The sequence below is a fragment of the Burkholderia alba genome (assembly GCF_034721475.1).
GTDB classification, from domain to species: Bacteria; Pseudomonadota; Gammaproteobacteria; order Burkholderiales; family Burkholderiaceae; genus Burkholderia; species Burkholderia alba.
On the sequence record NZ_JAWJWL010000020.1, the window covers coordinates 110460 to 156069 of the forward strand.

General features: G+C 67.5%; 30 protein-coding genes (1 of these 30 running past the window's edge). 20 read left to right on the forward strand and 10 right to left on the reverse strand.

Going from position 1 to position 45610, the window contains the following annotated elements:
• From RZR99_RS22445 to RZR99_RS22485, 9 genes are all read left to right on the forward strand, one after another.
• Positions 1-9121: the 3' portion of a DUF6603 domain-containing protein gene (locus RZR99_RS22445; RefSeq protein WP_323121966.1), read on the forward strand. 320 nt of this gene lie to the left of the window's left edge; the window shows 9121 of its 9441 coding nt (coding positions 321-9441); the start codon falls outside the window, past its left edge; its stop codon occupies positions 9119-9121.
• Positions 9118-10659: a hypothetical protein gene (locus RZR99_RS22450; protein ID WP_323121967.1), complete on the forward strand. Its 1542-nt coding sequence runs from the start codon at positions 9118-9120 to the stop codon at positions 10657-10659. The genes RZR99_RS22445 and RZR99_RS22450 overlap by 4 nt, the downstream gene beginning before the upstream one ends.
• 31 nt (positions 10660-10690) lie before the next feature.
• Complete coding sequence (locus tag RZR99_RS22455; RefSeq protein WP_323121968.1) at positions 10691-11581, forward strand: hypothetical protein; 891 nt, start codon at positions 10691-10693, stop codon at positions 11579-11581.
• On the forward strand, positions 11578-15327 hold the full coding sequence (locus tag RZR99_RS22460) for a hypothetical protein (protein WP_323121969.1): 3750 nt from the start codon (positions 11578-11580) through the stop codon (positions 15325-15327). Before RZR99_RS22455 ends, RZR99_RS22460 begins: the two co-directional genes overlap by 4 nt.
• A 1-nt stretch (position 15328) precedes the next feature.
• A complete protein-coding gene (locus RZR99_RS22465) occupies positions 15329-16723 on the forward strand; it encodes a hypothetical protein (protein WP_323121970.1) in 1395 nt (464 codons plus the stop codon).
• 23 nt (positions 16724-16746) lie between these two features.
• Positions 16747-17064 (forward strand): acyl carrier protein, encoded by a 318-nt coding sequence (locus tag RZR99_RS22470; RefSeq protein ID WP_323121971.1) that lies wholly within the window; start codon positions 16747-16749, stop codon positions 17062-17064.
• A gap of 55 nt (positions 17065-17119) precedes the next feature.
• Positions 17120-18340, forward strand: a complete 1221-nt coding sequence (locus RZR99_RS22475; RefSeq protein WP_323121972.1) for a beta-ketoacyl-[acyl-carrier-protein] synthase family protein — start codon at positions 17120-17122, stop codon at positions 18338-18340.
• Between the two features lie 159 nt (positions 18341-18499).
• Positions 18500-18931, forward strand: coding sequence for a hypothetical protein (locus RZR99_RS22480; RefSeq protein WP_323121973.1), 432 nt, complete (start codon positions 18500-18502; stop codon positions 18929-18931).
• Positions 18928-19263, forward strand: a complete 336-nt coding sequence (locus RZR99_RS22485) for a hypothetical protein (protein ID WP_323121974.1) — start codon at positions 18928-18930, stop codon at positions 19261-19263. Before RZR99_RS22480 ends, RZR99_RS22485 begins: the two co-directional genes overlap by 4 nt.
• Here the strand turns inward: RZR99_RS22485 and RZR99_RS22490 are convergent.
• A complete protein-coding gene (locus RZR99_RS22490) occupies positions 19250-19390 on the reverse strand; it encodes a hypothetical protein (protein ID WP_323121975.1) in 141 nt (46 codons plus the stop codon). The genes RZR99_RS22485 and RZR99_RS22490 overlap by 14 nt on opposite strands.
• Before the next feature lie 1169 nt (positions 19391-20559).
• Between RZR99_RS22490 and RZR99_RS22495 the strand changes: the two genes are divergently transcribed.
• Positions 20560-21894: a carbohydrate-binding protein gene (locus RZR99_RS22495; RefSeq protein ID WP_323121976.1), complete on the forward strand. Its 1335-nt coding sequence runs from the start codon at positions 20560-20562 to the stop codon at positions 21892-21894.
• A 206-nt stretch (positions 21895-22100) separates the two neighbouring features.
• Here the strand turns inward: RZR99_RS22495 and RZR99_RS22500 are convergent, their stop codons facing one another.
• From RZR99_RS22500 to tssJ, 5 genes are all read right to left on the reverse strand, one after another.
• The gene (locus RZR99_RS22500) at positions 22101-22505 is read right to left on the reverse strand and encodes a DUF1801 domain-containing protein (protein ID WP_323121977.1); all 405 of its coding nucleotides are present in this window, start codon (positions 22503-22505) and stop codon (positions 22101-22103) included.
• A 127-nt stretch (positions 22506-22632) separates the two neighbouring features.
• The gene (locus RZR99_RS22505; RefSeq protein WP_323121978.1) at positions 22633-22956 is read right to left on the reverse strand and encodes an ArsR/SmtB family transcription factor; all 324 of its coding nucleotides are present in this window, start codon (positions 22954-22956) and stop codon (positions 22633-22635) included.
• A gap of 298 nt (positions 22957-23254) precedes the next feature.
• Positions 23255-24040 carry a type IVB secretion system protein IcmH/DotU gene (icmH, locus tag RZR99_RS22510; protein WP_323121979.1) on the reverse strand — a complete coding sequence of 262 codons (786 nt, stop codon included), beginning with the start codon at positions 24038-24040 and terminating at the stop codon, positions 23255-23257.
• Positions 24037-25383 (reverse strand): type VI secretion system baseplate subunit TssK, encoded by a 1347-nt coding sequence (gene tssK / locus RZR99_RS22515; RefSeq protein ID WP_323121980.1) that lies wholly within the window; start codon positions 25381-25383, stop codon positions 24037-24039. Before tssK ends, icmH begins: the two co-directional genes overlap by 4 nt.
• A 109-nt stretch (positions 25384-25492) precedes the next feature.
• Positions 25493-26107, reverse strand: coding sequence for a type VI secretion system lipoprotein TssJ (gene tssJ / locus RZR99_RS22520; protein ID WP_323121981.1), 615 nt, complete (start codon positions 26105-26107; stop codon positions 25493-25495).
• Positions 26108-26483: 376 nt separating this feature from the next.
• Here tssJ and RZR99_RS22525 point away from each other — a divergent pair, with 376 nt between their 5' ends.
• From RZR99_RS22525 to tssA, 9 genes are all read left to right on the forward strand, one after another.
• Positions 26484-27143 carry a tetratricopeptide repeat protein gene (locus RZR99_RS22525; protein WP_323121982.1) on the forward strand — a complete coding sequence of 220 codons (660 nt, stop codon included), beginning with the start codon at positions 26484-26486 and terminating at the stop codon, positions 27141-27143.
• A 37-nt stretch (positions 27144-27180) separates the two neighbouring features.
• Positions 27181-27696, forward strand: coding sequence for a type VI secretion system contractile sheath small subunit (gene tssB / locus RZR99_RS22530; RefSeq protein ID WP_323121983.1), 516 nt, complete (start codon positions 27181-27183; stop codon positions 27694-27696).
• 14 nt (positions 27697-27710) lie between these two features.
• Positions 27711-29204, forward strand: coding sequence for a type VI secretion system contractile sheath large subunit (gene tssC / locus RZR99_RS22535; protein WP_323121984.1), 1494 nt, complete (start codon positions 27711-27713; stop codon positions 29202-29204).
• A 72-nt stretch (positions 29205-29276) separates the two neighbouring features.
• Complete coding sequence (locus RZR99_RS22540; RefSeq protein ID WP_323121985.1) at positions 29277-29780, forward strand: Hcp family type VI secretion system effector; 504 nt, start codon at positions 29277-29279, stop codon at positions 29778-29780.
• A gap of 65 nt (positions 29781-29845) precedes the next feature.
• The gene (gene tssE, locus RZR99_RS22545) at positions 29846-30328 is read left to right on the forward strand and encodes a type VI secretion system baseplate subunit TssE (RefSeq protein ID WP_323121986.1); all 483 of its coding nucleotides are present in this window, start codon (positions 29846-29848) and stop codon (positions 30326-30328) included.
• An 81-nt stretch (positions 30329-30409) separates the two neighbouring features.
• On the forward strand, positions 30410-32248 hold the full coding sequence (gene tssF / locus RZR99_RS22550) for a type VI secretion system baseplate subunit TssF (protein ID WP_323121987.1): 1839 nt from the start codon (positions 30410-30412) through the stop codon (positions 32246-32248).
• Positions 32212-33312 (forward strand): type VI secretion system baseplate subunit TssG, encoded by a 1101-nt coding sequence (gene tssG / locus RZR99_RS22555; protein ID WP_323121988.1) that lies wholly within the window; start codon positions 32212-32214, stop codon positions 33310-33312. Before tssF ends, tssG begins: the two co-directional genes overlap by 37 nt.
• 32 nt (positions 33313-33344) lie before the next feature.
• Entirely contained in the window at positions 33345-36011 is a 2667-nt protein-coding gene (tssH, locus tag RZR99_RS22560) for a type VI secretion system ATPase TssH (RefSeq protein ID WP_323121989.1), read from the forward strand.
• A gap of 86 nt (positions 36012-36097) precedes the next feature.
• Positions 36098-37228 (forward strand): type VI secretion system protein TssA, encoded by a 1131-nt coding sequence (gene tssA / locus RZR99_RS22565; RefSeq protein WP_323121990.1) that lies wholly within the window; start codon positions 36098-36100, stop codon positions 37226-37228.
• Between the two features lie 72 nt (positions 37229-37300).
• Here the strand turns inward: tssA and RZR99_RS22570 are convergent, their stop codons facing one another.
• From RZR99_RS22570 to RZR99_RS22585, 4 genes are all read right to left on the reverse strand, one after another.
• Positions 37301-38269 carry an OmpA family protein gene (locus RZR99_RS22570; RefSeq protein WP_323121991.1) on the reverse strand — a complete coding sequence of 323 codons (969 nt, stop codon included), beginning with the start codon at positions 38267-38269 and terminating at the stop codon, positions 37301-37303.
• A 4-nt stretch (positions 38270-38273) separates the two neighbouring features.
• Positions 38274-39263 carry a type VI secretion system-associated protein TagF gene (gene tagF, locus RZR99_RS22575; protein WP_323121992.1) on the reverse strand — a complete coding sequence of 330 codons (990 nt, stop codon included), beginning with the start codon at positions 39261-39263 and terminating at the stop codon, positions 38274-38276.
• A complete protein-coding gene (tssM, locus tag RZR99_RS22580; RefSeq protein WP_323121993.1) occupies positions 39260-43099 on the reverse strand; it encodes a type VI secretion system membrane subunit TssM in 3840 nt (1279 codons plus the stop codon). The genes tagF and tssM overlap by 4 nt, the downstream gene beginning before the upstream one ends.
• Positions 43100-43412: 313 nt before the next feature.
• Complete coding sequence (locus tag RZR99_RS22585; RefSeq protein WP_323121994.1) at positions 43413-44264, reverse strand: M15 family metallopeptidase; 852 nt, start codon at positions 44262-44264, stop codon at positions 43413-43415.
• 123 nt (positions 44265-44387) lie between these two features.
• Between RZR99_RS22585 and RZR99_RS22590 the strand changes: the two genes are divergently transcribed.
• Complete coding sequence (locus tag RZR99_RS22590; RefSeq protein ID WP_323121995.1) at positions 44388-45350, forward strand: phage tail protein; 963 nt, start codon at positions 44388-44390, stop codon at positions 45348-45350.
• The last annotated feature ends 260 nt before the right edge of the window (positions 45351-45610 follow it).

Genomic DNA, 45610 nt, shown 5'->3' on the forward strand with positions numbered 1-45610 from the left:
GTCCACCGGCAAGCCGACGGGCGTGTATCTGGTGACCGAGCCCGACGCGTCCGGCGCGCAGGTATTCGGCCTCGGCGTGATGTACGTCACGACGTTCGCGGCATCGGCCATGCCGAGCGGCCCCGCGAGCATCGACGTGTCGCTGTGGGGCAGGTTGCCGCTGCTGAAGCTCGGCAAGGGCGAGTTCACGCTCACGCTCGGGCAGCCGGGCTACCCGCTGCAAACGGGCATCGCGGTGGGGGCCACGGGCGACGGCAAGATCGTCGATCAGGACGGACTGTCGTTCAGCGGCGGCAAGATCACCGCGAGCATCGACATGGCGGCGCCGTCGGTCGACATCGCGGTGCTGGTGCAGCAGCTGAAGCTGCCTACCGCCGTCGAGCCGCGCGACTATACGCTGGCCGATCTGCAGGCGATCACCTCGATCGAGCTGATCAGCACCATCGCCACGCTCGGCGTGATCGCCCTGACCGACGTGATCGGCGACGCGCCGCAGGCGCGCTATCTGCTGCCGGTGCTCGGCCTGTCGCCCAGGGCGACGACCGGCGCCGAACAGTCGCCCCTGCTGCCGCTGCTGCGCTGGGATACCGTGGTGCAGCAGGCGGTGTCCGGCGGCGATCCGGCCCAGCCTTTCATGACGTGGTTCGCGTCGCTGTTCTCCGATCCGGCGCTGGGCCGCACATGGCTCGGCTACGTGGCGGGCCTGATCGGCAAGGAGCCCGCCGACGTGACGGGCAGCGGCGCGCGCGACGAGCCTTATACGCTGCCGCTCGTTCGTCTCGACGGCATCGGCGCGCTGAACCTCACGGCGGCGACGGTCGTCGACGCGCAGGGCTTGCGCACGTTCTATCCCGGCCTGTCCGTGCAATCCGAATCCGTGGCGCTGGGCGACGCGGCGCGGCTCGGCTTCGGCGGCACGCTGGAACTGGGCGCGTTCGCGCTGTCGGCGAACCGGCCCGCCGTCACGCCTCAGCTCCGTTTCGATGCGGGCTTGCGCCTCGACGGACCGAAAGCCGGAACGCCGCTGTTTTCCGGCAGCGTCGGCGGCAAGAACTATGTTTTCGGCGCGCTCGTGGCGGGCGTTGGCCTGGGCGTGGACGCTGCCGGCCCGGTGATCCTGCCGCGCTTCCAGCTGCTCGGCGTGAGCACGCCGAACGGCAGTTTCGATCAGCTCGATCTGTTGCAACCCGGCAAGCTGGTGGATCAGCTGATCACCGAGGTGTACTCGCTGATCGCCGGGGCGTTCACCGAACTGTTCGGCAGCACGGCGGCGAGCTTCGGCGGCTATGCCGCGGCGCTCGCCGGCGTGACGCCGCCGGCCGACGGGACGGTGACGTGGCCGGATACGCTCGCACCGCCGTTCAGCGCCAAGGGTATCGCCGCGTCCTACGCCGATCCGGCGGGCGCGCTCGGCGCCTATTACGCGAAGCTGCTGTTCGGCTCGAACGAGGTCGACGGCAAGCCCGCGTTCCAGTACATCGTGCAGACGTTCGCGAGCCTGCTCGCGCAGTCGGGGGACGCGACGGTAACGGGCAGCGGCACGCCGGACGATCCCTGGCTCGCGCCGCTGTCCAGCACGCCCGTGTCGCTGCTTGCCTATGCGACGCCCGCCGCCGACGGGACGCTCGCGGGCGATCTCGTGCTCGGACTCGCGCTCACCCCCAAGCTGGAGATTGCGGGCGGCCCGGCGGTGACGCTGGCGGTGACGCTAGAACTGCTGCGGCTGGAGGTCGCGGCGGGTGGCGCGCGCCTGGCCGGCGCGCAGGTGCTGCCCGCGCTCGCCGGCGCGTTCTCGCTGCCCGACGGCTATACGACGCCCGCGGTGGCGGGTGCCCAGCTGCGCGTCGCCGGCAGCGGTTTTTCGGCGCGCTGGACGCGCGCGCAGGGCTGGATCTGGGATATGCGGGTCGGCCAGCCGGCGGTGATCGTCGACGGCACGTCGATGCCGGTCGGCAGCGACATGGTGTTCACGGCGGCGAGCGCGTTGCAGGATCTGGTGACCCGGGCGGCCGCGACTTTCGCGCCGCTGCTGACCCGCCTGCTCGGCGTGGCCGCTTGCCGCAGCGGCACCCGCGGCGGGCTGGCGCTGACCGGCATCCTCGGCCTGCTGCCCGATCTGGCGGCGCAGATGCCGCCGGGCGTGACCTGGCCCGCCACGATGCCGACGCTTGCGCCCGTCAATTTCAACGATCCGCTCGGCGACATCGAGGCGCAACTGGCAGGCGTGTTCGGCAGCACCGACAAGGCACGGGCCGCGCTCGGCCTCGTCGCCTGGGCCGCGTCTTCCGCGCCGCGCGCGCCGGACATCGCGGGCGCCGGCACCTACGCCGCGCCGTTCCGCGTGCCGATCGGCCTGCCGCTGCCGTTCGATCTCGGCGTATGGATCGATCCCGCCGCATCCACCGTCGGGCTGGGCGCCGTGCGCGGCATCGCATCCACGGTCGGCCAGACGGTCTGCACGGTGACGCTCGCGGGCAATCTCGTCGAGTATGCGCTGGGGCACAGCCCGGCTCCGGCCAGATCGATGCTGCCCGGCGCGGTGCTGTCGGCGGTCTTCACCGGCGCGGCCGGGCCGTTGATCGACGATCCGTCGGGCATCGGCACGCTCGGCAGTCTGAGCGTCGGCTGTACGCTCGGATGGCAGCAGGGGCGCTTCGTCCTGCAGCCGCTCATCACGCTGACCGACGTGAAATTCACGGGCTATCTGCCCGCGAGCACGCTGTCGCTGCCCGCCACCGGCGATGCGCCGAGCCTGCTGGACGCGTTCGGCGGCCAGCTCAACCTCGCGGTCGGCGCGGTGCTGCGGCAGTTCGGCGCCAACCCGGTCTTCGAGACCGTGCTGGACTTGCTCACGCGTCTCGGCCTGATGCAAGTGGAGGCCGATACCGGCCGCATCACGGGCATCAACGCCGGCGGTTTCAACGCGCTGGTGTCCGATCCGCTCGATTTTCTCTGTCAGGGCCTGCTGCGGCTGCTGTCGGACGACGCGGCGCCCAGCCTGCGCGGCGGCCCGACGCCGCGCCAGCAGCTGTTCGAACTGTGGTGGCGCCTCCTCGGCATCACGCCGCCGGCCGCGCCCGCGAGCCTGCTCGCGCTGGGACATGCGCTCGGCCTGCTCACCGATGCCGGCACCGGCTATGCGCCCGTTCCGTCGGCATGGCTGCCGTTGCTCGCGCGACCCGCGCAAACGCTGCCGCAGCTTTTCGCCGCGCTGTGGAACGACAAGGTCACGCTCGCGGCGCTGCTGAGCGAATGGCACAGCAATCTCGATCGAGTGGCGTACGGACCCTTCACGCTGTCGGTGAAGAACGGCAATCAATTGAGTCTCGAAATCGCGGAGACGGCGCCCGTGATGGTGGGCGGCATACTCGCGCTGTCCGGCGTCGCGAGCTTCGACTTCCTCACCGGCGCGCTGGAAACCGCGTTCGGCGCCCGCCTGACGCCGGTCGGACTCGGCCTCTCGACCCAGCTCGACTACCCGCTCGGCGGCGGCGCCACGGCGCCGCGCTTCAGTGCCTTCGCGACGTTCGGCGGCGACGGTCTGCCGGCGCCGCTGCCGGTGCAGTTCTGGCCGTTCGATACCGACCGCTTCGTGACGAGCCTGTCGAAGGTGGCGCCGGCTTACGCGCTGGGGACCTTCGTCACCGGCGTGGTGGAGCCGCTGCTGCTCAATCCGTATCCGTTCGCGCAGGCCGCGTTCAGCGCGTTCGGGCTGGCCTGGCGGGACGCGGACGGGCGCTGGTACCTGAAGTCGCCGCTCGGCTTGTTCGAGCAGCCGCTGCGCTGGCTGCTCAACGACGCGGTGGTGGGACTGAACGGCCAGCTCAACATCGCGCAGGTCGCCAAGGTGCTGGCCCTGATCCCCGCCGCGGGTTCGGCTGCCGGCGTCAGGGTGGAGCCGGTGGCGCAGGGTATTCGCGTGACCGGGCTGCCGTACAACGTCGCGATCGATTTCATTGCCGACACGCAGGCCGAGCGCTTCATCGTGAAGCCGCTGTTGAGCGCGCCGCTGGATCTGAGCGTGGACAGCGCGCGCATCGATGCGCTGCAGTTCGCGCTGTCGCTCGATCCGTCGTTCCAGCCCGGATTCACCGCGGGCGTGACAGTGTCCGGCCAGGTCGGGGCCCGGCGGCTGTCGGTGATCGGCGGCTACGACCGTGGGTTCCTGCTGTCGTTCGGCGCGGGCGGCGACGCGCCCGCGTTCGTCGTGCTGCCGTTCCCCGGCTGGCAGACGCTCGTCGCCGCCGCGATCCAGCAAGCGGTGCCGTTGCTGGTCGAGCAATTGACCGGCGCGCTGCTGGACGCCCTCGCCACGGGCGGTGCCGCCGACTTCGCGCGGCGCTTGCGCGCGGCGGGCGTCTCGCTCGACGTCAAGGCGCTGCTGACTCGGCTGGTGAACGTGACCGAGCCGGCCCAGGTGCCCGTCCAGGCGCTGGCATGGCTCGGCGATCGGCTTTCCGCCGCGCAGGCGGACAAGACCATCGGCGCGGTCACGACGCTGCTGCAGGGCCTCGTGGCCGGCGTGAGCCAGCAGGGCGACCTGCTGGCCTACCAGCCGTCGTCGCGCTTGCCCGTCACGCTGCTCGCGGGCCTCGATACGCGCGGCACGCCGGGCCGGCTGGGTCTGTGGGTCGAGCTCGATCCGCCCGACATTCCGCTCGTGAAGCTGCGGATCGGGCGCAGCGGCCTGAGCCTGCCGTTCAATGCCGACGGTACGCCGGCGGGCGGCGCGCCGTTGTTCCAGTTGCAGGCGTCGCTGTGCGCGCCGATCGAAGGCGCGCAGGGGCCGGCGCTCGGCATCGCCTTCGACACCGCGTCGATGCGCTTTTCGCTGAGCGTCGATCCGATGGGCGGCGGCGCGCAGCCCAGCCCGCTGTCGCGCGCGCTGCTGCCGAAGCCGTTCGGCCTGACGGACGCGCACGCGATCGCGGCGGCCGCGGGGCAGTGGGCGCTGGCGATTCTCGTCAATGTGGTGCCGCGCTACGTGTCGATGGTGGTGCTCAACACGCCGGTCGTGGCCAAGTGGCTCGGCACGCCGCTGTTCCCCGGCGGCCAGGGACCGAGCGCCGGCCAGGTGCTGGTCGGCAGCCAGGTGCTGCTGCTGGAGAAGAACCAGTACGTGCTCAACAGCTTCGACGCGCTGCGCGCGCTGTCGGTGAGCGAATTCCTCGCGGGCCTCCTTACCACGCTGCTGGCCACCCGGATCAAGGTGCTCACGCTGAACCAGACGGGCGGGCTGTGGATCGGGCCGCAGCCCGGCACGGCCGGCAACTACGGTCTGGTCCTTCAGCTGCCCGACCTGGTTCTCAAGTCGAGCGTGCCGATGTTCAAGCTGCAGCTGGGCGCAAACGACGGCGACTGGATTGCCGAGACCGGTCTGGACGCCGACCAGCTGCCGCCGGGCATCGGCGTGTTCGTGCCGATCGACGCCGCGACGCCGCGCTTCGACCGGCTCCGCCTGCAGCTCGTCAACGTGGGCGTCGATTTCGCCGGAAGCGACGCCAACCCGCTCGTGAACCTGGCGCGATTCAAGATGAAGTCGGTCGGACCGCGCGGCCTCGTGACCTTCGACTTCGCGCAATCCGGCGTGGTGACCCATTACGGCGGCGCCGTTTTGCTCGAGCAGATCGCGCCGTCGCTCGTGCCCAATGCCGGCGGTCGCGGCGCGAATCCGGTCGCGCAGAATCTCCTCGGCAGCGGCAGCCAGGAATCGCCCGACGCGTCCAATCCGCCGGTCAGTCCCGCGTTCTCCGCCACGGCCGCCTACGGCCGCCAGGTGTCGCCCGCGAAGGGCGGACTGTGGGTGCAGCTCTACGACGCGCAGGGCCAGCCGTCCCGGCAGGTGGTGGTGCCGGTGCAGCGCAGCTTCGGCCCGCTGTACGTCAATAGCATCGGCGCGGGCTGGCAGCAGGCGGAGAAGATCCTCGACCTGCTGTTCGACGGATCGGTCAAGCTCGCCGGCCTCCAGCTCGACGTGATCGACCTCGACGTCGGCATCCCGGTGACCGACCCGACCGACTTCGACCGCTATCGGCTCGATCTGCGCGGGCTCAACGCGAGTTTCAACGGCGGCGGCGTGGATATCGGCGGCGGGCTGCTCAAGACCACCGTGCCGATGCTCAGCTATACCGGCCAGTTGGTGGTGAAAACCGCCGGCTTTTCCCTGGTCGCGTTGGGCGCCTATGCCGAGCTGCCGACCGGCGGCGGCACGACGCCGTCGCTGTTCGCGTTCGCCAACCTGAACATTCCGCTCGGCGGGCCGCCGCCGTTCTTCATCGAGGGGCTGGCGTTCGGCTTCGGCTACAACCGCGACATCACGATTCCGGCGGTGGGCGAGATCCAGCAGTTTCCGCTGGTCCAGGGCGCGCTCAGCGCCGGCACGTTCGGCGCGGACCCGACGCCGGAGAGCGCGCTGCAGGTGCTCGCCAAGGTGGTCGCGCCGTCGCTCGGGCGCTACTGGGTGGCGGCGGGCCTGCGTTTCAGTTCGTTCCAGTTGCTCGATACCTTCGCGCTGCTGTTCGTCAAGTTCGGCCGCAGCTTCGAGATCGACCTGGTCGGCGTGACCGCGGCGGCGTTGCCGCCCAAGGTGCCGCGCTCGGCGGCGATCGTCTACATGGAGCTGGGCCTCGTCGTGGCGTTCAAGCCCGACGACGGTGTGTTTTACGCGGAGGCCCAGCTCACGCCGAACTCGTTCCTGTTCGCGAAGGCATGCCGGCTCACGGGCGGCTTCGCATCGTATCTGTGGTTCAATCCGCCGCCCGTCGCCGACGGTCCCCGGCGCGGCGACTTCGTCGTCACGCTGGGCGGCTACAACCCGGTCTTCTCGCCGCCCAAGTGGTATCCGGTACCGCCGCGGCTGGGCTTCAACTGGCCCGTGACCGGGTCGGTGAGCGTCGCCGGCGGCGCGTACTTCGCGTTGACGCCGTCCTCGGTGATGGCGGGCGGCTATCTGAGCGTGCAGTTCCATGCCGGCCCGCTGCGCGCGTGGCTGAATGCCGGCGCCGATTTCCTGATCGCCTGGCAGCCGTTCTGGTTCGCGGTGGACATCTACGTGGATGTCGGCGCCGCGTTCGAAACCACCATCCTGGGCGTATCGATCACGCTGTCGATCAGTCTCGGCTGCACGCTGCATCTGGAAGGGCCGCCCGTGCACGGCTATTGCCGGGTGCACTGGTTCGTCATCTCGTTCACCATCCCGATCGGCAGCGGCGGCGGCGACGATACCGCCACGCTCGACTGGGCGAGCTTCGCCACCGCGTTTCTCCCGCCGGCGGAATCTCCCGCGATGGCGGGCGGCGGCGCGCACGCGGCGTCCGGCGCCGGCGAGCCGCCGGTGCCCATCAAGTCGCAGGCGCTGGCCGGGCTGCTGTCGACGCTCGACGACGAAACCTGGGTGCTGCAGAGTCTGCCTTTCTCGATCAGCGTGGAGACGGCGATTCCCGCCACGCAATCGAGCGTCGAGAACTGGGGCGGCGACGCGTTGCCCGCCGGGCCGCAGATGGGCGTGCAGCCGTGTTCGCGGCTGAGCGTGACCACGCCGTTGAAGGTGAGCGTGCTCGACGCCGGCGGCAAGGTCGTCACGCTGCCGGTGGCGGGATTTAGCGTCAGCGCGCAGCAGGGCAGCGCGCCCGCGGCGCTGTGGGGCGGTCAGGCATTCGATCCGGCGGCGCCGTCGCCCGCGGGCGAGCAGTTGCTCAACGACACGGTGAACGGCGTGATGCTGTCGGCCGTCGCCGATGTCGAGCAGAACGTGATCGGCCCGATGGACCTCGACGCAGTGTTCAGCTTCACGCTGCTGCCGCCCGACTGGCTGCCGTTCGGCAGCGGGCCGAGCTACAGCCCCGCCGCGCCGATGGATCAGTCGAACGCGCTCGCGAGAATGATGAACAGCATCATGCAGCCGGCGGTGGTGTCCGCGCGCAACGGCATCATGACCGTGCTGCAGGAGCAGGGCATGCCCGTCGTGTCGACGCCGAACCTCTCCGTGATCGCCGCGCTGGGGTGGGCGCTGTTCCAGGCGCCGCCGACGCTGGCGCGCCTGACCGAAACGCTGGCGGCGAAACCCGGCTGGAACATGCCGGCGCAGGTCGTGTCCGGTGCCGTCCGGCCCGCGGACGAACCCGCGCCGCGTGAAGCGATGCGTGTGCTGGGCGGGTTGCGCCGCTACCGGATGCCGCTCGCCGCCGCGCCTCGCGACGCGCAGGCGTTCCACGTCGCGCGCGCGATGACGGGCGGCCGGCGCTTCGATCCCAAGGCCCTGGCCGCGGCGCCCGATGCGTTGACGCACGGTTTCGGTGTGGCCCGGCAGGACGACGACGCACTGACCCTGCGCTTGAACGAGGGCACGGTGTTCGCCTGCGCGGTCGATCCGCGCGAGCGCATCGCGCTTGCACGCCAGGGCGCGCTGCCCGTGCGCGCCGTGTGCCTCGCCGCCAACGATGCGCTGCTGGGCGAATGGCTGCTGGATGACGGTGCGCCGCATCCGGCTCCGGACGGCACGGCCACCGTGCTGTTCCAGGGGACGTCCGTCGGCTCGCGGGAGACCGTGGGGTGGGATGGCGGCGCGTGGCTCGCGCGGGCGGGATTCGACACCTTCATCGGCGACGGCTATCGCGTGCATCCGCAAGCCGCGCCGCGTTACGACCTCGCGCGATCGCTGCGTGCGCGCCTGACCGAGCTGAGCGTGGCGGATCTCGCCGCGCACAACCGGGTGCGCACGGAGGCGGGCATCGCGGCGGGCTGGTTCGACACCGTGCTGCCGGCGGGGCTGAGCAGCATCGCGGTGCTGGTGGGCGGCGGCGAGGATGTCGACGCGGCGTCGCGGGCCGTGCTGTCGATCGGCGGGGACGAGGTCCGTCCGGCGGCGACCCGTTCGCTCGCGCAGGGCATGCTGCTCGTCTATGCCGTCGGCGACGGCGCGGCGCAAGCCGTGGTGCGCACGCACGATCGCGACGGCCTTCAGGTGCTGGCCGTGCTCGGCCTCCCCGATGCGCCGGAGGCGGTCGGCTTCGCGCCCGTGCAGGCCGCCAGTTACGGCGTGCGTCTTGGCGGCACGGTCGCGCCGTCGAGCCGCGTCGCCATTCACAGGGTGTCCGCCGACATCGAGGAGACCGCTTCATGAGCATGGGCAACGACATCCCCGTCTACGTCGAAGGCGAACTGCAGCCCGGGCAGATCGCGTTCATCCAGTCGTGCCGGCCGCCGCTGACGGCAGGCGATTATCAGCTTGCGTGGCAGCAGCAGGTGGTCGGGGTGACGAGCGGCGCTCCGCCGGTCTACCAAGGCAAGCAGGCATTCAAGGTGTCCGGCCCGCGGTTCACGCTGCCCGCCGACAGCGTGCAGTCCGTGTACCCGCCCGCGTCGCAGAGCGGCAATTTCGCAGACGTGATGCCGCACATCGTGCTGAATCGCGCGACCTTGCCCTGGGAACGCCCGCTGCCGGGTGCCGGGGGCGAGACGCCGTGGCTCGCGCTGCTGCTGCTCACCGACGCGGAGCTGGCGGGCGCCGGCGCGACGTCCGTGCCGGTTTCCCAGTTGCTGCATCCGGCCAACGGCGTGCAAGGTCCCGCCATCGACCCGGCCACGCTGCTGCCCGGCGAGGCCGAGAGCCTGTGCAACGTCATCGATCTGCCCGCCGCGCTGTTTGCCGCGCTCGCGCCGACGCTGCAGGAAGTCCCGCTGCTGTGCCATGCGCGCAAGGTGAACACGGGCAACAAGGAAGAGCTCGGCATCACGGCGGACGGCACGTTCTCGGTGGTGATCGGCAATCGGCTGATACCGGCCCAGTCGGCGACGGAGACGATCTATACCGCGTTGCTGGTATCGCTCGAAGGGTGGGGCGCGCAATTGCCCGCTTACGCCGCGGCCGGCGCCGCGCCGCCCGGCCACGCCGGCGCGGCGCCGCAACTGCGGCTCTGCGTGCTCGCGAGCTGGGGCTTTCGCGCGAGCCCGGGCGTCGGGAGTTTCAGCGGCCTGATGCGCAACCTGTCGCGGCCCGGCGGTATCGGCATGCTCGCGTATCCGCACGCGGCCGACGTGGGCAACCCGGACGCGCAGACCGCGTTCGACATCGGTTTCGTGCCGCTCGTCAACAATACCCGCGCCGGCGAGGAAACCACCTCGTGGTATCGCGGACCGCTGTCGCCGGCGCCGACCAATCCGGCCGCCGTCGCGCCCGCCCGGGTCAGCGACACGTTGATTCGCTATGACCCGGCGACGGGCCTGTTCGACCAGAGCTATGCGGTCGCGTGGCAGATCGGCCGGCTGCTGGGGCTGTCGGACGCGGCGTTTGCCCGTGCGATGTTCGACTGGCGTCGCGGCCTCATGCGCTCGCAGTTCGCGGATCAGGCGCAACGCGCGCTGCTGAGCCGGCTGCCCGGCGATCCGGCGCTGGCACGGCTCGCCGCCCCGCGGCATCCCGACGTCGCCCCCGCGCTGTTGCACAAGGCCACGCTTTTCGACGTGGCGCGCACCTACCTGCTGGACCCCGGCGACGGCACGCCGACGCTGCCGAAGGTGATCCCGCACGCGCGCCGGGCCGACGCGCTGCGCTCGCAGGCGCTGCGGCGCCCGCCCGTGCTGCGGGCGCTCACGGACGACGAGGCGCTGGGCGACCCGCTGCTGCAGTTGATCGACGACTTGCTGGGAGGCCGTTCATGAAGTTCCGTTCCCCGCCCTCTGGGAGAAGCGCATGAGATCCGCGATCGATCGCACCCGGCAACTCGCCGATCTGGCCGGCGCGGCCGTGCAACAGACCCGCCTCGACACGGCGCCGGGCGGCGCGGCCGCGCCGCCGGATCTGCCGCAGTCCTGCGTGGACTGGCTCAGCCAGCTGGTACTGCTCTATGGCGTGCCGTTCGATTACCTGGTGCCCGTGGCTTCGATGCTGCCGCCCGAAACCATCCGCTTCTTCTATCTCGACCAGAACTACACGAACCGGCTGATCGACGGAGCGGCGAGCATCGGGGTCGGCTCCAGCCTCGAAGCGCTGACGCTGATGAGCCAGATCGAGAACGTGGTCGATCAGACCTTGCGCAATCTCACGGCGGCGCGCGCGGCGCGAACCGGCCTGCCCGCCGCCGGGGCGCCGGCGGCACCCAGCGGGTTTCTGCTGCGTTCGGCGGTGGTGTCGGGCTGGCCGGGGATCGAGGTGACGGCGACCGACGCGTCCGGCCGGGCCGTGGCGCTGCTGCGGCTCGATCGCCTGTCCACCGACGTGCTGATCTGCCTGCTTGCCGATACGCCGGCCGAGGTGCGCATTCACCAGCCGTCGGAGAGTCTCCACTTCGGCGTGATCGACGACCATCAGGGCAACTATTCGGCGACGCTGCGCTATGTGAGCGGCGCGAGCGCCGGCCAGCAGATCGGAACGCGGACTGTGCCGGTGAGCTTGCGCAAGGGCGCGGCGGCGAACGTGGTCGACGTGAGCAAGACGCACGATGCGATGGTCGCCGCGCTGCGCGAGGCCGGCGCGCTGCCCTCCGAGGGACTGACGGGCGCCGGGTTCGCGGTCGAGATGGTACAGAGCGCGGGCGTGCAGCCCTTCACGCCGCAGGCCGGAGTCAAGGAGGCGCGGCAATGAGCGCGATCGTCAATCCGACCTGGGCCGGCCCTTGCCTGTTCGTGCCCATGTACACGGACGCACTGTTGATCGGCACCCCGAACCAGCAGCGGGCCACTTGGGCGAACACGCGTTTCGACTACACGGCGTTGCCGTTCGGCACGCCGGCCGCGAGCCCTTTCTCGACCGACGGCGGGACGCCGACGACGGGCCTGCATCTGACCTGGACTCTGCCGTCGGCCCTGCGCAGCGGACAGCAGCCCGATGCCGAGGGCGCGGTGCAGTTTCCGTCCGTGCCGAACCGGTGGCTGGTCACGCGTTCCTATGTGGCGCAGGCCGGCAATCCTCCCGAGCTGACCGCCTGGGTGCTGCAGAGCGACTACACCGGCCAGGACGGTACGCAATCCTGGCCCGCGCCCGACGATCCGCTCGGCTATACGAAACTCGGCAAGGTGCACACGCTCGCGTCCTGGCAGGCGACCCCCGGCGCGCAGCCGCCGTTTCTGCAGGCGATCGCGCCGGGCAACGTCGCGTTCGCCTCGGTCTACGCGAACGTCGGCAACGTGTTCGCGTTCCACGATCCGCTGCCCGATACCGCGCAAGGCACCTACTCCTACAGCGTGCTCGGCTGGTACGCGGCGCCGGGCGACGATCCGCTGTTCGGGCCGGACGGCGGCTTCGTCGACGCCGGGCAGTGGCAGGCATTGATGGATGCGCTGGACTGGTCGGTGATCACGACGGTGCCCGCCGCGCAGGCCGCGTGGCAGGCCTGGCTGCTGACCAATCCGATCACCGGCGGTCCGCCGCTGACGGCGGCGCAGCGCGAGTTCGCGTCGCAGACGCTCTGCCATGCGTTCCTGCACAGCATCGAATGGAAGGGCGACGCGTATGCGTATCCGCTGTACACCGATGCGGACGCGTCGTCGACGCCGCCCGCCGTGTCGGTCGGCAGCAATGCGGCCGAAGCGCTCGCCGCCTGGATTGCGAGCACCATGCCGGCGGCCGTGCAGGAGGAAGTCGAGACCATGCTGGTCGCGTTCCAGAGCGGCCTGATCTTCGACTACGCGACCGACCGGGCCCGCTACGAGATGGTGACCCAGGCGGCGCGGTTCGGGTCGATTCCGTCCGGCGACGTCTGGGTGGTGTCGCGGCCGGACGACGCCAACCTGTCGCTGGCGGCGCAGGGCGGCAACAGCACCTTGCCGCTCGACCCCGACCAGACGCGGGCGCTGGGAGAACTGAACGCCTCGCAGCAGCAACTCGACCGGACGGGCGCCGCGTTGCGGTCCTTCCAGCAGGCGCTCTACGAGGCGCTGTGGAAGCAGATCAACTGGACGCCGCGGGTCGGCATCCCGAAGAGCCAGGTGCAGGACTACGTCGCGCAGCTCACCCGCGCCGACACCGGCCTCATTCCGGTCGCGCAGAAGCAGATCGCGCAGCTTGCCGCGCAGGTGGAGGACGAAGCGGCGAAGCTGCGCGTGCTGCTCGGCGACGACTATGCGCTGAGCAGCATCAAGGCGCCGCGCAGCTACGCCCCGATGGACCCCGTCGTGCTGGTGGCCGGCGCGGGCACCGACAGCAAGCTGGCCCAGCCGGGCGCGTTCGCCGATGCGCGCGGCGCGGCGGGGCGTTTCACCGGTCAGACGCTGAGCGCGCTCACGCTGGCGGTGCCGCCGGGTTCGGCCACGTTCGTCACGCTCGACGCCGCCGATTTCGCGCCGGTCCTGCCGGCGGGATCGGGTATTCCGAAGGAAAGCCCGGCGTTCTGGGTCGAGACCGTGCTGCTCGATCCGGCCAACGCGCGCTGGATGGCCCGCCTGGCCTACGCGAAGGCGGGCGTGTCCGCGCCGACCGACGCGCAGCTGCAGGCGCTGGCGGACGTCATTCGCGCGCAGCAGGCGCTGCCGTTCAGCGAGGAGGGTCTCGCGCTCGCCGGCGGCGATCTGCTGGCGGCCGCGGTCGGCTTTCAGGGCGTGCCGCCGTCGTCCGTGTCCGTCGATCCGTGGGTGACGCCGTGGACACCGATCTATCTGGACTGGCAGGTGGCGTGGTCGCCCAGCGCGCCCGACACGAATCTGCAGCGCATGCTCGAGGACTGGACGCTCGACGACGTCGACTACGTGTGGAACGGCACCCGCATCGCGCCGCCGACCGACATCTATACCGGCCGCACCACGCTCACGCCGAATCAGGCGCTGGGACTGAACGTGTCGATCGAGCAGTTTCTCGCCGTGCCGGCCAACGTGCAGAAGCTCCTGCAATTCAACGTCGACGCGCTCAGGCAGACCGCCGCCGCGCTGAGCAACCTCGATGTGCTGGCGCAGGCGCTCGGCGGCCTGAACGAGCAGTTCGGCATGCGTCTCGCGCAGCCCACGAGCATCATCGACTCTCCGCTCGCGCCGATGACGGGCGGGGTCAGCGGCTATATTCCCGCCGCGACCGGCACGACTTTCTATCCGTTCCGCTCCGGGCACTTCGTCATCCAGAAGCTTTGGGTGGTGGATGCCTACGGCCAGGTGCTCAAGGCCGTCGACACCAATCTCAACGTGCGCCCGGTCGTTGCGCAGCCGATGAAGACAGCCGGCGTGGCGGGCACGGCGCAAGTGGTGCCGCGCATGCTCCAGCCGAGCCGGCTTGCGTCATGGCTCGTCGATGCGGCGAGCGACGACCGGCCGAGCGATTCGTCCGACGCGACCAGTCCGCTGTGCGGGTGGCTGCTGCCGAATCATCTCGACGATAGCCTGACCGTGTTCGACGCCGCCGGGAACAACCTGGGCGCGCTCATCCGCATCGAGAACGATCAGGGCGAAGCGGTGCGCTGGGATGCGGTGCCCGGCGTCGGCGCGGCGCTGGGTGCGCCGCCCGCCATCGGCAATGCGCACCTGGCGGGACTGGTGAACGGGATCCTCGCGCAGGGCAGCAACCAGGTCGGCGCGCTGCAGGCGCTGCTCGACGCGATCGACGTGACGCTGTGGAAGACCGATCCGCTGGGCCAGCCCAACAGCGGCAATCTGTCGGTGCTGGTCGGCCGGCCGCTCGCGGTGGTTCGCGTGGCGACGTCGCTCGGCGTGTCCGGGCAGCCTTGGGTGCGGCAGGACTGGAACGCCACCGGCAAGAACGAAGACGGCGGCCTGACGCGGGTGACGATGCCGGTGCGGGTCGGCGATCACGGGCTCGACAACAACGGGACGACCGGCTATTACCTCGGCGACGACTACGCGACCTTCTACGCGGCGCACGGCTATACGCCGAGTCTCGGAACGCTGCGCCGCCTGATGTCCTCCCGGAGCGTCGGCATGGCCGAGCAGCTCGCGCATGCCGTGCGCGAGCTGCCGCGGCTCGCGGCGCCTCGCGCGCCCAACCCCTACGTGGTCACCGACGCCACCTACACGCTGCCCGCCGATGCCGCCACCCGTCAGTATCTGACCGTGCTGGTGGACCCGCGCGGCCAGATACCCGTGGTGTCGGGGGTGCAGCCCGTCGAGTACATGGCGTTGCCCGCCGGCCCGGTCAGCGCGGCGCTGGACACCATGTACGTGACGTTCCGCATGGGACCGCTGCTGACCGATCCGGAGAAGCTCACGATGCCGTTGCCGGGGGCGGTGACGGGCACCTGGACCTGGATCGAGCGCAGCGGGGTATCGGTCTGGCGCGAGGACGGCAACATCGTGCAGCCGGGCGGCGAGGCGACGCTCGCGGGTACGCCGCCGACGCTGCGCGAAGGCTGGCTCAAGCTCGGCGGGGCGTTCGGCAAGAAGGAGGCGTGACATGACCGTGCTGCAGATCGAACGCAACCTGCGCGACACCGTGGCCACGCTGCTGACCTACGACGTCGCGCCGGTCAGCGTGCCGACCGGTTCGACCGCGGTGCTCGCGTTCGCGGCGATCAACCGGGGGACGTCGGCCGTAACCTTCACGCGCGCGGACTACGACAGCGTCACGATCACGCTGCCGGCCACGCTGACGACCGCGCTGTCGGCCGTCGGCGCCCTGTCGCTGTCTCCCGACTGGGGCATCAATCCGTTGTCGGGTTCGCCCGGCTCGTTCCTGGTCAGGCCGCTGCTCGCGAGCGTGACGCTGGCGCCCGGCGAGGGCTTCGGCGTGCAGCTCAACAACATCCAGGTGGACGCGCCGAAGGGCAGCACCGCCGACGTGGAGATCGACGAAAGCGTGGGCGACGCCTACGGCAGCACCCGCCTGCCGGTGGCGATCACCGGGCCGGCGCTGTCGATCAGCGCGCTGCCCAGCCCGGCCACGGTCACGCTCAACCAGCCGTCGACCATCGCGTTCACCGCGATCGGCGGCGCGTATGTGGAACTGATGCCGGGCGGCCAGCGCCAGATTTGTACCGGCACCGTCTATCAGGGCTGGTTCCAGGTCGTGCCGCAGCCGCCGTCGACCACCTACACGCTGACGGTCTATAACGACGCGAACGAGCACGCGGGCACGGACGTGTCCGTGCAGGTGGGCAAGGTGGCCGTCGTGGACTTCGGACCCGCCGGGCTCGACATCGGGTTCGACGACACGGTGACGCTCACCTGGAGTTCGCAGTACGCGACCCGGGCGACCCTCACGCCGCAGACCCTCCCCCAGGTGCCGGTCCAGGGCTCCCGCAAGGTGCAGCCCGGCCATCTGGCGCCCGACAATGCGAGCGAGGTGACCTTCACGCTCACGCTGGAAGGATATGGCGGCCCGGTGCAGCGGCCGCTGACCGTTCGCCTGCAGCCGATGTCCATTCTCTACTTCGCGTTGCCGCCGGGCAGCGCCTTCGCGCAATTCCAGATCCTCAACGGACGCGGCCGCGCCGAGCAGAATCCGCCGCCGCTGCCGCCTCAGCCGCCGGTGATCTGGCAGCTGATCGCGACGGGGCCGGGAGGGCCGCAGACCCGGTACATCGGTCCGGGCCCATGGCTGGAGTGCCAGTACTTCGTGGTCGACAACAAGACGGTGGCGCCGGGCGGGAAGGTCACGTTCAACTGGCAGACATTGAACGCCACGACGGCGAGACTCAACGGACAGAGCGTTCCGCTCGAATTGAGCGGCACCACAGGAACCGGATCGACCCAGGTAACGGTCGAGCGCACCACGACCTACGTGCTCGAGGTCGGCGATGCGCACGGAAACACGCAGAGCAATCAGATCACGGTCACCGTCGCGCAGTAGCGCGATATTTTCGAAGAGGCACCATGGCAGACACCCTAGAGCAGTTGGCGCAGCGTATCGGCATGCCCGTCGGCGAAGTGAGCAGTATCCGCGACGGCATCGTCGCGATGATGGTGCAGGTCAAGCCGTCCCTCGCGCAAAAGACGCTCGAGCTGGACACCACGTTCCAGGATCTGGGCATCGATTCGATGACGGTCATCTCGATCGTCTTCGAGGTCGAGGAATTCTTCCGCATCGATATCGTCGGCCGTCACCTGGATGCCGTGCGCACGCTCGGCGAGACGGTGACCGTCGTCGCGCAGCTGGTGGCCGAGAAGCACGGCGCGCGGGTGGATGCATGAGCGGGCCGGTCGGCAGGGGCCCGGCCCTCGTTCCGTATGTTTCGGCGAGGCGGCGATGAGCGAAGCGAGACGTGTGGTCGTGAGCGGGGTGGGCTGCCTGTCCGCGCTCGGTATCGGCCGGCAGGCCGTATGGGACGCGCTGGCGAGCGGCAGGAGCGGCATCCGCCCCGCGGCCCGCAGAGTGGGCAGCTACTCGGTGACCGTGCCGCTCGGCGAAGTGCCGGATTACCGGGCGCTCGATCATTTCGGCGAAGACGACCTGGCGCTGCTCGATCCGTACGCGCAGTACGCGGTCGTGGCGGCGCGCGAGGCGCTGGGCGACGCGAAGCTGATCGACGCCGACTACGACAGGTTCCGGACGGCGGTGGTTCTCGGCTCGGGCGCGGGCGGCGAGCAGGCGCGCGAAGAGGCGGCGTGGAAGTTTCTCGGCGAAGGGCGCACGCGTTGCAACCCGTTGCTGGTGCCGCGCACGAATCATCAGGCGTCGGCGGGCTTCGTCTCGATGACGTTCGGCATCACCGGGCCGACGCTCGTGATCTCGACCGGCTGCGCCAGCGCCAATCATGCGATCGCGCAGGCGTGGCTCATGGTTCGGCACGGCTTCGTGGATCGGGCGATCGCGGGCGGCAGCGAGGCCAATCTGGTCTACACCAACCTCAAGGCGTTCGAATCGATGCGGGTGATGTCGACGGATACCTGCCGGCCCTTCTCGCTGGGCCGCAAGGGCATGACGCTGGCCGAGGGCGCGGGAATCGTCGTGCTCGAAACGCTGGAGTCCGCGCTCGCGCGGGGCGCGCCGGTCTATGCCGAGCTGGCCGGCGTGGGCATGAGCGGGGACGCCTCCAGTGTCGTCCACCCGTCGGCGGCCGGCCCCGCGCGCGCGATGGGCGCGGCGCTGGATACGGCCGGCCTGCGCGCGGACGACGTCGACTACATCAATGCTCACGGCACCGGGACGACGGTGAATGACGCGGAGGAGTGCAAGGCCATCCGCCAGGTGTTCGGCGCGCATGCGGACCGGCTGGCGGTGTCGTCGACCAAGTCGATGCACGGGCATGCGTTGGGCGCGGCGGGCGGCATCGAGCTGGTGGCCACGCTGATGGCGATGCGGCAGAGCGTGGTGCCGCCGACCGCGGGCTACGAGGCGTTCGACCCGGCCTGCGATCTGGATGTCGTGCCGAACGCGGCGCGGCCGATGGCGATCCGCGCGGCGCTGTCCAACAACTTCGCATTCGGCGGGCTCAATGCCGTGCTGGCGTTACGGGCACTGTCGTGAGACCGGGGCCGCTCGCGACGCGGCGGCATGCGGGATCGCGCATGGACCACGGGCAGAACGGGAGGTACCCACGATCGAGCAACCCGATTGGCAACGACATCACATCATTTCATTCCGTTGAATCTCGACAACCCTCTATGCTGATATAAGGAGAAACTCATGGCCACCCCCCTTCGACTCGTTTCCCTCGCATTCGCCGTCGCGATGATCGCGGGCTGCCAGACGCCTACGGCGACTGCGCCCGCGGAGTCCGCGACGTCGGCCGCCGCCGATGCCGTGTGCGTCGTCGACGCGAACGGCTTCGCGCATATCTACCAGCGCCACTGCACGCCGAATCCGGGCGCCAACCAGTTCACCACGTCTTATTGCACCCAGGCGGCGCAGCAGAACCTGTGCAAACAGGTGCAGACCGCGACCAACAAGACCCGGACCGTGCAGCCGGACGGCCGGATCCGCTATGACGCGAACCTCGGCATCGTCGTGGGCACGGTGGGCGAAAAATGCGTACGGCTGCTGACGACCAGCGCGACCAACGGAACGGTCGTGACGCAATTTCCCGAGACCTCGGGGGCACCCGGCACCTGTCAATGACTCGTCAAATTCTCGCGCGCCAGGACGGTATCGAAGGAAAGATATTGAGCCGTCTTGAACAATCCGACGACGTATGGGAGGCGGCATACGACGTCGTCATGGCGTGGCCGAAAATCCGGCGGCTGCGCGCATTCTGGCGTCACTACTATGGCGCCGGCGCGGAGATGCGGTTCGACGGCCCGGCGTTGTCGGCGCTGTCCGAGGAGCTTCGCGATGTCTTGCGGGCGGGCGATCCGCTCCCGCCCCCGGCGCGCGCGTTCCTCGAGCAGCTGGCACAGCTTTGCGAGCTGGCGATGCGCGCCGGCGCGAGAGTCGAGGTCATTGCCGATTGAACGGATCGCTCCGGGAATCTTCTGCGTTGCCGGTCAGCCCGATCGGCGTGCGGTTCGTGTCTTTGACGTCGCGTTTCGCATCGCTGCGAGCCGGGGCGGAATCGAATAAAGACGGTTTTTCTTCCATATTAATATGCATGTCATGAATTTGATTTGATCGGTGATCGGCTGGATATATTGCGATGATGGGAGATGTAAATCGGGCAATTCAAGCAGCGGGTTATCAGATATTCGATTTGCCATTGAATAGAATGAAACGGCCGATTTCGCAAAAGATCGCGACATGAGCAGATATTGCATGAGCGGGTCATCCCCGGCTGGACAGGAACCGGCCACTTCTCCCGAAAGCGCTGCCCGATCCTCCGCGATTGCCGATCATCGGGCACGCTACGAACCGGATTTCTTCGACGTCCCTTCCCGGCCCGCGCGCCGAGCGAAGCTTCCGACACACCGCCCGATGTCTCCTGCCGCGCCACATGACGCGCAAGGGGATCGACGGCGCTTTGCTCATACCGACGCACTCGCCCCGGACAACGCGCCGCGCATACGCCGGTCTGCCGTGAAAATTACATATTTATTAAATCAATTGCGGCGACGTTTCTGAAAGTGCGGAAATTGTTGAATGGATTTAATCGGAATTGTGGATATAGAAAAATATACTCTTTATAAAATCCTGTTGATATGATCGCCCAGGCGAACAGGACGGGTAATGTGCTGCTTCGCTCAAAATCAATGCGCTCGCGCGCGGCCCCATCGGCGTCACCTTATTGGCGCAGGGCGTGACGAGCCAGTTTCGTGTCGACGTTCCTCGATGACGTGCCCGGGCGGACGTCGTACACGATGAAGGTTGTGCCTCTCGCGCAGACCTCGGCCGGCTGAATGGGCCCGAGGGTGAAGCGGCGCCCGTGCGCAGCACCGTCGGCCTCGATTCGGGGGCTGGAATCAGGTGCGCGTTGTCCGGGCGAATGGGGGCTCGTCGGCGGCGCGCTGATTCGTTGGCCAGCGCGGCGTGTCGAGCGCCTCAGTACCGCGAATGACGACGTGCGGTAGCCGGAATTTCCTATATGGCGTTAAGCAGGTGGCGCTCGCCGCTCAGCGGCGCTCGCTCGCCTGGCTTGACGCGGCACGTCGTCGCCTTCGCGTTGAAAAAACGGCAGGGAAAAATAACCGGGTTAGCAATCCTTGCCGAAAAGACGGAACGGGCAATCGCGATTGCCCGCATCGGAACGTGTTTCAAGGATCGACTGGATGTGCATGTATCGGAAATAAACCCACCATCTCAATGAGGGCAACGAAATGAAGAACGAACGATCTGGAGTCGTGCTGCGATTGGCCTTGGGTGCCGCCTCGGTTTTCCTGTCGGTGTGGACGCCTCTCGACGCAGGGGCCGCCACGATCTCGACGCGACCCACCTTCGCGGCGGCGTCGACGGCGAGTAGCTGCCAGGCGCCGTGGAGCGCCACTCAGGCCTATACGCAAGGGAATACGGCATCGCTGAACGGCGTCAACTACCAGGCCAACTGGTGGACGCAGAACCAGAGCCCGGCCTCGAACAGCGGGGCGGCCGGCAGCGGCAAGCCGTGGACCGTCGTCGGTGCCTGTACGGGCACGGGCGCGCCTCCCGGCCCATCGAGCAGCTCCGGCACGGGGACGGCGCCGAACTTCGTCTATAGCCCGTACAAGGACGCGACGATCTCGATGAACTGGAACACCAACGTCATCTCGTCGAACGTCACCGGCCAGATCAACCCCGTGCTGTCGGTGCTGCCGGCCAGTGTTCGCACGATGACGCTCGCTTTCGCCACCGGCGAATGCGGCAGCGAGAACTGGGGGGGCGTCAATGCCGATGCGTTGGCGACCACCAACGTACCGCTGTTCGCCGCGGCCAACGTGAACTACGTGATTTCCACCGGCGGTGCGGCGGGCGCGTTTACCTGCGGTTCCGATGCGGGCATGGCGACTTTCATCAATCGTTATGCGTCGAGCAACCTCATCGGGATCGACTTCGATATCGAGGGAGGACAGACGCAGCAGGTGATCAGCGATCTGGTGCAACGCGTGGTGGTGGCCCAGCAGACCTACCCCAATCTGCGCTTCAGCTTCACGCTGGCGACGCTGGCGCCTTCCCAGTCCGGCGCGACGACCGCCAGCTCCTGGGGCGCAAACGCGCCGGACAGCTTCAACATCTACGGCGACTGGGTCATGCAGGCGATCCAGGCAGCCGGGCTGAAGAACTACACCATCAACCTGATGACGATGGACTACGGTTCGGCGGGACCGGGCAACTGCGTGGTCGCGAACGGAACCTGCCAGATGGGGCAGTCGGCCGTTCAGGCGGCGCTGAACCTGCACGATCACTGGGGCGTGCCGTATAACCAGATCGAGCTGACGCCGATGATCGGCGGCAACGACGTGAGCGGCGAAACCTTCACGCCGGCCGACGTCGACACCGTTAACGCCTTTGCGAAACAGAACGGAATCGCGGGCGTTCACTTCTGGTCGTTCGACCGGGACGTCGATTGCCCGGCCGGCGCCGCATCGCCGACGTGCAACTCGATCGGCGGCGTGGGGACGCTCGGCTATACGAATCGGTTCGCCAGCGGCCTCCCGGCCGGCAACCTCAAGAAATGATGCAGTCGTCCGTGATCGGTCATCGCCGATGACGGCCTGATTCATCGCTGCGCAGCCGGCGCTCGCGGACCTGGGGAGATTCCACCCGGGTCCGCGGGGCGGCCGGCGACGCGAACGCGGCGAGGCGCGCGGCTTGCGTCCTGCCGCCGACGATCCTGCTCCGGCTAGCGCGCGCCCGATCTCCGGCAACAGACGACCGCCGTGGGCTAGCTTTTGGTTTTGACTTTGGATGTGTTCAGCGTGACGGCGGCGCGAATGAGCGCCTTCAACGCCGCTTCATCTATCGTCGCGTTCTCGTGAAAGTCGATGGCGCGCCGGGTGTTCCCTTCGAGGCTGGCATTGAAGAGGCCCGTGGGATCCTTCAGCGCGGCGCCCTTGGCGAAGGTCATCTTCACCACGTTCTTGTAGGTTTCGCCGGTGCAGAGTATTCCGTCGTGCGACCACACCGGAACGCCTCTCCATTTCCATTCCTCGACGGCGTCGGGATCGGCTTCCCTGATCAGACCGCGCAGCCGGCCGAGCAGCCTGCCGCGCCAGTCGTTCAGCGCCTCGATTTTCGCGTCTATCAGTCGGGAAGGAGACGGGCTTTCCTGCGACTCGCCTTTCGTCATGTCCGTTGCTCCTCAAGCGCGGGCTCGTCATCCGCGATGCCGGGCCGATGTCGAAAATGGCAGGGAAGACGTCACGCCATCCGTGCCGGTACCTGCTCCAGCGATACGAAGAACCGCGCCCGCTCGTTCATTGATCCATCCGTTTCAGCAGGTCTTCGGGGTGATCGAAGCGGTTGTGCCAGACGCCGGACATCTGGCAGGCCCAGTCGATCAACGACACCAGCGCGCCGAGCTGCGCGCTGTAGTGCGTCTGGCGGCCTTCGTGGCGATCGAGCACCGGCCCGGCCTGCTTCAGGATGCCGAGACGCTTCGAGACGGCCGGTTGCGATACGCCGGCATGAGCCGTCAAGGCACCGACCGTCTGGTTCCCTTCCCGGCACGATTGCTCGAAGATCGCTCGGCGGGTGGGATCGGCGAGCGTTCTGAAAAGCGCGTCGTGGGTGGTCGGCATGCGGAATGCATGATGCATTCACGATAGTCGACGGAAGGTGAAGAGGCCAGCGCAAACGCGAGGGGATCGAGGCGCCTTCGTGACGCGAGCGAGGAGGATTGGCGGTGAGCGGCAGAGCCGGTCGGGAAATCCGGTGCGCGGGAGAGGCATTGAACGGAGCGTTCCGAATCGATCGATTCGCTATCGCATGCGAACGGCCGATCGAACCGTCATGTCGGTCCGACAACCCGCATCTAATCTCGCAAACCGACCTGCACAAATTAAAACCGACAGGCCACCAGCCACACGCTCCCGCCGCTCAAGGCAGCGAAATCGTCAAATTGGCCGACTCCGGCCCGAGCTTGATCACCTGCGAATACGGCGCGAGCGCCCGCAGCGTGCTGTCCTTCAGATACGTGTTGAGCCCGAGGAACGCGAGCAGCCCGACGAGCGCGAATACCGCGCCGATCGCCCACAGCGGCACCTCGCGCTTCAGCCGGTGCGAGATCTGGTCCGGCAGCGGCCAGTGCGGTGCGAATGCCGCGCGCTTGCCCTTCATGTGCGCGATCTCGTCGCCGAGGCGCGCGGTCAGGTAAGCGAGCTTTTCCGGCCCTTCGAGCAGGTACTTGCCCTGGAAGCCGAGCAGCAGGCACATGTGGAACACCTCGAGCGACTGCAGCCGCGCTGCGCCCTGCGCGCGGCATTCCTCCAGGTACTGGAAGAACTTTTCGCCGGCGAGCTGCTCGCCGAACAGCACCAGCTGCAACGGCTTGCGCTCCCAGTCCGCGCGAATCTTGAACTGCGACGACAGCACCGATTCGTCGATCGCCGCGCAGAACGCGAACTTCGCCGCGTAGACATCGTCCGCGGCGATATTGAGTTTCTTCGCGCCGCGCTCGAAGTCGCTCAGGAACTCCTGGATGCGCGTGCTGAACTCGGTCGCATCGCCCGGCTCGCGGCCGTTCTTCAGCAGGAACAGCATGAAAAAGCCGTCGTACAGCAGATCGAGGAGCGAGCGCGCCTGGAAGCCGGCATCGGTCGACGACGCCGTTTGCGGCGCATTGGGCGGCGCATTGCCGCCGAAGAGGGAAGGCGCGTAGCTCATGATGTGACGGCGATCAGTTCAAATTTGAGGTCGTTGATGCCGGACGGCGCGTAGATCATCGCCGACTGGGATTGCAGCATGCGGTCGTACAGCGCGCTGCGCGCGTCGAGCGAGAAGTAGCACGCGCCCGGGCGCACCGGAATCGCGGGCGGCACCTGCGGCGTATACGACAGGCGCACGCCAGGCATCGCGGACAGCACCAGCTTGTCGACGTCGTCCGGCGCGCCGACCTTGAAGCGCGCGGGCACCGCGTCGACCAGCTCGACCGACGGCATGTCGGCGGAGACGGCCAGATAGAACTCGGTCTTGTCGTCGATCTTGCCGGAGTCGAGCCGCCCGATGTGGAACGACGGCCGCACTTCCTCCAGCGTGATCGCGAAGTAGCGGGTCGAAATCACCGTTTCGAGCAGGTCGCGCAGGATCGTGTCGAGGCGCGCGAAGCCGGGGCCGGGATCGTCGTGCCGGTACGCCGGCAGATCGGCGAGCACGTAGCCTTTCGAGAACGTCATCAATTGGCCGGCGAGGCGCAGCAGTTCCTGGAACAGCCGTTCGGGATGCAGCGCCGCATGCTGGTGCAGATGCGCGAGCGCGGCGAACGCGGCGCTCGCCGTATGCAGCAGCCAGAACGACGCGATATCGCCGGAGCGGAATTCGATGATGTTCTTGGTCGGCTCCCGATGGAAGCCGTACAGCGCGTTCACCTTCGCCTGCAGCGCGTCGATCAACTGGCGCAGGCGCTGGTGCAGGATCGGCGATGCGTCGATCGCCAGGCACGGCGGCACGAAACTGTCGTCGATCTCGAAGCCGGACGTGGCCGTGCGGCGCACCCGTACGAGCGGAATCGACAACAGCTGGTCGCGCGGCTCGCTATGCGCGATCAGCTTGACGTTGGTCTTGAGGAACGTGATGTCGGCTTCGGCGGCATCGGTGAAGTGGTCGGCGACGGGCGCCTGCTCGCTCACGAAGCGCGATACGAAACCGGCGTCGCGGTCGTCCGCATAGTTCGAGCCGTTCTCGCGCAGCGGATGCAGCGCCAGGTAGAACGTGAATTCGTTGATGCCGTCGGGCAGGGTGTCGAGCGCGATCGGCGGCGGCAGTTCGTCGGCCTGCGGGGCGGAATAGAGCGCGCCGTCCGGGAACACCAGCGACAGCTCGCTCGCGCGCAGCACGTTGCTGCCGAGCGCATCCCGGTCGAACCGCACCGAACGCACCCCCCAGTTATAAGGCTGAATCGCCTGGATGGACTCGAACAACCGAGCCTCATGGTAGGCGTCTTGACGCTGAAAGTGCTGAGGCCTGAGAAACAGGCCCTCTCCCCAAAGCACCTTGGCCGAATAACTCATGTCGAACCCGGTTAAATATGATTAGGCGGCGAGTCGCTTTATTCGCACCCTCAATTCAAGCGCGAATGTAAATCCTTGTTAAATGACGTCTGCGCGTCATCTTGATCTTTTAACCGCAGCTGACCGATGAAAGTAAATTGAGCTGCTGGCCCGGCGCACCTTGCTGCGGCGAGATCACAGTGCCGCCCGTTACGGTCATCGCGCAGTTGTGCAGGCCGATAATTATGCCGGATTTCTCCGACTTCGCCGGATCAAATGCGAATTTCCAGCGCTGCAGCGCGGGGTCGCGAAACAACGCGACGATGCCGAATGCCTGCGCTTCGCGCGACACCTTCTCGGTCGCGTTGTAACGCTGTCCGGGAATCAGCGTGATTTCGCGCACGCTCAGCAGGTCGCTGCCCAGCGTGGCCTTTTCCTTGTTCGGATCGGTGAAGCTGTCGAACGGCGCCTGCTGGAACGATGTCGGATCCTTCAGCGCGTAGAGCCGCACGACCAGCGCGAGCGGGCGATTGTCGTTGGCTGCGTTGAGATTCGGCGCCGCATAGAGCGTCACGCCTAATTCGCGCGGCGGCTTCTGCGCGTCGGGCACGTCGGGTTTGCCGATGCCGGCGAGTTGCAGCGCGGCGCTGCCGGCCGAGCCGAGCAGCGGGACGGCGGCGGCGCAGCCTGCCAGAAGGACGCATGCGGCAAGCGGCAGCGCATAACGGATTAAAGACACATTCATTGATGTTTCAGGCTGGGTGCCTGTCGCTCCCTGTCAAAACTACCAGTCAATTACCTGTGCATTGCAGCGAAATGACGATCGCATGTTCAACTATCGGGTAATACGCGCCGATCGATGAAAAGCTGCGGAAAAATTTTCCGCCTATTTCTCCCGCGGCGATTTTTCTGGTAATAATTGCCAATAGACATACTATGCAAGTCGGATCGGAGATTGCGTGCAGCCACTACCCGCGCGTGGATGAGGGGCTTTAAAAGCGATACCGCTTCACGTGAAGATTGAATTATGAAAAATTGATCGGTACTATACCCGCGCGCTTGTAGCAAAGCAAAACTACAGATTCTTAACGATTTAAAACTCCCGCGCCGGTGATATAACGATGAAAGACCGTCTCTTCGCAAAACTCTCAGGGGTAGTGTTGGCATGCGCCGTGGTCGCCGGCTGTGCGACGACACAGACCGCCGCGCCGACGCCCGAGGCGTTCAACAAATCGTTGGCCGATGCCGACGCTGTCGCGAAGGGCGGCGATCAGGATCGCGCCATCGGGCTCTACCAGCAACTCGCCAAATCCGATCCGACGCGTGAAGAACCGTGGTCGCGGATCGCTCAGATCCAATTCCAGCAAGGTCACTACGGCCAGGCCATCGTGGCGGCGCAGGAAGCGCTGCAGCGCGACCAGACCGACCGTCAGGCCAAGAGCGTGCTCGCGGTGGCCGGCCTGCGGATCGCGACCCAGTCGCTCGGCGAGCTGCGCCAGGATGCGTCGCTCGCGGGCGACGCGAAGTCGGACGCGCAGGCGCTCGCGAAGCAACTGCGCGACACGCTCGGTGAAGCCGCGCTGTTCCCGCCCGACCAGCAGGCCACCAAGCCGGTCGTGAAGAAGCGCCGGATCGTGCGCCGCGCGAAGACGCCCGAGAGCGCGCCCGAAGCCGCCACGGCCGCGGCGCCCGCCGCGCCGACGCCGGCCGCACCGGCGCCCGCCGCACCGATCGCACCCGCGAAGTCCGCCGGCGGCGATCCGTTCAGCGCGCTGCGCTGAACCCCACGCGTGACCCACTTCTAAACGGGAGCCGTCGATGGCGAAGAAAGAAAGCATCCAGAAGCGCTTGCAGAAGATTCGGCCGCCCCGCGTCCAGCTGACCTACGAGGTCGAGCGGGGCGATGCGATCGAGATCAAGGAACTGCCGTTCGTCGTCGGCGTGGTCGGCGATCTGGCCGGCCAGTCGGAGATCGAACAGCCGAAGCTGCGCGACCGCAAGTTCGTCAACATCGATCGCGACAACTTCGACGACGTGATGAAGGCGATCGAGCCGCGCGCCGCCTATCAGGTGGAAAACCGCCTGAGCGAGGGCGGCGGCAAGTTCGCGGTGGATCTGAAATTCAAGTCGCTCGCCGATTTCAACCCGGACGAAGTGGTGGCGCAGGTCGAACCGCTGCGCCGGCTGCTCGAGGCGCGCTCGAAGCTCGCCGATTTGCGCAACAAGCTCGCGGGCAACGACAAGCTCGAGGATCTTCTGAGCGAGGTGCTGACGAATACTCAGCAATTGCAGGCTCTGGCGAAAAGCTCGGGCAGCGGTGACAAGGGCGAATAAGCACGGGGTGTGAGATGAATCAGCAAACAGCTGCGGCCCAGGCCGGCGGTGCGGAAACCAGCAATACCGAATCCTCGCTGCTCGACGAGATCGTCGAGAAGAGCAAGGTCGCGAAGTCCGATTCCGAACATGCGCGCGCGAAGGATCTGATCGGCGAACTCGTCCATCAGGTGCTGGACGGCACGGTGGTGGTGTCGGACAACCTGTCGGCGACGATCGACGCGCGGGTCGCGGAGCTCGATCGCCTGATCTCCACGCAACTGAGCGCGGTGATGCATGCACCGGAGTTCCAGCGCCTCGAAAGCACCTGGCGCGGCCTCGACTACCTGGTCAAGGAAAGCAACACCGGCTCGACGATCAAGATCAAGGCGCTGCATGCGCCGAAGCGCGATCTCGTGCGCGACTTCAAGGGCGCGAGCGAGTTCGACCAGAGCGCGCTCTTCAAGAAGGTCTACGAAGAAGAATTCGGCACCTTCGGCGGCGCGCCGTTCGGCACGCTGATCGGCGACTACGAAATCTCCCGCCAGCCGGAAGACCAGTATTTCCTCGAACAGATGTCGCACGTGGCCGCCGCCGCGCATGCGCCGTTCATCGCATCGGCCGCGCCCGAGCTGCTCGGCCTCGAATCGTTCTCCGATCTCGGCAAGCCGCGCGACCTCGGCAAGGTGTTCGACACGGTCGAGTACGCGAAGTGGAAGTCGTTCCGCGACGCGGAGGATTCGCGCTACGTCGGCCTGACGCTGCCGCGCTTCCTCGGCCGCCTGCCCTTCAATCCGAAGGACGGTTTGACGGCCGAAGGCTTCAACTACGTCGAGGAAGTCGACGGCACGGATCACAGCAAGTATCTGTGGTGCAACGCGGCATGGGCGTTCGCCGCGCGTCTCACGGCCGCGTTCGACGATTTCGGCTGGTGCGCCGCGATTCGCGGCGTGGAGGGCGGCGGCCTGGTCGAGGATCTGCCGACCCACACGTTCAAGACCGACGACGGCGAGATCGCGCTGAAGTGCCCGACCGAGATCGCGATCACCGACCGCCGCGAAAAGGAGCTGAGCGACCTCGGCTTCATCCCGCTCGTCCACTGCAAGAACTCGGACTATGCGGCGTTCTTCGCCGCGCAGTCGGTGCAGAAGCCCAAGAAATACAGCACCGACAGCGCGAATGCGAACGCCGTGCTGTCCGCGCAGCTGCAGTACATCTTCTCGGTATCGCGCGTCGCGCACTACCTGAAGGCGATGATGCGCGACAAGATCGGCAGTTTCGCGTCGGCGCAGAACGTGGAAGTTTTCCTGAATCGCTGGATTTCGCAGTACGTGCTGCTGGATGACAACGCGACGCAGGAACAAAAGGCGCAGTTCCCGCTGCGCGAAGCCTCCGTGCAGGTCGCGGAGATTCCGGGCAAGCCGGGGTCGTACCGGTCGGTTGCCTTCCTGCGGCCGCATTTCCAGCTCGACGAGTTGTCGATCTCTCTGCGTCTGGTGGCGGACCTGCCCAAATCGGCAAATTCATAAACGAAACCTAAATCGCCCGGGCGGGCCGCCTGGGTAGGATGTTAAAACCACCTCTTTGGGGAGCGACGCGTCATGTTAGACATTTACTTGAAATTCGGTAGTCCCGCCATTCAGGGTGAATCGCAGGACAAGGACCACGCGAACTGGGTCGAAGTGAAGTCGTGGGATCACTCGATCGTGCAGCCGCGCTCGGCGACCTCGTCGACGTCGGGCGGCCACACGTCGGAGCGCTGCGAACACGGCGACATGGTCTTCACGAAGGAAATCGACAAGGTCAGCCCGCTGCTGTACCAGCACGCATCGGGCGGCACGACGTTCGATGAAGTGACGATCGACTTCATGCGCTCGGACGGCGAAGGCCAGCGCGTCAAGTACCTCGAGATCAAGCTGAAGTACGTGATCATCTCGAGCGTCACGCCGAGCGTGCAGAAGGAAGGCCTGCCGGTCGAGCAGTTCTCGCTGAAGTACGCTGCCGTGCAGTGGAAGCAGACGCAGCAGAAGATCGGCGGTAACCAGGGCGGCAATACGCAGGGCGCCTGGAGCCTGACGAAGAACGACAAGACCTACGCGGTCTGACGTCGGACGGGAACGGGGCACGCGGTGCCCCGTTCCCGTTTTGCATTACCCGTTCGGTTGGCCCGATGAAACGATTCGAACCGAGCTTTCTCGACAAGCTGTTCGACGATGAACCGCATTTGCCGGCGTCACCGGCCATGCGGCAACTGTCGTTGGAGGAGCTGAAGAACACGGTCGCCCGCGATGTCGAGGCGATCCTCAACACGCGGATCGCGCTGACCGAACAGGATCTGGCCGCGCTGCCGGAATGCCAGTACTCGGTACTGACCTACGGCCTGAACGATTTCGCGGGACTGAGCCTCTCGAGCCATTACGACCGCACGTTCATCTGCAAGTCGATTCAGCAGGCGATCGCGCGCCACGAGCCGCGGCTGCAGCAAGTTGCGGTCGCTTTCGAACTGAACGAGCAGTCGACCAACGCGCTGTACTTCGCGATCCAGGCGCTGCTCGTCGTGCATCCGGCGGAGGAGCCGGTGAATTTCGATGCGATGCTGCAGCCGTCGACGCTGCAATATTCGGTGACGCGCGCACGCGCCGCCAAGCTATAGACCATGCTGCCGTGAGAGCCGCCGGGCGCCGCGCGGCAATCGGAAGTCCGGCGGGAAAGCTTCAGGTTTCGGGGATCATTGATGGAAGAGCTGCTGCCGTATTACGAGCGCGAATTATCGTTTCTGCGGCGCTATTCGCGAGATTTCGCGGATCGATACCCGAAAATCGCCGCGCGCCTCGCGTTATCCGGCGAGCACTGCGAGGATCCGCACGTCGAGCGGATGATCGAGTCGTTCGCGCTGCTGGGCGCGCGGATCAACAAGAAGCTCGACGACGACTACCCCGAATTCACCGAGGCGCTGCTCGAAGTCCTCTATCCGCATTATCTGCGGCCGTTCCCGTCCTGCTCGATCGCGCAGTTCGGCACGTCGAGCGCGCTGTCGCAGCAAACCGAGCCGCTTGTCGTCGAGCGCGGCACCGAACTGAAGAGCCGCGCGATTCGCGGCGTGCAATGCCAGTTCCGCACCGCCTACGATGTGACGCTCGCGCCGATCCGGATCTCCGAGGCGCGCTACGCGTCGATCGCCACCGCGCCGAGCGCGACCGTGCTGCCCGGCAACGCCACGGGCGTCATCTCGATCACGTTCGAATCGATCGCGCCGCAGCTCGACCTCGCCGCGCTCAAAGTCGACCGGCTGCGCGCGCATCTGCACGGCGAGCAGTCGTTCGTCGCGGCGCTGTCCGACTGCCTGTTCGCGAACACGCTGGCCACCTACGTCGAACCCGAGCGCAAGGGCCAGTGGATCGCGCTGCGCCGCACGCCGTTCGAGCAGGCCGGCTTCGATGAAGCCGATGCGCTGATCGACTACCCGGCGAAATCGCACCCCGCGTACCGGCTGCTGACCGAGTACTTCGCGTTTCCCGACAAGTTCAACTTCGTCGACTTCGACCTCGCGGACATGGCGCGCAAGGCGGGCCGCTGCCATCGCCTGACCCTGCACGTGGTGCTGAAGGAGGTGCGCGGCGATTCGCATGTCGCGCGTCTGCTCGACATGCTGTCGTCGAACCACTTCCGGTTGTTCTGCACGCCGGTCGTCAATCTGTTCAAGCAGCACGGGGAGCCGATCCGCATCAGCCATCAGGCGGTGTCGTACCCGGTCATCGCCGAGTCGCGCCGCGCATTCGCGTACGAGGTGTACTCGATCGATTCGGTGCATCTGGTGCGGCAGAAGGCGCACGACGAAGCGGTGATCGAATTCAGGCCGTTCTATTCGCTGCACCACGGCGAGACGGCGCGGGTCGGCCATTACTGGTTCGCGCGCCGCAACGACTGGGTTGCGCAGAAGAGCCCCGGCTACGAAACCGAGATCTCGATCGTCGACATCGATTTCGAGCCCGCGTCGCCGCAGACCGACACGCTGAGCCTCGATCTCACCTGCACCAACCGCGACCTTCCCGCCGGCCTCGCGACGGGGCTCGAAGGCGGCGACCTGTTTCTCGACGGCGGAGCGCAGACCGGCCATATCTCGATGCTGCGCCGCCCGACCCCGAGCGTGCGCTTCGACCGCGGCCGCTCGGCGCACTGGCGGCTGATCTCGCATCTGGCGCTCAATCACGTGTCGCTCGTGAACCACGGCCTGTCCGCGTTGAAGGAAATGCTCACGCTGTACGACCTGCGGCGCACCGCGGTGTCGATCCGTCACATCGACGGCATCGTCGGCATCGAGCAGAAGAACGCCGTGCAATGGCTGCCCGGCAAACCGTTCGCGACTTTCGTGCGCGGCATCGAGATCCGGCTGACGGTCGATGAGGAGCATTTCGTCGGCACGAGCCTCGCGTCGTTCGTCCGGGTCATCGATGCGTTCTTCGGGCTGTACGTGCATCTGAACAGCTTCATCCAACTGATCGTCGTGTCGAAGCGCACCGGCGAGGAGATCATGCGATGCAAACCGCGCAGCGGCGAATCGATCCTGGCGTAGTCGACCGGCTGCTCGACGAACCGCATCGCTTCGAATTCTTCCAGGCGGTGCGGCTCCTCGAGACGTGGTTCGCCAAACGCGAAGCCGATCCGGCGATGGTGCACCGTCCGGGCGAGATCGTCGCGCGGCGGATCGGCTTCCGGAACACGATCTCGCTCGGTTTTCCGCCGAGCGAGATCGAGCGCGCGCAGACTTACGGCGACGCTGGCACCGAGTTCAAGGACGACGACCAGCGCCGCGCGGCGCTCGAGCAGGGCGAGATCGACCGGGTCGACCTCACGCCGGCGTTCTTCGGACTGCTCGGCGCGCAGGGTGCGCTGCCGCTGCACTACACCGAACAGATCATCGCGCGCGAGCAGTTGAAGCGCGACCATGCGGCGCGCGAATTCTTCGACGTGTTCTCGAACCGCGCGACCGCGCTGTTCTACGCCGCGTGGAAGAAGTACCGGCTGCCGTTCCATTACGAGCTGGATCGCGACGAGCGCTACCTGCCGCTGCTGCTGGCGCTCGCGGGCGTGTCGAACGACGAGGCGCGCGGCAGCGTGCAGCAGGGCCGCGGCGCGCTGATCGACGAGGCGATCGCGGGCTATGCGCTCGCCGCGCGGCACCGGCCGGTGTCGGCGGCCTATCTGCAGCGCGCGCTGTCCGAGTATTTCCGCGTGCCGATCCGGGTCGATCAGTTCGTCGGCAAATGGTACGACGTGCCGCCGGACCAGCTGTCGGTGCTGGGCGACGTGAACGCGACGCTTGGCGCGACCGCGCTCGTCGGCGAGCGCGTCTGGCAGCGCGACATGCGCGCGCGGCTGGTCGTCGGGCCGCTGTCGAAACGCGACTACGAGGCGTTCCTGCCCGGCGAGGAGCGGGCGATCGCGCTCGAGCGGATGCTGACGCTGCTCGCGGGCGTGACGCTCGAGTACGAAGTGTCGCTCGTGCTGCGCCGCTCCGAGGTCGGGCCGAGCATCCTGAGCGGCGGCGCGCGGCTGGGCTGGGACGCGTTCCTGTGCACGCAGGATGCGACCCGCGATCGCGCGGATGCCCGTTACGAACTGCACGTCATTCACTGATAACAACGATCGAACCTGAGCGGACCGTATCCATGAGCACGCCCCTGAAGACCTTGATTGCGAAACTGAATCCGATCTGCCGCAAGGCGGCGGAGCGCGCGGCCAGCACCTGCTTTGCGCGCGGTCAGTATGAAGTCGATCTCGAGCACCTGTTTCTCGCGCTGCTCGAGGAGACCTCGGGCGACATGCCGCTCGTGCTGCGCGCGAGCGGCGTCGATCCGCATGCGCTGCGCGCCGATCTCGAGCGCGAACTGGAAGGACTGAAGACGGGCAATACCCGCACGCCGGTGTTCTCGGTGCATCTGACCGAGCTGTTCGAACAGGCGTGGCTGATTGCATCGCTCGATTCGCAGATCGGCCGGATCCGCTCCGGGCACCTGCTGCTCGCGCTGCTGACCGGGCCGGATCTCGCGCAGTTCGCGCAGCGGATGTCGCCGCAGTTCGCGCGGGTGCGCGTGACGGATCTCAAGCACAAGTTCGACGAGATGACGGGCGGCTCGGTCGAGGCGGAGCCGAAGCAGGGCGACGACGGCGCGGCCGGTCCGGCCGAGGTCGCGACGGGCGCCCCCGCGGGCGGCCCGTCGAAGACGCCGGCGCTCGATACCTACACGACCAACCTCACGCAGCGCGCGCGCGACGGCAAGATCGATCCGGTGATCGGACGCGAGGCGGAGATCCGGCAGGCGATCGACATCCTGATGCGTCGCCGCCAGAACAATCCGATCATGACGGGCGAGGCCGGGGTGGGCAAGACCGCCGTGGTCGAGGGGCTCGCGCTGCGGATCGCGGCCGACGACGTGCCGCCGCCGCTGCGCGGCGTCGCGCTGCACGTGCTCGACATGGGGCTGCTGCAGGCGGGCGCGAGCGTGAAGGGTGAATTCGAGAACCGCCTGAAGAGCGTGATCGACGAGGTGAAGAAGAGCCCGCATCCGATCATCCTGTTCATCGACGAGGCGCATACGATCATCGGCGCGGGCGGCCAGGCCGGCCAGAACGACGCGGCGAACCTGCTGAAGCCGGCGCTCGCGCGCGGCGAGTTGCGCACGATCGCCGCGACGACCTGGAGCGAGTACAAGAAGTACTTCGAGAAGGACGCGGCGCTCGCGCGGCGCTTCCAGGTCGTGAAGATCGAGGAGCCGAGCGAGCCGCTCGCCGCCGCGATGCTGCGCGGGATGGCGGCACTGATGGAGCGGCATTTCAACGTGCGGATTCTCGACGACGCGATCACCGAGGCGGTGCGCCTGTCGCATCGCTACATCAGCGGCCGCCAGCTGCCGGACAAGGCGATCAGCGTGCTCGACACCGCGTGCGCGAAGGTGGCGCTGGCGCACAGCGCGACGCCCGCCGCGATCGACGACACGAAAAAGCGGATCGAGCGGATCGATGCCGAGATCGCCGCGCTGGATCGCGAGGCGGCGGGCGGCGCATCGCACGACGAGCGCCTGGCGGAGTTGCGCGCCGAGCGCGACGAGGACGTGCGGCTGTTGCAGGAGGACGAGGCACGCTATGAGGCGGAGCGCGTGATCGTGACTGAAATCGGCGCACTGCGCGCGGAACTCGATGCGGCACGCGAACCGGCGGCCGGCGGCAAGGCGGTCGATGTCGACGCGGCTCGCGCGCGGCTGACCGAGCGCGTGGCCGCGTTGCGGGCCTTGCAGGACGGCCAGCCGATGGTGCCGCTGCAGGTCGACGGGCATGTGGTGGCCGAGATCGTCGCATCCTGGACGGGTATTCCGCTCGGCAGGATGGTGAAGGACGAGATCCAGACCGTGCTGAACCTGCAGCCGCTGCTCGGCGCGCGGGTGATCGGGCAGGACCACGCGCTCGACGCGATCGCGCAGCGCGTGCGCACCGCCAGCGCGAGCCTCGAGGATCCGAACAAGCCGCGCGGCGTGTTCATGTTCGTCGGGCCGTCCGGGGTCGGCAAGACCGAGACCGCGCTCGCGCTCGCCGACGTGCTGTACGGCGGCGAACGCAAGATGGTGACGATCAACATGAGCGAGTACCAGGAGGCGCACAGCGTGTCGGGCCTGAAAGGCTCGCCGCCGGGCTACGTCGGGTACGGCGAGGGCGGCGTGCTGACGGAGGCGGTGCGCCGCAATCCGTACTCGGTCGTGCTGCTCGACGAGGTCGAGAAGGCCCACCCCGACGTGCTCGAAATGTTCTTCCAGGTGTTCGACAAGGGCACGATGGACGACGCCGAGGGCCGCGAGATCGATTTCCGCAACACGCTGATCATCCTGACGTCGAACGTCGGGTCGACCGCCGTGATGCAGGCCTGCCTGAACAAGACGCCGGAAGAACTGCCCGACGCGGATGCGCTCGCGGAAACGCTGCGTCCGCAGCTCTACAAGACGTTCAAGCCGGCGTTCCTCGGCCGGATGAAGGTCGTGCCGTACTACCCGATCTCGGACGACGTGCTCGCGGAGATCATCGAGCTGAAGCTCGAGCGCATCCGCCGCCGGATCGACGCGAACCACAAGGCGGTATTCGAGTGGGACGAATCGCTGGTCGATGCCGTGCTGGCCCGCTGCACCGAGGTGGATTCGGGCGCGCGCAACGTCGATCACATTCTCAACGGGACGCTGCTGCCGGAGATCGCGGCGCAGGTGCTCGGCCGCATCGCCGACGGCGCGCCGATCGCGCGCATCGCGGTGCGCGCGGGCGAGACCGGCGAATTCGCGTACACGGTCGAATAAGGCCGCCGCGCGGCGCCCGAACGACAGACGGGCGCCGCGTGTTTGACGGAACAACGCTGTCATCGATATCCAGCCAGCCTCACATCATGCCGATCAACCTTACCGAGCTGCTGACGCCGATCAGCGAAGCATCGCCGTGCGGCGACGATCTCCTGTTCTCGTCGGACTTCGACGCGATCCAGCACGCGCGCAAATTCGACGATCCGTCGCTGGACCAGGGCGAGTGGGTCACCGACATCAAGGAGGCCGATTGGGGCTTCGTCGTCGAGCAGTCGACCGCGCTGCTGCGCAGCCGCACCAAGGATCTGCGGCTCGCCGTCTGGCTGACGGAAGGGCTCGCGCTGGAGGACGGCCTCGTCGGCCTCACGCAGGGCTACGCGCTGCTGACCGGCCTGTGCCGCGAATACTGGGACCAGGTGCATCCGCTGCCGGACGGCGACGACGCCGAATACCGGCTCGGCAACGTCGCGTGGCTCGCCGGGCGCAGCGCGGAACTGCTGCGCACGGTGCCGCTGACGGAAGGCGCGTCGAGCGCCTACAGCACGCTCGACTGGGAAGTCGCCCAGCATGTCGCGCAGGCGGTGAAGCGCGATCCGGAGCATGCGGACGATATCGCGCGCGGCAAGCCCGCCGTCGAGCAGATCGAGGCGTCGAAGCGGATGACGCCGGTCGCGTTCTATGCCGCGCTGCTCGCGAACCTGAAGGCGTTCGAGGCGGCGCTCGCCGCGCTCGAACAGGCGCTGGACGAGCGCGCCGGCGAATCGGCGCCGAGTTTCCGGCAGGCGCGCGACGCGTATCAGACCGTCTACCTGCTGGCCGAGCGGTTCGCGCGCGAGCAGGGGCTGTCGGCCGACGTGGTGCAGAAGGTTGCGCCGGCCGCGCCCGCGACGCCCGAGCGCGCGGAGCCGTCGTTCAAGATGCCGCTTCACCGGGAGGAATCCGTGTCGCATCCCCACACCGAGATCCGGCAGACCGCGCCGGCGCCGACTGTCATCGCGGGGATTCAGAATCGCGCGCAGGCGGTCGAGCAGCTGCGCGCGGTCGCCAAGTATTTCCGGGCGACCGAGCCGCACAGCCCGGTCGCGTATCTGGCCGACAAGGCCGCGGAATGGGCGGACATGCCGCTGCATCAATGGCTGGCGGCGGTGGTCAAGGATGACGGCTCGCTGTCGCACCTGCGCGAGCTGCTGGGCGTGAAGCCCGACGAGAACGCCTGACGGCCGATATCGCGCGAACCGTTCGCGCGGCCGGGCGAAGCGGCCTGGCGGGCCGCCCCGTACCCGCGCGGCTTACTGGCCCGCGCGGAATTCGATCCGGCGGTTGCGCGCGCGGCCGTCGTTCGTGTCGTTCGAGGCGATCGGCTGATCGGGGCCGACGCCCGTGGTCGACAGCTGCTGCGACGCGATGCCCTTCGTGACGAGATAGCCCTTCACCGCGTCGGCGCGCGCCTGACTGAGCGCGATGTTCGACGTGCGGTTGCCCGAGTTGTCGGTGTGGCCGATGATCTCGACGGTCCGGTTCTGCATCCGCGACAGCGCGCCCGCCATCTGGTCGAGAATGGCGCGGCCCTGCGGGGTGAGCGTCGCGCTTCCGGTTTCGAATTCGATCGTCCGGTTGGCGAGCGTCTGGTCGAGCAGGCCCTGCTCGGAGGCGCTGACGCGCAGCCCGTTCTTGATCGTATAGGTCGGATTGAGCGAGTTCGCCATGTCGCTCGCGAGCTGCTGGCGCTGCGCTTCGTTGTGCACCTCGCCTTTCACGTCGATCTGCGTGCCGTCGATCTTGAGCTGCCCCTTGCTGATCTGCTTGAGCTGCGGCCCGATCAGCTTCTGTACGTTGGCGGCCCAGTTCGGCGGCGTCGCGACGTCGCCCACCTCGATCTGATCGACCACGTTCGCCGTGCCGTAGGTGTCGCGCAGCCGCTGCAGCACGGCCGCCTTGGTCGCTTCGTCCGGCACCTTGCCGCCGGCCACCACCTGGCCCGGCGATGCATTGGCGGGCGCGGGCGTCGACACCGTGCCCGTGCCGGCCGTGCCGGTCAGCGTGGTGCCGCTCGCGCCCGAACCGCCCGGCGCGGCGGCCGCCGGCGCCGCCAGCGCGGTGGTTTTGACCTGCCCGCCGCTGGTGTCGACCGGCGTGACCGTCGCCGGGCCGACGTTGTCCGCGCGGGCAAGGCCGCCGGCGACGAGGCCGCCGACCAGCACCGCGAGCGGCAGCCCGCGCAGCAGGGCGGGACGGGATCCGGTCTGCTTCTTCGTCATGGCCTCAGGCTCCGATGAACGCTTCGTGGAACGTGTCGATGCCCACGCGGAGCGACAGTTGCGATTGATCGAGATAACTGACGAGCTTGCTGATCCCATGGTCGTTCTGTGCATGTGCGTCGATCCATTCCGGATCGTCGATGTCGATGTTGTGTGCGGCGTAAGTCTGCGGATCGACCACGCTGTGCAGCGTGCGGGCGGAGGCGCCGTTGAACCCGATGATGAGCCGTTCCCGCTCGGCGATCGTACCGATGAAGATCGCCAGTTCGAAATCGGCGCGCGACACGAACGGCGCGATGAGTTCCAGCCAGAATGCGGCGACCAGGCTGCGGTAGAACGGATCGGTCGGCAGCGGCAGCGTCAGGCCGCGCTCGATATGCGACGAGCCGCTTTGCATCACGGGGCGCAACAGCGAGCCGAGCGCGAGCATCGCGCCGCGCAGTTTCACCGGATGGCCGCTCGCGAGCAGCATCTGCTCGAGCCCCGAGAGCGACTGATGCTCGACGAAGTCGTTGAAGGTGCCGTCGTGCGAGCTGCCCGGGCCGCCGATGTCGATCGGCACCTGAGTGTCGCCGAGCGCCTGCAGCGCGCCGGCGGGCTCGTCCTTGCCGAGCAGCGTCTGCATCTGCGTGGCCGCGCGCGACCAGAGCCGCGCGAATGCCAGCGGGCTGCGGGCGAGGAAGGGCAGCGGCCGGTCGACTTCGAGCGCGGTGGCGGCGAGGAACGGGAACCGCCGGTTCGACGCGTCGTGGCTCGCGATCATGTGGCCGGCGATCGCCAGCTTGCTGCGCGAGCCGAGGAACGCGAAATGCATCGGCCTTGCGCTCTCGTAGACGATCTTCCAGCGCGGATCGTCGGCGAGCAGCTCCATCGCCTGCGCGATCCAGTGGTCGAGCGTCTGCAGCAGTTGCGGGTTGTGCGCGCTCTTGACGAAGTCGCCGCGCGACGGAATCTTGCCGAAGTAGGCGATCTGGGCCTGGACCGTTTGCATCATTGCGCCCCCTGTGCGTTCGATGCGGCCGCCGCGGTCACGGCGGCGGCGGGTGCGGTGCCGGCCGCGGTCGCGTTGACGGCGTTGCCCGCGCTCAAGTCGGCGACCGACGACGGCAGGCGCATGCCGCGCAGGCTCTGCTGCTGCGGCGCGTCGCCGCTGCCGGTGGTCGGCTGCGACGTACTGATGATGCGCATCGTCACCGAAATGTTCACGCTGCCCTGAACCCACGTCAGGTCGAACGTGCCGTCCGGCCGGCGCTTGCGCTGCGCCGAGTTGATCAGCTTCTCGAGGCCGTAGCGCCCCGGCTCGTTGACGAGCTGCAGCGTGCGGCCGTCGAACGTCGTCGCGGACAGCGTCGCGCCCGGCGAGCCGCTCGGATTCGGCCAGACGAAGTTGGTCCATTGCGGCGGCGTGTTGCGGTAGCGCAGCTGCTGGCCGTCGATCGCGATCGTGTACTCGGTCGTGCCGGTGCTCGGCTGCGGCAGGATCTGGAACACGGTCTGCGGCTCTGACGAGCCGCCCGCGCTCGCGGCGGCGGCGCCCCCGGCGAGCGGCGCGACCCAGTGCGCGAAGCCGCTCGTGAAGTCCGGCGTGAGCGCGAGGCCCATGTCGCCCCAGGTGCGGGCCGACAGCGTGTCGCCGCGGCGCACCGCGAGCGGCCCGAGCGTCGTGCCGACGAACTTCGCGATCGAACCGTCCGGCCCGAACACCTGGGAGATCTCGCCCGCGCCCGCCTCGACCTTCGCGCCCGGCGCGAACGGATACTTGTTCGCGAGCGAGGTCTGGAACTGCTGGTAGACCTGCGCGTTCCACACCTTGTTCACCTCGACGCTGGCCGGCTGGATCACCACCGCGAACGCCTGCATCAGCGGCCGCACGAGCAGCGGGCGCAGCGACTTGCGTTGCGAATCGGTGAGGCCCGTGAGCATCTGCTCGTCGACGAATTTCAGCGAATCCGCCAGCTCCGAGCCGTTGCCGTCGAGCGTCTGCTGCATCAGCTGGCGCGCGCCCGGTCCCGGGTCACCCTGGTTCTTGATCACGTTGAAGCGGGTGCGGACCTTCGACAGGGTATCCATGTAGCCGCGCAGCATCGACGTGCCGTCATGCGTCGCGACGATCCGGCCGAGGCCGATGAATTCCTGCCCGATCGGACCCATCGGGATGTCGGCGGGGTTGCCGTTGATGTCGATGTTGGCCGCGACCTGGCCGCCCGGCTGGCGCGTGAACCACTGCTTGACCCAGTTGACCATGCCCGTCTGCGCCTTCTTCAGCGTGGCGTTGGCGAGCGACGGGTTGTCCCACGAGGTCTGGTCGTAGGCGGTTTCGAGCACCTTGCGGATCGGCGAATCCTGCGGGTCGCCGAGCTTGTTCATCCCGTCGACGGCCTGGCCGAAGCTGCCGAAGCCCTGGACCGCGATGCCCTGCATGAATTTCTGCCAGTGCTGCGCGTATTCCGTCTTGTACATCGCCACGAGGGTCTTCTGGATCTGCTCGGGGCTGCCTTCCAGCGTCAGGTCGTCCTGGGTCGCGGTGTTGAGCACCCAGTCCTTCGCCTGCAGCTCCTTCGTCGCGGCGTCGCGGATCGCGGGCTGCACGTACTGGAACCACGCGTCGCGGGTGAAGGTGCCGGGAATCGCGTAGCTGCCGGCGATCAGGTTCGTGTTGCCTTCGCCGACGATGCGGGCGATCGTCATCGGCGCGAAGCGCGTCGACGCGCGCGCCTTGATTTCCTCGTACACACGCTGGCGGGCGGGCATGCCGCGCACCACGTGGCGCAGATTCTCGCGGGTCTGGTCGACCAGCGCCAGGTTCGCGTCGATCATCGGCCAGTCGTTGTCGGACACCCGCGACAGATAGAAGGTGATCATCCGCTCCGCGCTCTTGATCATCTCGTCGCGCGGCATGTTGCCCCGATTGGTTTCCAGCCAGCCGCGCCAGAAGCGGGCGATCTGGTCGGTCAGATGGGCCTGCTCGACGTGCCGTTTGTCGCTCAGCATCAGGTAGGTCTTGAGCGCGTTGTACGCGTCCTCGACGTTGGTCGGCGACGCGTCGTTGTAGAGCCCGCCCTGCGCGTTCTGCGCGGGCGCGCGGTCGGACACGGGCACGGCGCCCGATTCGGGCGCGCGGGTCATCGGCGCGAGCTGGTCCGGGTGCGTGTTGACGTCCTTCAGGAACGACGCGAGGTTGCCCGCGACCGGCGCGAGCAGGATCTGGCGGACGCCGTTGTAGTACTCGGTCAGCAGGTGCTGTTCGAGGCGATCGCCCTGGTAGAGGCCGAGCGATACCGCGATCGGCTTGTCGCGGCGGAACTGATCGAGCTGCTCGATGCGGTCCTCGAGGATGTCCATCGCCTGCAGCCGCGACTGCAGGTCGTTGCGGTTCTGCTGCAGGCGCGTGACGTTGTCGAGGTCGGCCTGGACGTTGGTCACGAGCTGCTGGTTGCCGATCGTCGACCAGGTCCAGCCGCCGAGCGCCAGCGCGAGCACGGCGACGAAGCCGAAGAAGGTCGCGTAGCGCATCCGGGTCTTGGTCGGGCTCGCGAACTGGCGCACCGTCTGGCGGTCCGCGAAGATCACCTTCGAGAACAGGTCGCGCAGGAAGAAACCGTTCTTCGAGAACGCGCTGTGCGGTTTCGGCAGGCTCGCCGAGTCGAGGCCGAAGCGCCCCGCGATCCGATGCGCGGCCGCGCTGTTGGTTTCGCCTTCCTGCAGCGCGCTGGTGAAATAGAAGCCGCGGAAGATCGGCTTGTACTGGAACGGATTGTTCTCGAACAGCGTCGCGAGGAACGAGCGCAGCGCGGGCTTGATCGTCGAGAATTCGAGCGGGAAGCTCAGTTGCCCCGGCGAAAGCTTGTTACCGCGGCTGATCGACAGCTGCGCGATGCTGATTTCCTTCAGGCCGTCGTACAGCTCCTCGAAGCGCTCGTCGAACAGCGCGACGATGTCGCGCTTCTCGTCCGGTTCGTAGGGCAGCGTCGCGCCCCAGACGCGGTCGTATTCCTGGCGGTCGTTGCTGCTGAAGAACTCGGTGAAGCCCGTGATCAGGTCGACCTTGGTGAACATCACGTAGACGGGGGCGAACACTTCGAGCTTCTCGGTCAGCTCCTGTACGCGCTGACGGAGGTTTTTCGCGAGGTTGATCGCGAATTCGGGGCGGTTGCCGGTGAGTTCGGCGATGCTGGCCGTCACGATGATGCCGTTGATCGGGGCCTTCGGACGGTAGCGTTTGAGCAGGCCGAGGAAGCCGAGCCATTCGGTGCGGTCTTCCTCGTGCACCGAGTAGCGGCCCGCCGTGTCGAGCAGGATGCCTTCCGTCGTGAAGAACCAGTCGCAGTTGCGGGTGCCGCCGATACCGTGGATCACCGCGCTGTTCTTGTCGGCGAACGGGAACTGCAGGCCGGAGTTGATCACGGCGCTGCTCTTGCCCGCCGCCGGGTTGCCGATCACGATGTACCAGGGCAGCTCGTAGAGGGCGGAGCCGCCCGATACCTGGCCGATCTTCGACGTCTTGATCGTCTTCACCGTATCGACGAGGCGGGCGCGCAGCGTGTCGAGCTCGGCCTGCTTGCCGGGTTCGGCGGCGGGCACGTTCGTCTTGCCCGCCTCGGCCTGCTGCTCGAGCATGTCGCCCAGCTTGCGGTTCGCGCGGCGCACCCGCAGGCGGCGCACCAGCCATACCAGGAACCATATCGCGAACACGATGGCGAGCACGGCGACCGGCCAGACGTAGCTGATCTGCAGCGTGTCGGCCGCGATGAACAGGACGGCCGCGAGCGCGAGTACGCCGACGATCGAGAGCGTGCGTGGATGCGTCAACACGTTGAGGAAGCGTTGCATAGGACGTTCAGGTTCCGGTGCGATTCAATAGGGTAAAGCAGACGCGGGCGGCGAACGGCGGGTGTTCGCGCGCATCGGCTAGCGTGACGGCGTTCGATGACGTCACGCTGTCGGCGAGGAAGACTGGCTGCGGGAAACGGGCCGCCGGGGTGCGCCGGGCGGCCGCGCGCGGAGGCGGGAACGGCGGTCGGGAGCGGGCTGGCGCGCGGCGCCGTGCGCCGGGCGGCGCGCGCCGTTGCTGTTGATGCCGGGATCGTCCGACGGCGAAATCTTGACATGCCCCATACCGCCCTCATTATTTCTTGTCCGTCCTTTATTGCGCGGCCGAACGCCCCAGCTTAAAACCGGGTTTATGGTATTCGACGTGCCCGAGGTCCATCATTTTCCATCGGCCACCCCACGTCAAGCCGACCTGTTCGGCGGTTTGTCCGTATAACTGATAGCCTCGCATGGCCCAGGGATCTTTTTCGGAGATGACGAGCTTGCCGTCGCGCAGAAATGCATTGTCGGCCGCCAGTCCATATTGGTGGTAACTCTGGAACGCCGCCGCATTGGTGACGTTGCCGCCCATTTGCGCCAGCCGGTTTTGCCGCTCGGGGCTGCGATAGCCTTCGAGCAGCGCCATTTCATATCCGTACTGCTCGTGCATTATCTTGTATACAAGCAATAAACGGGTTCTGAAATCGGCGTCCAGCAGGTTCCAGTCGCGGCTCGCATCTTTCAGCGCGGGCCGGATCAGCTCGACTTCGCGGGTAGCGAACACTTCGGGCGGCAACGGCAGTGGCGGGACGAGTTGTTCGCCTTTTAAAAGGGCCGCAATTTTCTCGTCGGGCGCGCGTAAAGTATCGTCGTACTGGAACAATTGCCGGCCGCGCAACGCGATGGCGACCAATGGAGGCGTCGCAAGAATACCTGTGGAGATGATAATCAGCAAGCGCCGGCGAACCAGTAAATTTTGCACGCCGATTAGCGTTGATTGCGACAATTTTGCCGATTTTGCAATTTGGTTGCGAGTCCGCTCGGCGCGATCGGATGCGCGTCGGCTTATTCGGCCGTGCAATTGGGCGACCGAATCGAAAACCGTCGCCCGTACGGCGGGTAAAAGCAGCAATGCCGCGGCCAGGACGGCGAGGGCGAAATAGGCGACAAGGACGACGGCAATCAAAGAAAACCCCGGAATATGGAATCGATTGTAATTTGCAATGCTTGATCTTAGAATCAGGCCTGCTCCGAGTAGGCCGGGACATATTATTGCGGCGAATTAAACCAGGATTCAACGAGACACTGAATGAGTGCGCCGGACGATTCAAATTCGAAAGCTCCGCCGAGCCTGCTTTCCAACGCCAGTCAGGAAAGCGGGGCGAACAGTTCGCGTATTCTCGCGAATCTTGAGGGCCGTGTCTCGCCCCAAACCGAAACTTCCGCTCCCCGTTCCCGTAAGGCGCCGCTCGCGCTGCTTGCGCTGTTGGTCGTCGCAATAGGCGGCTGGGGCGTGTGGCGGGTGCAGCAGCCTTCCGGCACGCAGACGGAGGCGGCGGTCGCCGCGTCGTCGGTGCCGGCGGCGAAGGCCGCCGCAGCCAGCGGCGCCGCGGCGAGCGACACGCAGGCCGCGCAGGCGGCCGCGTCGACGCCGCAGGCCGCCACCATCGTCAACGACGACGGCGCCAGCGATGCGAAGGCGGCGGCCGCCACGCCGGCGTCGAGCGAAAGCCGGCTATCGCGCGCGTTGGCGAACGGCGCGTCCGATGTGTCGCCGGCCGATGCGGCCGATGCGGCCGCGGCGGCGGCCGTGGCGACCACGGCCGCCGTGACGGCCAAGGCGGCGAGCCCGTCGAAGAACGCGGCAGTCGCCGCGAAGCAAAAGGATGCCGCGAAGACGAAGGCCGAACTGGCGGCGCGCAAGCGTCACGAGAAAGCCGATGTCGCGCAGGCGAAGAAGCAGCGCCAGCTCGAAGCGAAGAACGGAGCGAAGGCGGGGACGAAGGACGATCCGGATGCGGATCTGCTCGCCGCGCTCGTCGCGCGGACGAAGCCCGCCGATCCGAAGGCGCGCGCCGCTGCCGCTGCCGGTGCGGCGCCCGCGAAAGTCAGCACGAATGCGTCGGCCGACGCGTCGCTGGCGGTGCGGGTGAAGGAGTGCGCTCAGCGCGGCTTCTTCGAGGATCAGCTGTGCCGGTGGCGCGTATGCGACGGGCACTGGGGCAAGGATCCCGCGTGTCCCGCCGCGGCGGCGCAGAACCGGCAGCCCTGAAGATTCGGTCAGATTGTTAAAACGGCCCGCGGCGGAAACGCGCCGCGGGCCGTTTTAACTTGGGGCTCTCTTCTAATTTTCGCGAAGGCGGGCCGGCTGGCGCGGTCGTCTGCGAGTGGGTCGACGGTTGCCGCGCATGACGTCGCGGGCGCTGTGCGACCGGCACCGTCTTTACTGCGTGTTCCACAACCCCAGATTGCCGAGGCTCGCCGCGAGCTTGAGCCGGGCGGTGCGCCACTTCGAGACGGCCAGCACGCGCT

What these genes read in the sequence shown, in the direction of transcription:
- RZR99_RS22490 (WP_323121975.1), bottom strand. Translation starts at nt 19,390, where the DNA reads ATGGAAGAAAAACCGTCTTTATTCGATTCCGCCCCGGCTCGCAGCGAT.
- RZR99_RS22475 (WP_323121972.1), top strand. Translation starts at nt 17,120, where the DNA reads ATGAGCGAAGCGAGACGTGTGGTCGTGAGCGGGGTGGGCTGCCTGTCC.
- tssJ (WP_323121981.1), bottom strand. Translation starts at nt 26,107, where the DNA reads ATGAATGTGTCTTTAATCCGTTATGCGCTGCCGCTTGCCGCATGCGTC.
- RZR99_RS22495 (WP_323121976.1), top strand. Translation starts at nt 20,560, where the DNA reads ATGAAGAACGAACGATCTGGAGTCGTGCTGCGATTGGCCTTGGGTGCC.
- tssB (WP_323121983.1), top strand. Translation starts at nt 27,181, where the DNA reads ATGGCGAAGAAAGAAAGCATCCAGAAGCGCTTGCAGAAGATTCGGCCG.
- RZR99_RS22525 (WP_323121982.1), top strand. Translation starts at nt 26,484, where the DNA reads ATGAAAGACCGTCTCTTCGCAAAACTCTCAGGGGTAGTGTTGGCATGC.
- tssM (WP_323121993.1), bottom strand. Translation starts at nt 43,099, where the DNA reads ATGCAACGCTTCCTCAACGTGTTGACGCATCCACGCACGCTCTCGATC.
- RZR99_RS22465 (WP_323121970.1), top strand. Translation starts at nt 15,329, where the DNA reads ATGACCGTGCTGCAGATCGAACGCAACCTGCGCGACACCGTGGCCACG.
- tssC (WP_323121984.1), top strand. Translation starts at nt 27,711, where the DNA reads ATGAATCAGCAAACAGCTGCGGCCCAGGCCGGCGGTGCGGAAACCAGC.
- RZR99_RS22590 (WP_323121995.1), top strand. Translation starts at nt 44,388, where the DNA reads ATGAGTGCGCCGGACGATTCAAATTCGAAAGCTCCGCCGAGCCTGCTT.
- tssF (WP_323121987.1), top strand. Translation starts at nt 30,410, where the DNA reads ATGGAAGAGCTGCTGCCGTATTACGAGCGCGAATTATCGTTTCTGCGG.
- RZR99_RS22500 (WP_323121977.1), bottom strand. Translation starts at nt 22,505, where the DNA reads ATGACGAAAGGCGAGTCGCAGGAAAGCCCGTCTCCTTCCCGACTGATA.
- RZR99_RS22450 (WP_323121967.1), top strand. Translation starts at nt 9,118, where the DNA reads ATGAGCATGGGCAACGACATCCCCGTCTACGTCGAAGGCGAACTGCAG.
- RZR99_RS22485 (WP_323121974.1), top strand. Translation starts at nt 18,928, where the DNA reads ATGACTCGTCAAATTCTCGCGCGCCAGGACGGTATCGAAGGAAAGATA.
- RZR99_RS22480 (WP_323121973.1), top strand. Translation starts at nt 18,500, where the DNA reads ATGGCCACCCCCCTTCGACTCGTTTCCCTCGCATTCGCCGTCGCGATG.
- tssH (WP_323121989.1), top strand. Translation starts at nt 33,345, where the DNA reads ATGAGCACGCCCCTGAAGACCTTGATTGCGAAACTGAATCCGATCTGC.
- RZR99_RS22460 (WP_323121969.1), top strand. Translation starts at nt 11,578, where the DNA reads ATGAGCGCGATCGTCAATCCGACCTGGGCCGGCCCTTGCCTGTTCGTG.
- RZR99_RS22470 (WP_323121971.1), top strand. Translation starts at nt 16,747, where the DNA reads ATGGCAGACACCCTAGAGCAGTTGGCGCAGCGTATCGGCATGCCCGTC.
- tssG (WP_323121988.1), top strand. Translation starts at nt 32,212, where the DNA reads ATGCAAACCGCGCAGCGGCGAATCGATCCTGGCGTAGTCGACCGGCTG.
- tssE (WP_323121986.1), top strand. Translation starts at nt 29,846, where the DNA reads ATGAAACGATTCGAACCGAGCTTTCTCGACAAGCTGTTCGACGATGAA.
- RZR99_RS22570 (WP_323121991.1), bottom strand. Translation starts at nt 38,269, where the DNA reads ATGACGAAGAAGCAGACCGGATCCCGTCCCGCCCTGCTGCGCGGGCTG.
- icmH (WP_323121979.1), bottom strand. Translation starts at nt 24,040, where the DNA reads ATGAGCTACGCGCCTTCCCTCTTCGGCGGCAATGCGCCGCCCAATGCG.
- RZR99_RS22505 (WP_323121978.1), bottom strand. Translation starts at nt 22,956, where the DNA reads ATGCCGACCACCCACGACGCGCTTTTCAGAACGCTCGCCGATCCCACC.
- RZR99_RS22455 (WP_323121968.1), top strand. Translation starts at nt 10,691, where the DNA reads ATGAGATCCGCGATCGATCGCACCCGGCAACTCGCCGATCTGGCCGGC.
- tssK (WP_323121980.1), bottom strand. Translation starts at nt 25,383, where the DNA reads ATGAGTTATTCGGCCAAGGTGCTTTGGGGAGAGGGCCTGTTTCTCAGG.
- tssA (WP_323121990.1), top strand. Translation starts at nt 36,098, where the DNA reads ATGCCGATCAACCTTACCGAGCTGCTGACGCCGATCAGCGAAGCATCG.
- RZR99_RS22540 (WP_323121985.1), top strand. Translation starts at nt 29,277, where the DNA reads ATGTTAGACATTTACTTGAAATTCGGTAGTCCCGCCATTCAGGGTGAA.
- tagF (WP_323121992.1), bottom strand. Translation starts at nt 39,263, where the DNA reads ATGATGCAAACGGTCCAGGCCCAGATCGCCTACTTCGGCAAGATTCCG.